This is a genomic window from Limosilactobacillus reuteri, assembly GCF_002254085.1.
Taxonomy (GTDB): domain Bacteria; phylum Bacillota; class Bacilli; order Lactobacillales; family Lactobacillaceae; genus Limosilactobacillus; species Limosilactobacillus reuteri_K.
Window position 1 is genome coordinate 1 of sequence record NZ_NGPY01000088.1, and the last position, 57,671, is coordinate 57,671.

At 38.4% G+C, this 57,671-nt stretch carries 62 protein-coding genes and 1 tRNA gene (1 of these 63 running past the window's edge); 8 read left to right on the plus strand and 55 right to left on the minus strand.

Features of this window, described 5'->3' with window-relative positions; translation table 11 throughout:
• Positions 1–251 precede the first annotated feature (251 nt).
• The 7 genes from frr to CBG10_RS10085 form a co-directional block, all read right to left on the minus strand.
• Entirely contained in the window at positions 252–815 is a 564-nt protein-coding gene (gene frr, locus CBG10_RS10055) for a ribosome recycling factor (protein ID WP_019251790.1), read from the minus strand.
• 4 nt (positions 816–819) lie between these two features.
• A complete protein-coding gene (gene pyrH, locus CBG10_RS10060; RefSeq protein ID WP_019251791.1) occupies positions 820–1,542 on the minus strand; it encodes a UMP kinase in 723 nt (240 codons plus the stop codon).
• Positions 1,543–1,623: 81 nt separating this feature from the next.
• Positions 1,624–2,499 carry a translation elongation factor Ts gene (gene tsf, locus CBG10_RS10065; RefSeq protein ID WP_003666861.1) on the minus strand — a complete coding sequence of 292 codons (876 nt, stop codon included), beginning with the start codon at positions 2,497–2,499 and terminating at the stop codon, positions 1,624–1,626.
• A gap of 98 nt (positions 2,500–2,597) precedes the next feature.
• Positions 2,598–3,386, minus strand: a complete 789-nt coding sequence (gene rpsB, locus CBG10_RS10070; protein ID WP_003666860.1) for a 30S ribosomal protein S2 — start codon at positions 3,384–3,386, stop codon at positions 2,598–2,600.
• A 162-nt stretch (positions 3,387–3,548) separates the two neighbouring features.
• A complete protein-coding gene (locus tag CBG10_RS10075) occupies positions 3,549–4,541 on the minus strand; it encodes a D-2-hydroxyacid dehydrogenase (RefSeq protein ID WP_094512502.1) in 993 nt (330 codons plus the stop codon).
• A 1-nt stretch (position 4,542) separates the two neighbouring features.
• The gene (locus CBG10_RS10080; RefSeq protein ID WP_003668197.1) at positions 4,543–4,833 is read right to left on the minus strand and encodes a GIY-YIG nuclease family protein; all 291 of its coding nucleotides are present in this window, start codon (positions 4,831–4,833) and stop codon (positions 4,543–4,545) included.
• Positions 4,823–5,578, minus strand: a complete 756-nt coding sequence (locus CBG10_RS10085) for a tRNA1(Val) (adenine(37)-N6)-methyltransferase (RefSeq protein ID WP_094508685.1) — start codon at positions 5,576–5,578, stop codon at positions 4,823–4,825. The genes CBG10_RS10080 and CBG10_RS10085 overlap by 11 nt, the downstream gene beginning before the upstream one ends.
• Before the next feature lie 95 nt (positions 5,579–5,673).
• Here CBG10_RS10085 and CBG10_RS10090 point away from each other — a divergent pair, with 95 nt between their 5' ends.
• Positions 5,674–6,312 carry a lysophospholipid acyltransferase family protein gene (locus CBG10_RS10090; protein ID WP_003666856.1) on the plus strand — a complete coding sequence of 213 codons (639 nt, stop codon included), beginning with the start codon at positions 5,674–5,676 and terminating at the stop codon, positions 6,310–6,312.
• A gap of 43 nt (positions 6,313–6,355) precedes the next feature.
• Here the strand turns inward: CBG10_RS10090 and CBG10_RS10095 are convergent, their stop codons facing one another.
• Positions 6,356–6,583: a YneF family protein gene (locus CBG10_RS10095; protein WP_003666855.1), complete on the minus strand. Its 228-nt coding sequence runs from the start codon at positions 6,581–6,583 to the stop codon at positions 6,356–6,358.
• A 73-nt stretch (positions 6,584–6,656) separates the two neighbouring features.
• Positions 6,657–6,908 carry a DUF896 domain-containing protein gene (locus CBG10_RS10100; protein WP_029507850.1) on the minus strand — a complete coding sequence of 84 codons (252 nt, stop codon included), beginning with the start codon at positions 6,906–6,908 and terminating at the stop codon, positions 6,657–6,659.
• A 128-nt stretch (positions 6,909–7,036) separates the two neighbouring features.
• Here CBG10_RS10100 and lexA point away from each other — a divergent pair, with 128 nt between their 5' ends.
• A complete protein-coding gene (gene lexA, locus CBG10_RS10105) occupies positions 7,037–7,663 on the plus strand; it encodes a transcriptional repressor LexA (RefSeq protein WP_003666853.1) in 627 nt (208 codons plus the stop codon).
• A 38-nt stretch (positions 7,664–7,701) separates the two neighbouring features.
• On the opposite strand, the gene CBG10_RS10110 is transcribed toward lexA, so the two are convergent.
• Complete coding sequence (locus CBG10_RS10110) at positions 7,702–8,859, minus strand: hydroxymethylglutaryl-CoA synthase (RefSeq protein ID WP_094502574.1); 1,158 nt, start codon at positions 8,857–8,859, stop codon at positions 7,702–7,704.
• Positions 8,860–8,884: 25 nt separating this feature from the next.
• Positions 8,885–9,553 (minus strand): ribonuclease H family protein, encoded by a 669-nt coding sequence (locus CBG10_RS10115; RefSeq protein ID WP_094512503.1) that lies wholly within the window; start codon positions 9,551–9,553, stop codon positions 8,885–8,887.
• A gap of 152 nt (positions 9,554–9,705) precedes the next feature.
• On the opposite strand from CBG10_RS10115, the gene CBG10_RS10120 reads away from it, so the two are divergent.
• A tRNA-Ser gene (locus tag CBG10_RS10120) sits at positions 9,706–9,793 on the plus strand.
• Positions 9,794–9,919: 126 nt separating this feature from the next.
• Here CBG10_RS10120 and CBG10_RS10125 read toward each other — a convergent pair.
• The 7 genes from CBG10_RS10125 to uvrC form a co-directional block, all read right to left on the minus strand.
• On the minus strand, positions 9,920–10,534 hold the full coding sequence (locus CBG10_RS10125) for a DUF308 domain-containing protein (RefSeq protein ID WP_094502572.1): 615 nt from the start codon (positions 10,532–10,534) through the stop codon (positions 9,920–9,922).
• A 110-nt stretch (positions 10,535–10,644) separates the two neighbouring features.
• A complete protein-coding gene (locus tag CBG10_RS10130; protein WP_094502571.1) occupies positions 10,645–11,163 on the minus strand; it encodes an adenine phosphoribosyltransferase in 519 nt (172 codons plus the stop codon).
• 16 nt (positions 11,164–11,179) lie between these two features.
• Entirely contained in the window at positions 11,180–13,507 is a 2,328-nt protein-coding gene (gene recJ / locus CBG10_RS10135) for a single-stranded-DNA-specific exonuclease RecJ (RefSeq protein WP_094512505.1), read from the minus strand.
• 133 nt (positions 13,508–13,640) lie between these two features.
• A complete protein-coding gene (locus CBG10_RS10140; RefSeq protein WP_029507544.1) occupies positions 13,641–14,474 on the minus strand; it encodes an SDR family NAD(P)-dependent oxidoreductase in 834 nt (277 codons plus the stop codon).
• 16 nt (positions 14,475–14,490) lie between these two features.
• A complete protein-coding gene (gene rnz, locus CBG10_RS10145) occupies positions 14,491–15,420 on the minus strand; it encodes a ribonuclease Z (RefSeq protein WP_003666845.1) in 930 nt (309 codons plus the stop codon).
• Between the two features lie 32 nt (positions 15,421–15,452).
• Positions 15,453–16,769 (minus strand): GTPase ObgE, encoded by a 1,317-nt coding sequence (gene obgE / locus CBG10_RS10150; protein WP_094508677.1) that lies wholly within the window; start codon positions 16,767–16,769, stop codon positions 15,453–15,455.
• A gap of 64 nt (positions 16,770–16,833) precedes the next feature.
• Positions 16,834–18,645: an excinuclease ABC subunit UvrC gene (gene uvrC / locus CBG10_RS10155; RefSeq protein ID WP_094508676.1), complete on the minus strand. Its 1,812-nt coding sequence runs from the start codon at positions 18,643–18,645 to the stop codon at positions 16,834–16,836.
• 143 nt (positions 18,646–18,788) lie between these two features.
• Here uvrC and CBG10_RS11355 point away from each other — a divergent pair, with 143 nt between their 5' ends.
• Positions 18,789–18,926: an SPJ_0845 family protein gene (locus tag CBG10_RS11355; RefSeq protein ID WP_003666842.1), complete on the plus strand. Its 138-nt coding sequence runs from the start codon at positions 18,789–18,791 to the stop codon at positions 18,924–18,926.
• 131 nt (positions 18,927–19,057) lie between these two features.
• On the opposite strand, the gene CBG10_RS10160 is transcribed toward CBG10_RS11355, so the two are convergent.
• The 8 genes from CBG10_RS10160 to rpsO form a co-directional block, all read right to left on the minus strand.
• Complete coding sequence (locus CBG10_RS10160) at positions 19,058–19,357, minus strand: nucleoside triphosphate pyrophosphohydrolase family protein (RefSeq protein WP_003674350.1); 300 nt, start codon at positions 19,355–19,357, stop codon at positions 19,058–19,060.
• Between the two features lies 1 nt (position 19,358).
• Positions 19,359–19,949: a ribosome biogenesis GTP-binding protein YihA/YsxC gene (yihA, locus tag CBG10_RS10165; RefSeq protein WP_003668240.1), complete on the minus strand. Its 591-nt coding sequence runs from the start codon at positions 19,947–19,949 to the stop codon at positions 19,359–19,361.
• A gap of 17 nt (positions 19,950–19,966) precedes the next feature.
• On the minus strand, positions 19,967–21,217 hold the full coding sequence (gene clpX, locus CBG10_RS10170) for an ATP-dependent Clp protease ATP-binding subunit ClpX (RefSeq protein ID WP_019251266.1): 1,251 nt from the start codon (positions 21,215–21,217) through the stop codon (positions 19,967–19,969).
• Positions 21,218–21,394: 177 nt separating this feature from the next.
• Entirely contained in the window at positions 21,395–22,705 is a 1,311-nt protein-coding gene (gene tig / locus CBG10_RS10175) for a trigger factor (protein ID WP_003666837.1), read from the minus strand.
• A 195-nt stretch (positions 22,706–22,900) separates the two neighbouring features.
• The gene (tuf, locus tag CBG10_RS10180) at positions 22,901–24,091 is read right to left on the minus strand and encodes an elongation factor Tu (RefSeq protein ID WP_003666836.1); all 1,191 of its coding nucleotides are present in this window, start codon (positions 24,089–24,091) and stop codon (positions 22,901–22,903) included.
• Between the two features lie 178 nt (positions 24,092–24,269).
• Positions 24,270–25,175: a hypothetical protein gene (locus CBG10_RS10185; protein ID WP_094502567.1), complete on the minus strand. Its 906-nt coding sequence runs from the start codon at positions 25,173–25,175 to the stop codon at positions 24,270–24,272.
• A gap of 114 nt (positions 25,176–25,289) precedes the next feature.
• Entirely contained in the window at positions 25,290–27,071 is a 1,782-nt protein-coding gene (locus CBG10_RS10190) for a ribonuclease J (protein WP_094502566.1), read from the minus strand.
• Positions 27,072–27,251: 180 nt separating this feature from the next.
• Positions 27,252–27,521, minus strand: coding sequence for a 30S ribosomal protein S15 (gene rpsO, locus CBG10_RS10195; protein WP_003666833.1), 270 nt, complete (start codon positions 27,519–27,521; stop codon positions 27,252–27,254).
• Positions 27,522–27,782: 261 nt separating this feature from the next.
• On the opposite strand from rpsO, the gene rpsT reads away from it, so the two are divergent.
• Entirely contained in the window at positions 27,783–28,037 is a 255-nt protein-coding gene (rpsT, locus tag CBG10_RS10200; protein ID WP_003666832.1) for a 30S ribosomal protein S20, read from the plus strand.
• Positions 28,038–28,132: 95 nt separating this feature from the next.
• Here the strand turns inward: rpsT and holA are convergent, their stop codons facing one another.
• The 16 genes from holA to pdhA form a co-directional block, all read right to left on the minus strand.
• Positions 28,133–29,164, minus strand: coding sequence for a DNA polymerase III subunit delta (gene holA / locus CBG10_RS10205; RefSeq protein ID WP_019252609.1), 1,032 nt, complete (start codon positions 29,162–29,164; stop codon positions 28,133–28,135).
• A complete protein-coding gene (locus tag CBG10_RS10210) occupies positions 29,134–31,245 on the minus strand; it encodes a DNA internalization-related competence protein ComEC/Rec2 (protein ID WP_094512506.1) in 2,112 nt (703 codons plus the stop codon). Before CBG10_RS10210 ends, holA begins: the two co-directional genes overlap by 31 nt.
• A 165-nt stretch (positions 31,246–31,410) precedes the next feature.
• Complete coding sequence (locus CBG10_RS10215) at positions 31,411–31,896, minus strand: ComE operon protein 2 (RefSeq protein ID WP_094502564.1); 486 nt, start codon at positions 31,894–31,896, stop codon at positions 31,411–31,413.
• A gap of 63 nt (positions 31,897–31,959) precedes the next feature.
• Positions 31,960–32,592 carry a helix-hairpin-helix domain-containing protein gene (locus CBG10_RS10220; RefSeq protein ID WP_094508668.1) on the minus strand — a complete coding sequence of 211 codons (633 nt, stop codon included), beginning with the start codon at positions 32,590–32,592 and terminating at the stop codon, positions 31,960–31,962.
• 93 nt (positions 32,593–32,685) lie between these two features.
• Positions 32,686–33,738 (minus strand): SepM family pheromone-processing serine protease, encoded by a 1,053-nt coding sequence (locus CBG10_RS10225; protein WP_094512507.1) that lies wholly within the window; start codon positions 33,736–33,738, stop codon positions 32,686–32,688.
• Positions 33,722–34,243: a pantetheine-phosphate adenylyltransferase gene (coaD, locus tag CBG10_RS10230; RefSeq protein WP_003668252.1), complete on the minus strand. Its 522-nt coding sequence runs from the start codon at positions 34,241–34,243 to the stop codon at positions 33,722–33,724. Before coaD ends, CBG10_RS10225 begins: the two co-directional genes overlap by 17 nt.
• Positions 34,243–34,806 (minus strand): 16S rRNA (guanine(966)-N(2))-methyltransferase RsmD, encoded by a 564-nt coding sequence (rsmD, locus tag CBG10_RS10235; RefSeq protein ID WP_019252614.1) that lies wholly within the window; start codon positions 34,804–34,806, stop codon positions 34,243–34,245. The genes coaD and rsmD overlap by 1 nt, the downstream gene beginning before the upstream one ends.
• Positions 34,803–35,087: a YlbG family protein gene (locus tag CBG10_RS10240; protein WP_094502562.1), complete on the minus strand. Its 285-nt coding sequence runs from the start codon at positions 35,085–35,087 to the stop codon at positions 34,803–34,805. The genes rsmD and CBG10_RS10240 overlap by 4 nt, the downstream gene beginning before the upstream one ends.
• Positions 35,080–36,303 (minus strand): FtsW/RodA/SpoVE family cell cycle protein, encoded by a 1,224-nt coding sequence (locus CBG10_RS10245; protein ID WP_094502561.1) that lies wholly within the window; start codon positions 36,301–36,303, stop codon positions 35,080–35,082. Before CBG10_RS10245 ends, CBG10_RS10240 begins: the two co-directional genes overlap by 8 nt.
• 92 nt (positions 36,304–36,395) lie before the next feature.
• Positions 36,396–38,240 (minus strand): translational GTPase TypA, encoded by a 1,845-nt coding sequence (gene typA / locus CBG10_RS10250; protein ID WP_019252617.1) that lies wholly within the window; start codon positions 38,238–38,240, stop codon positions 36,396–36,398.
• A gap of 106 nt (positions 38,241–38,346) precedes the next feature.
• Positions 38,347–39,120, minus strand: a complete 774-nt coding sequence (locus CBG10_RS10255; protein WP_094502560.1) for an inositol monophosphatase family protein — start codon at positions 39,118–39,120, stop codon at positions 38,347–38,349.
• Positions 39,113–39,406, minus strand: coding sequence for a UPF0223 family protein (locus tag CBG10_RS10260; RefSeq protein ID WP_003674372.1), 294 nt, complete (start codon positions 39,404–39,406; stop codon positions 39,113–39,115). Before CBG10_RS10260 ends, CBG10_RS10255 begins: the two co-directional genes overlap by 8 nt.
• A 156-nt stretch (positions 39,407–39,562) precedes the next feature.
• Positions 39,563–40,990 (minus strand): dihydrolipoyl dehydrogenase, encoded by a 1,428-nt coding sequence (gene lpdA / locus CBG10_RS10265; protein WP_094512508.1) that lies wholly within the window; start codon positions 40,988–40,990, stop codon positions 39,563–39,565.
• A 3-nt stretch (positions 40,991–40,993) separates the two neighbouring features.
• On the minus strand, positions 40,994–42,328 hold the full coding sequence (locus CBG10_RS10270; protein WP_094512509.1) for a 2-oxo acid dehydrogenase subunit E2: 1,335 nt from the start codon (positions 42,326–42,328) through the stop codon (positions 40,994–40,996).
• Between the two features lie 31 nt (positions 42,329–42,359).
• Positions 42,360–43,337, minus strand: coding sequence for an alpha-ketoacid dehydrogenase subunit beta (locus tag CBG10_RS10275; protein ID WP_094512511.1), 978 nt, complete (start codon positions 43,335–43,337; stop codon positions 42,360–42,362).
• Between the two features lie 2 nt (positions 43,338–43,339).
• Positions 43,340–44,446 (minus strand): pyruvate dehydrogenase (acetyl-transferring) E1 component subunit alpha, encoded by a 1,107-nt coding sequence (pdhA, locus tag CBG10_RS10280; protein ID WP_094508659.1) that lies wholly within the window; start codon positions 44,444–44,446, stop codon positions 43,340–43,342.
• 256 nt (positions 44,447–44,702) lie between these two features.
• On the opposite strand from pdhA, the gene def reads away from it, so the two are divergent.
• On the plus strand, positions 44,703–45,263 hold the full coding sequence (gene def, locus CBG10_RS10285; protein WP_094502557.1) for a peptide deformylase: 561 nt from the start codon (positions 44,703–44,705) through the stop codon (positions 45,261–45,263).
• 52 nt (positions 45,264–45,315) lie between these two features.
• On the opposite strand, the gene CBG10_RS10290 is transcribed toward def, so the two are convergent.
• Positions 45,316–45,792, minus strand: coding sequence for a hypothetical protein (locus CBG10_RS10290; RefSeq protein ID WP_094508657.1), 477 nt, complete (start codon positions 45,790–45,792; stop codon positions 45,316–45,318).
• Positions 45,793–45,927: 135 nt separating this feature from the next.
• Here CBG10_RS10290 and CBG10_RS10295 point away from each other — a divergent pair, with 135 nt between their 5' ends.
• Positions 45,928–46,140 carry a DNA-directed RNA polymerase subunit epsilon gene (locus CBG10_RS10295; RefSeq protein ID WP_003666803.1) on the plus strand — a complete coding sequence of 71 codons (213 nt, stop codon included), beginning with the start codon at positions 45,928–45,930 and terminating at the stop codon, positions 46,138–46,140.
• A 143-nt stretch (positions 46,141–46,283) separates the two neighbouring features.
• Positions 46,284–47,231 (plus strand): diacylglycerol/lipid kinase family protein, encoded by a 948-nt coding sequence (locus tag CBG10_RS10300; RefSeq protein ID WP_094512512.1) that lies wholly within the window; start codon positions 46,284–46,286, stop codon positions 47,229–47,231.
• A gap of 73 nt (positions 47,232–47,304) precedes the next feature.
• Here the strand turns inward: CBG10_RS10300 and CBG10_RS10305 are convergent, their stop codons facing one another.
• The 12 genes from CBG10_RS10305 to lysA all read right to left on the minus strand — a co-directional run.
• Positions 47,305–47,508 (minus strand): hypothetical protein, encoded by a 204-nt coding sequence (locus CBG10_RS10305; RefSeq protein WP_003668273.1) that lies wholly within the window; start codon positions 47,506–47,508, stop codon positions 47,305–47,307.
• Positions 47,509–47,659: 151 nt separating this feature from the next.
• On the minus strand, positions 47,660–49,123 hold the full coding sequence (locus CBG10_RS10310) for a C40 family peptidase (protein WP_094512514.1): 1,464 nt from the start codon (positions 49,121–49,123) through the stop codon (positions 47,660–47,662).
• Positions 49,124–49,292: 169 nt separating this feature from the next.
• Positions 49,293–49,592, minus strand: a complete 300-nt coding sequence (locus tag CBG10_RS10315) for a hypothetical protein (RefSeq protein WP_019252627.1) — start codon at positions 49,590–49,592, stop codon at positions 49,293–49,295.
• The gene (locus CBG10_RS10320; RefSeq protein WP_029507929.1) at positions 49,582–49,932 is read right to left on the minus strand and encodes a hypothetical protein; all 351 of its coding nucleotides are present in this window, start codon (positions 49,930–49,932) and stop codon (positions 49,582–49,584) included. Before CBG10_RS10320 ends, CBG10_RS10315 begins: the two co-directional genes overlap by 11 nt.
• A gap of 115 nt (positions 49,933–50,047) precedes the next feature.
• Positions 50,048–51,196 carry a glycerate kinase gene (locus CBG10_RS10325; RefSeq protein ID WP_094512515.1) on the minus strand — a complete coding sequence of 383 codons (1,149 nt, stop codon included), beginning with the start codon at positions 51,194–51,196 and terminating at the stop codon, positions 50,048–50,050.
• A 78-nt stretch (positions 51,197–51,274) separates the two neighbouring features.
• Positions 51,275–52,333: an aspartate-semialdehyde dehydrogenase gene (locus CBG10_RS10330; RefSeq protein WP_094502553.1), complete on the minus strand. Its 1,059-nt coding sequence runs from the start codon at positions 52,331–52,333 to the stop codon at positions 51,275–51,277.
• Positions 52,334–52,352: 19 nt separating this feature from the next.
• On the minus strand, positions 52,353–53,537 hold the full coding sequence (locus CBG10_RS10335; RefSeq protein WP_094508645.1) for an aminotransferase class I/II-fold pyridoxal phosphate-dependent enzyme: 1,185 nt from the start codon (positions 53,535–53,537) through the stop codon (positions 52,353–52,355).
• Between the two features lie 12 nt (positions 53,538–53,549).
• Entirely contained in the window at positions 53,550–54,329 is a 780-nt protein-coding gene (dapB, locus tag CBG10_RS10340) for a 4-hydroxy-tetrahydrodipicolinate reductase (protein ID WP_094512517.1), read from the minus strand.
• A 3-nt stretch (positions 54,330–54,332) separates the two neighbouring features.
• Positions 54,333–55,256, minus strand: a complete 924-nt coding sequence (gene dapA / locus CBG10_RS10345) for a 4-hydroxy-tetrahydrodipicolinate synthase (RefSeq protein ID WP_094512519.1) — start codon at positions 55,254–55,256, stop codon at positions 54,333–54,335.
• Between the two features lie 27 nt (positions 55,257–55,283).
• The gene (locus CBG10_RS10350; RefSeq protein WP_094512520.1) at positions 55,284–56,429 is read right to left on the minus strand and encodes an N-acetyldiaminopimelate deacetylase; all 1,146 of its coding nucleotides are present in this window, start codon (positions 56,427–56,429) and stop codon (positions 55,284–55,286) included.
• A 12-nt stretch (positions 56,430–56,441) separates the two neighbouring features.
• Positions 56,442–57,152, minus strand: a complete 711-nt coding sequence (gene dapD / locus CBG10_RS10355; RefSeq protein WP_094512522.1) for a 2,3,4,5-tetrahydropyridine-2,6-dicarboxylate N-acetyltransferase — start codon at positions 57,150–57,152, stop codon at positions 56,442–56,444.
• Positions 57,153–57,188: 36 nt separating this feature from the next.
• On the minus strand, positions 57,189–57,671 hold the 3' portion of the coding sequence (gene lysA, locus CBG10_RS10360; protein WP_094512524.1) for a diaminopimelate decarboxylase. The gene runs 828 nt beyond the window's last position; the window shows 483 of its 1,311 coding nt (coding positions 829–1,311); its start codon lies beyond the right edge, outside the window; the stop codon is at positions 57,189–57,191.

The window sequence follows — 57,671 nt, forward strand, 5'->3', positions numbered from 1 at the left end:
CAGTTACTTTGGGTGGATTGAGTAATGGTCCTTTACCAAATCTTGCATAAATTCCCACCCAAATTTGGAAATCATATTCAGCAATCCCGTATTTATGCCTAACTGATGCTAAAGTAACATTACCGTTGGCATATTCTTCAACAGCTTTAAGTTTAGTTTTAACGCTAATTTTGGTCATATAAAATATCCCCAGAGTTGATTTCCAACTCTGGGGGTACACGTCAAGTTCACAACCTTTTTAATTCTGAAAACTAGCCTTCCATTAATTCCTTTTCTTTTGCACTTGCAATATCTTCAAGGTTCTTAATTCCAGCATCTGTTTCGTTTTGAACTTTCTTTTCAAGATCATGGAATTCATCATCATTAAAGTCGCCGTTCTTGTTACCCTTCTTTAAGTCATCCATCGCTTCACGACGAACGTTTCGAACTGCAACTTTTGCCTTTTCTAATTCAGCTTTAACGTCCTTTACTAATTCTTTCCGCCGATCTTCAGTTAATTGTGGGATGATTAAGCGAATTGAACTTCCGTCGTTTTGAGGAGTTAATCCTAAATTAGATGCATAGATTGCTTTTTCAATTTCTTCAAGCACGCTTTCATCATAAGGGGTGATTAATAATTGCCGTGCTTCTGGAATTGTGATTGATGCAACTTGATTTAATGGAGTTGGTGCTCCGTAATATTCAACTTTAACAGAATTTAATAAACTTGCATTGGCTTGACCCGCACGAATATCAGCAAGTGTCCGTTGAAGTGCATCACCTGATTTTACCATTTTTTGTTTGGCATCATTTAAAATTTCTTTTCCTGTAGCCATATTATCAGTCTCCTTCAATTGTTGTACCAACTTCTTGACCAGTTACTACTTTCATAATATTCCCTGATGTGTTCAAGTTGAAGACTACCAATGGAATATGATTGTCCATCGATAGTGAACTAGCAGTAGTATCCATTACATGTAAATTCTTTTCAATGATATCCATATGGGTTAAATGATCAAACTTAGTAGCATCCTTAACTTTATTTGGATCATCTGAGTAAACACCGTCAACCCCATTTTTACCCATTAAAATGGCATCAGCGTTGATTTCTGCTGCTCGTAATGCGGCAGTAGTATCAGTTGAGAAGTAAGGACTTCCTGTTCCACCAGCAAAAATAACGATTCGATCTTTCTCTAAATGACGAATAGCTTTCCGCCGAATATATGGTTCAGCAATTTGGCGCATTTCAATTGAAGTTTGTACTCGGGTAGGAACACCAATTGATTCAAGCGCATCCTGAAGTGACAAGGCATTCATAATGGTTGCTAACATTCCAATATAGTCAGCTTGTGCACGTTCCATCCCTAATTCAGCACCAGTAACACCACGCCACATGTTACCACCACCAACAACAATGGCAATTTGAACACCCAAATCATGAACTTCTTTTAATTCCTTAGCTACATCTTTTAAAACGGGAGGGTTAATCCCAAAACCTTTGTCGCCAGCTAATGCTTCTCCACTGAGTTTTAAAATTACTCGCTTATATTTAATATCTGCCATATGATATCCTCCTTGAATTTGCAAGTTAATTTTTAAAAAAGGACGCACTACATTGAGTACGTCCTCCTTTTGACCGAACGCTTAGTTCATTTGGTCCTTAACTTCTTGAGCAAAGTCATCTTGCTTTTTTTCGATTCCTTCACCGACTTCGTAACGAATGAAGGACTTCAATTTACCATTCTTACTTGAAACATATTGTTCAACAGTTTGGTCAGAATCCTTAACAAAGTCTTGATCTGCTAAACAAATTTGTGAAAGGAACTTGTTTAAACGACCTTCAACAATCTTGTCAACGATCTTTTCAGGCTTTCCTTCGTTCAAAGTTTCTTCCTTGAAGATAGCACGTTCATGGTCAAGACGTTCTTGAGAAACATCATCACGAGTCATGAATTCAGGATTGATAGCTGCAACGTGCATTGCAACATCCTTAGCAGTAGCATCATCAGCACCTTCTAAGACAACTAATGCAGCAATTTGACCACCTTGGTGTAAGTATGCACCAAAGCTATCACCGTCATCCTTTTCTACAACAGTGAACCGACGAAGACTAACCTTTTCACCAGTCTTTTGTGTAGTACTGATAATATCATCATTTAATGTACCATTTTCAGTCTTGATTTCTAATGCTTCTTCAACATTAGCAGGCTTGTTTTCACTAATTAACTTAGTAACCTTCTTCAATAAGTCCTTAAATGGTTCACTAGCAGCAACGAAATCAGTTTCTGAATTCAATTCAACGATTGCAGCTGTATTACCATTAACAGCAATATCAGCTAATCCTTCAGCTGCAACACGGTCACTCTTCTTGGCTGCCTTAGCAATACCCTTTTCACGAAGGTAGTCCATTGCTTTGTCCATGTCACCATCACTAGCAACTAATGCCTTCTTAGCATCCATGATACCGGCACCGGACTTTTTACGTAATTGCATAACTTGAGCAGCTTTAATTTCAGCCATGACGAAATCTCTCCTTTTATACTCTTTTTTTGAAAAAAGGGCTGTTTAGTACTTAGGCCAGAATGGTCCGTACAAAACAGCCCAAGAATTTAATGTTTTTAGTCTTCTTTACCTTCAACGCTGTTCTTCAAGTTCTTTAATGAATCTTCGCTAACAGTTTCGTTAGCAGCGTTATCATCAGCAGTTTCTTGTTGAGCATCGTCTTGACCTTGCTTACCTTCAACAAAAGCATCAGCCATCTTTGAAGTGATTAAGCGGACGGCACGGATAGCATCATCGTTTGATGGGATAACGTAATCAATGTCGTCTGGGTCAGTGTTAGTATCAACCATAGCTACGATTGGAATGTGTAACTTTTGAGCTTCCTTAACAGCAATTTGTTCCTTGTGAGGATCAACAATGAACATAACATCTGGGATCCGTGGCATATCTTCAATACCACCAAGGAAACGTTCAAGCTTTTCACGTTGCTTAGTTAAGACAGCAACTTCCTTCTTAGGAAGAACATCAAATGTACCGTCTTCGCTCATCTTCTTAAGTTCCTTCAAACGAGCGATCCGTGATTGGATAGTCTTCCAGTTGGTCAAAGTACCACCTAACCAACGGTGGTTAACATAGTATTGACCTGCACGAGTAGCTTCTTCTTCAATAGCATCTTGAGCTTGCTTCTTTGTACCAACAAATAAAGCAACACCATCGTTAGCAGCAACATCCTTCATGTAGTTGTAAGCAGTATCAATTAACTTAACAGTCTTTTGTAAGTCAATGATGTAAATACCGTTACGTTCAGTAAAGATGTATTCTTCCATCTTTGGGTTCCAACGACGAGTTTGGTGACCGAAGTGGACACCGGCTTCAAGCAATTGCTTCATAGATACAACAGACATAAATATACCTCCAAATTGTTTTTCCTCCCCAGTCTTCTTCTGGCAATGGGACTATTTAAGCACCCTCACCACCATCATTCTGGGTGTGAAATTGGCGTGTAACACCGAAATATAGTATACAAAAAACCTTGCAAAGTGACAAGGTTTTTCACTTAACTTATTTTAAAATTTAACTAGTTTATCTGACGTCCCAGTTTTAATCAAATCTAGATTGGCAGATAAGCTCATCTTAACCATATTTTTGATTGCTTGATCAGTATAGAAAGCAATATGTGGCGTGATTAAAACATTTGGCCGATCAACTAAATCTTTAAATTCGTCATAATCAACTTCTTGGAAATCAATTTGCTGGTTAAAAATCTTGGTTTCACCAGTCATTACGTCTAGAGCAGCTCCTCCGACTTTACCGCTATTCAATGCTTCGATCAACGCCTTTTCATCGACTAATGGTCCACGGGCAGTGTTAACCAGTAAGACCCCGTCCTGCATCATTGCAAATGTTTTTTCATTAAGCATTTTATCTGTCGCTGGAACATGGGGCAAATAAAGTGAAATAATTGTTGCTCGTTTATATAATTCATCAAGGCTAACGTATTCAACAATTCCTTCTAGTTCCTTATTTTGATGACGGCTATACGCAATCACTTTTGCACCAAAACCAGCAAAAATTTTAGCTGCTGTGGAGCCAATGTTTCCTGTTCCAACTATCCCGACAACCTGCTTATTCATTTCCTTAGCAAGATGCGGTGCCCAGTTATAATCTCCTTTCGCTAACTTCAAATAAAATTCTTTTGTTCGCCGCAAAAGATTAAGGGCTTGCGTAACTGAAAATTCGGCAATCGCAGCTGGGGAATAAACCGGTACATTAGTAATTTGGAAACCAAGTTTTTGTGCTAATTCATGGTTAAGATTATCAACCCCAACATTTCGCAATGACATCTTTGTAATACCATTAAGTGCTAATTGACGTAAGGCCTCATCTGAATAAGGCTTTTGCTGGAATACTACTACTCCATCGCTTCCTTTAGACAAGTTGGCTGTGCTTTCGTCTAAAAGTTTCGTTGTTGAGTCTACAGTTACTTCAGGATGTTCCTCTTGCCATTCCTTAATGTAAGGAACTTCATCCTGATAAACACCATACATATAAATCTTCATCTTAATTCCTCCGTAGTTTCAATAAATCGACACCATGGTCTAGTAAGAATTTTTCTTTTTGGCGGCGGGTTTGATGTTTAAAATAATATTCCGCACTCAGGGCATCATGCTTTGATTCAAATTCCTCTGAATAAATAAGCTTTAGCGGATGACGCTTTTTCACACGAGTATATTTTGCCCCTTGATAAGTCTGATGAGTATGAAAGCGCCGTTTAACATTGTTGGTAAAGCCACAATAAAAGCTATTATCCGCGCAATACAATACATAAATATAGTATTTCTCACTTGCCATATAATAGCTCCTGAACCGCTGGAGTATACTCGTTATCTTCTCCATGAACAATCAATGGTGGTACTACTTTTACTCCCCCCGGCCGGCCATCCTTAATCACTTCAAGCAGCAAAATATTCGCATCACGATCAGGTTTAGGGTGAATAAACTGAATTCTTTTAGGCGCTAATCTGTTTTCCTGACATACTTGTAAAATTTCACCTAAACGATCTGGACGATGCACAAGATACCCATGACCATTCATTTTTAATAAACCACTCATCTTTTGAATAACTGTCACTAAATCAGTTGCTATTTCATGACGAGCAATCGCTAAAGCTTTATTTGGATTCTTCTGGCTTTGGGCTGTAACTGGGAAATAAGGAGGATTACAAAGGACAATATCAATCGAATCCTTAGAAATATAATCATTAATATTAGCAATATCATCATTAATGACAGTATAACGATCTTGTAAATCATTTAGCAAAATTGTCCGTTCAGCCATATCAGCAATCTGTGGTTGTAATTCAACTTCAGTAAATGTTCCGCCAAGCTTATCGTGGAGAAAAATGCCGATTGCCCCATTTCCAGCGCATAAATCAACAATTTTCAATTTCTGTCGATGATTGGGACGCACGAAATTTGCTAATAAGACAGCATCTAATGAAAACGCAAAATAATGGGGATTTTGGATTATCTGTACATCCTGACTATATAACTGATCAATTCTTTCATCCTTTTTTAGAATATTTTTATTTTCCATTATGTCCTCCATTATTTTTTGTACTTGCAAGATCCACTTTTTTTCGTCATACTGAGGAACGAAAACTTAATTTTGTTATAGATTGGAAGATTGACATGTTGTACACTTTCCTCGTTAAAATCGTTAATCCATTTTTAAATTTGATTAACGGGCGACCTAAAATATACAATCGGGAAAACATCCCTGAAGGCAATTATATTATTATTGCACCTCATCGCACTTGGATGGATCCTGTCTTACTAGCGCTTGCCGTATGGCCCAAAAAATTTAGCTTCATGGCTAAAAAAGAACTTTTTAAGAATCCAATTGCTAGCAAATTCTTAAAAGCGTTGAATGCCTATCCAGTTGATCGGAAAAATCCTGGACCGTCTGCTATCAAAAAGCCGGTTACAATTTTAAAGAAAACTGATTTATCGACCATTATTTTTCCTAGCGGATCACGCTACTCATCTAAATTAAAAGGCGGGGCCACTGTGATCGCTAAAATGGCAAATGTTCCCTTAGTTCCTGCTGTTTACCAAGGCCCCCTAAAATTTAGCCAGCTATTTACCCGTAAACCTCGCCAAATCGCATTTGGAAATCCTATTTATATTGACCGAAAGCAACGACTTACTCCTGAAGTACAGACTGATTTAGAAAAGCAAATGCAAGATGCTTTTGACCAATTAGATCGACAAATTGATCCTAATTATAAATATATCGTTCCTCCAAAGCCGAAGAATGACGAATTTTAATTTCCAATATAAAAGGATGTGATAAATATCACATCCTTTTATATTATTTACGATTTGATTTTTTAGCTTGTGCTTTCATCGCTTGCATCATTTGATGTAATTTACGACTTGATGGTTTTTGTCCCATTTGAAGCATCATTGTCCGCAGCATCTCTTCCGAAATCGGTGGATTATTGCGGAGGTAGTTTTCCATGTATTTACGTGCACCAAAGAAGCCGATAACCAAACCGACTAATAATGCAAGAATCATTAGCATGATCGTCATACCCACAATTACTTCCTCCTTTGCTCGTTACCTATCCATCTTACACGAAAGAGCAATCTTTGAAAAGAGCAAATCACTGTTAATCGTCACGAAGTCCTTTTTTACGTTGGATTTCACGAACTTTTTCAGGAGTAACTTCTTTCCCTTCTTTATCAAAGATCCGCATCATTTCAATATTACTGCGCATTGCTTCCCTAAAGTTTTTAAGATATTCCTTTCTCAAACGATCTCGTTCTTTTGTTTCTTCTTCAGTTAAGCCTTCCTCTTTATTTTTATGAGCAAGTTCATTAATTCGCTTCAATAAAGCTTCTTGTTCTTTAGATTCAGCCATTATAATCATCTCCTTAATAAAGTCGATTTTACTTATTTTATAAAACTAATGCAAATCGCGAACGTACGTTTGAAATATGCATCTATCTATGATAAGCTTAACACAATTAATGATAATGAGGTGTCAATATGGCAAAGGTAGCAAAAAATAAACAAATGGCCGTCCTAAATTATATTCACAAGCAAGTTGAAGATCATGGCTATCCACCGACTGTTCGTGAAATTTGTAGTGCTGTTGGCCTGTCTTCAACTTCAACAGTCCATGGACACATCTCCCGCTTAATTGAACAAGGATTCTTACAAAAAGACCCTTCTAAGCCTCGAGCACTTGAGATTACACCCAAGGGACTTGATATTTTAGGTGTAAAACCGATTCAAAAAGAAATTCCAATGCTTGGCGTTGTTACGGCTGGACAACCAATTTTAGCAGTCGAAAATGCTACTGAGTTTTTCCCGATACCTCCTTCTATCCAAGATAATAATGATTTGTTTATGCTTACCATTCGTGGAACCAGTATGATTAAAGCAGGAATTTTTAATGGCGACCAAGTAATTGTGCGTAAACAATCCACCGCTAAAAATGGTGATATCGTTATTGCAATGAATGATGATAATGAAGCTACTTGTAAACGATTCTATAAAGAAAAAACACGTTTTCGTTTACAGCCAGAAAATGATACGATGGAGCCAATCTTTTTAGACAATGTGAAAATTCTTGGTAAAGTGGTGGGACTATTTCGTGATCATATTTTCTAAGCCTAATAAAAAAGGAGTCCATTTTAGGGCTCCATTTTTTATTTAGCTTCATAAATCCGTTGATGATCCTTTTGCCCTTTAAGAACGAAAGGTAATGGATCATTAGCAACATCAAACTCGATATCCTGGTCATTCATTCCTAATTGACTACTAAATAGCTTTTCGTATTCTGCCACCGAAACCTGGTGACGATGCTTTAGTTCTTCTTGAATATTATTCATATAATGCTCGTAGCCATCTTCTAGGATTCCTGTGTAGAACTCTCCTTCTGCACCAGAACCATAGCTAAATAACCCAATTCGACTTCCAGCTCTTAAGTCACTATTTTGTAACAACGACATTAATGATAAATATAGGGAGCCAGTGTAAAGGTTACCAATTTGGCGCGAAAATAGCTGACTTGCGGTTAATTGTGTTCGTAATCGTTGAGCTACTTCGTCATTACGATCTTTGAGCAACCCTTCTAATCCTTTCTTCCCCATTTTAGTAAATGGCATATGAAATGTAAGAGCAGCAAAATCCGCTAATTCTCGCCCAGTTAATTGCTGGTAACGGGTAAAAGTTTGCAGGAAAAATTCAATATAAACATTAGTAGAGTATTTTCCATCTACTAGCGCTTCTGTTGCATATAGCGGTCGCCAAAAATCCATTATATCCTTACTGTAAGCAACAGTTGTATCTTCAAGGGTTAGAATGTGAGGATTCCGCGAAACCAGCATTGCAACTGCTCCAGCTCCTTGAGTCACCTCTCCTGGAGTATTTAATCCATAACGAGCAATATCAGCAGCGATCACTAATACAGTTTCTTGGGGATTAAGTGCCACTACTCCCTTTGCAAATTGGATAGCAGCTGTTGCAGAATAACAAGCCTCTTTCATTTCTACCGTTCGGGTAAAGTCGCTAAGCCCTAATAAGTGTTTAATGTAGATCGCGCTTGCTTTTGAATTGTCAATCCCTGACTCAGTTGCCACAATTACTGTCGAAATATTTTTTTCTAATTCCGGAGTAAGCAATTTTTTCGCTGCCGTAGCTCCTAAAGTTACAATATCTTGCGTAGGTGGCACAACTGCCTGTAGATCCTGTCCAATTCCAATGGTAAATTTATTGGGATCTACGCCGCGTTCTTTTGCTAATTCAACAAGATCTAAATAATCATTTGTTGTTGCAAAAGCCATTTTATCAATACCAATTCTCATTTCTTATCATCCTCTTGTTAAATAATTATAACTGATCCATCGTTTTATTTAGCAATTCATCGACCTTATTATTTCCAGCATTCGTTGCATGACCCTTAGTCCAATCAAAATGTAAATTAGGGAACTGAGGTAAAAGGGCAACAATTTCTTCCCATAGTTCTTTATTTGCTACTGGCTTGCCACCAGCGGTTAACCATCCCCACCGCTGCCAATTAGTTAACCAGCCTTTCATAATTGGGTCTAGTACGTAATGTGAATCCAAAATCGCTGTAATTGGTTGAGCTTGAAAGCCGAGTTCTAATAGTTTAGTTAGTGCTTTAATTAAAGCTGTAATCTCCATTTTATTATTAGTAGCTCCAAATTCGCCAGCAGTTCCTGTATAAGCTTGATCCTTAGTTTGAATAAAATAAGCCCAGGCCGCTTTATCATCTGCCTTAACGTGCTGTCCTAACTTATTACCATGATTGCGGGAGCCTCCATCAGTATAAACAAGGATATCATCAGAATAATTAACTGCTTTAGTCGATGTTACGGTATTTCCCGTAGTCTGAAGCCACTCATTAGCACCCTCAAGCGTTAAGAAGCTTTTAAACTTAGCATTCGGATAGCCATTAACTTCCTTCTGACATTCAGTCCAAGTTTTATATATTCCCGGATGACGACCTTTTTTGACTGCATAATATTTTTTTACCATAAAAATCCCCTAATCAAATTTCAAATTACATCATATATTAGAATATCATATCAGCAAGAAATCATTTCTGCAAAATTATTAAATAGCTATTTCCTTGATTGATATTCTCTTTACGCTTTACAATTTTTTTGTTACAATAATAAAGTTGAAATGGAGACATACTCAAGTGGCTGAAGAGGACGGTTTCGAAAACCGTTAGGCGTGTAAAAGCGTGCAGGGGTTCAAATCCCCTTGTCTCCTTTATCTAAAGTTTTGCTGATATTCAATAGTTGTTAAAACGTTGGTATATCAGCTTTTTTATTACACAAAAAAGGACACCTATTAAGTGCCCTAATCTGTCTTGAACTAATCTTAGGTTATTTAGTTTTATTGATTAGCAATATCATATGTGGTTTTGCCGTCTTTGGCAGTATACAACGCCTTACTAGAATCACTTGGATTCATAATGCTAATTGAATATCCTTCACCTAATGCTTTTTCTACTTGCCCTGAATTACTTTTAATCGACTTAGTTAAGTTAGGCCAGCCCATTTGTTCAGCCTGACTTGGATCTTGCGCTAAAGCTTTCAACGCTTCAACCGTATTATCATCAGTTGGCGTGATCTGGAATGTCTTACTATCTTCGTTATAGTCAACTGACCCTAGTTTTGAATAACCCTTTTGCATTTGACGCAAAACAGCCATTGTCTTACTTTCTTGTTGCGCTTCATTTGCACTTGAATTACCAATTGTCAATCCATTTGAAAATGATGAAAAGCTACTAGACCGCGCAACCTGTGAAGATGAAGTACTTTGGCTTGAGCTAGCAGAATTATTATGATGAAAATAAGGTAAATTAATCACACCATAAACAATTGCGATAATACTCAATACAACAATGATTGTCCCACTTTTCCATTCACGGTACTGTTGCCATGAATTAGCAAGATAAAAACCACCCAAAATTAAAAATAGGGCTCCCATTATTACTAAGAAAATCATAAATTAACTGGCTCCTTTTTATCAACGTAATGTTATTGTCCCGCATTCATTGTATATATACAACTATAATTTAAAAAGAAAAAAGGCTAGTATCCCCAGCCTCCTCCTAATTAAAATTCCATTAATGCCTTCATATCGTAATCTTTAAGCTTATCACGACCATGAAGATCTTTTAATTCAATTAAGAACGCACAGCCAACAACAATACCACCCATTCGTTCAACCATATCAATCGTTGCGGAGATTGTTCCACCTGTAGCTAAAAGATCATCCACAACAAGAACTCGTTGTCCTGGTTTAATTGCATCGGCTTCCATTTGCAAGGTAGCTGTTCCATATTCTAAGTCATAAGATGCACTAATTGCTTTTCTTGGCAACTTACCTTTTTTCCGTGCCGGAGCAAATCCAACACCCAATTCACGAGCAATAGGACATCCAACAATAAAGCCTCGTGCTTCTGGTCCTACTACCATATCTACCTTTTTATCCTTAGCATAATCAACTAATTCGTCAGTAGCTTGCTTAAATGCAGCTCCGTCAGCCATTAAGGGTAAAATATCCCGAAAAATAACACCCTTTTCTGGATAATCAGGAACACTAGCTACGTATTTATAAAGGTCTAAAGCCATGAGATAAATAGTCTCCTTACTCTAAATTTAGATATTCCAATAGCCATTTAGCAACCGTTGCCGCATCATTAAAAAGCAACTGTTGTTCAACTTTGTATTGTGCTAATTGTTTTTGATAACGTTTAGTTTGCGTTAAATCAGTCTTATTAGTTGGCTCATTAAACTTTAACACATCATCTTTTATTGTAACAAATCCTGCTTCAGAAAACACTTGAATCATTAGATTTAATCGATCCATATTAATTTTTAACTGATTGCTAACTGCTTTAGCTTGGATTGGCCATTTTAATTCTTTTTGCTTATAAATAAATCGATAAAGCTGTGCAAAATCATTCCGTGTTGGCAGTCCAGCTAAATAGGCACTTTTTCGCTGATATAGCAATAAGCGAATAGTTGCCGGCTCCCCTTCATCCTTTGCAAAAATCTGTTTTAGCATTTCTTCACTAGATGGACAGTCAACCAACGTAACTCGTTGACCAGAAAAATCAGTCTTAATTGCTTCTTCGATCGATAAAGTATAGCCAGGGGCCACATGAGGAGCAATATTGTCTCGTAATCTTGGTTCTCTTACAATGTAATAATCTGAAGACCTAAAAAGCTGAGGAGTTAACTTATTCGTTCGTTCATCAATAATTACTGTTCCATTGATTTGCAGGTCTTCTAGCATCAATTGGACGCTTTTTTTACCACGCCACTCATTGAGGCTAACTTTAACAGCTAAATTAACTTGTCCGGTTGGCGCGGATAATAGTGTTGCCAAATTTCCTTGACCAAAAGCAACGACCGTTAGATTTTCTTTACCACTTACAATCGAAAATTTTAAATGCTGGTGTTCTTGTCCCATTGTTTTAACGTCGACAACTTTAACGTTATTTAATTCAAAAACTGGTTCCATATTTCCTGGACCAAATGGAGCAACTCGTTGAATATCGTTATATAACTCTTGGGTAACATCAGCTGGTTCAAGTTGCATTGCGATCGGAAGAGGCTGCTTTACCGTTGGATCAAATTTTTGTTGATTTGCTTCTTCTTCCAAGGCTGTTTGCAGGGATGCAATATTTCCCTGTTCAAAAGAAAGACCACAAGCAGCAGGGTGTCCACCAAATGTTGTAAATAGTTCACGATGAGCCTCCAAGGCATTGAACAAATTAAAACTGTCAACGCTTCTACCAGATCCCTTTATTAAGGTCGGATTATTTTGATCAGTTGATGCCACAATTGTTGGCTTTCCGGTCTCATTCATAATCCGACTAGCAACAATTCCTAATACGCCTTGATGCCAACCTTTTCCAACAATTAATAAGGTCCTTTTCTGCTGGTTAGCTGAGCTATTAGCCTGTTTTTCTGCCTCTTTCATAATCTCAGCAACTAGATTCTGACGTTCTTTATTCGCCTGATCTACTTCTTTAGCTAATTTTTGTGATTCATTCTCATCCAAACTCGTCAGCAGCTTAACTCCATCATTAGCATCAGCAATTCGGCCAAGTGCATTTAGCCGTGGTGCAATTCCAAAGCCAATATCCTGATCAGTTAGATTGTTAGCCTTAATATCAGCTAATTCCATTAAAGCCGCTAATCCTGGACGCATCCCCTGTCGTAATTGCTGAATGCCATAGGAAATTAACGCATGATTTTCGTCCGTAACGTTTACTACATCAGCTATTTCACCAATTGCAACTAAATCCAGTTCTTCAATAGGGAATTCACCGGTTAAAGCCCAGGCCACCTTAAATGCAACCCCAACGCCTGACAAATCAGGAAAAGGATAATTACTACCAGGATAACGAGGGTGAACAATCGCAACTGCATTAGGCAGATCAGCTGGCAACTCATGGTGATCAGTAATTACAACATCTACTCCTGCTGCCATTACCTTATCGATAACATTTTTTCCGCTAACGCCATTATCCACCGTAATAAAAAGCTGGGTACCATTATCAATAAGCCGTTGGTAAGCATCCATGTTAGGCCCATATCCATCTGTAAACCGATTTGGCACATAATAATTAACATTAGCACCGACAGATAATAACGTTTCATACATTAAGGATGTGCTAGTAATTCCATCTGCATCATAATCACCATAAATAGTAATTTGTTCTTGCTTTTCAACTGCCTGCTCAATCCGCTCAACTGCTTTATCCATATCATGCAATAAGGTTGGATCATGGATCTCTTCCATCGATGGTTCAAAGAATTTTTTTGCTTGTTCGGTTGAATCGATTCCTTGCTGAGCTAATAAGGTTGCTAATATTCTAGAAATGCCTAACTCTTTTTCAAGATTATCCACAGTTGCTGAGGAATCATTATCGGCAAGTTTCCACTTAAATTTTGTATCAATCATTTAAAATTAACCACCATTTCAACGCCAAAATTAAACAAGAGGCTGGGATAAACTCAGTCTCTTTTATTTTGCCCCTTTCATTTTTTGAAAGAAACTGCTAAATTCTGCAATTTCTCGAAAATAAGGGAGCATATTATAAGTTCTTCTTATCCTGTTGGAAATCAAAAAATTTCTTAATTGCCCAGTCACCTAAACCGGGAATAACTTGGTAAGCCCAGCCAAGATAAGCCACATATCCTGGAACATTAATTTCTCTCGTCTTATACCCAACATTATTCCAAATTCGTCGAGCTAAGTCTTCAGGAGAGATAAACATCCATTTTGGTAAATGGGCCCGATACGTATAATCATTATCCGCTTTATCAAAGAAAGGTGTATCAATTGGACCAGGATTCACCGTCAAGACTTGGACACCATAATCAGCAACTTCCATTCGTAAAACGTTATCAAACTGGATTACTCCGGCTTTCGTTGCTGAATATACAGCGCTATTTGGTGTAGGCAATTTACCAGCTAATGAACCCATATTAATAATGGCACCATACCCTTGATCCATCATTTGTTTAGCCACACACCGACTAATATACATTAAAGCTAAGAGATTTGTATGTACCATTTTTTCCATTGAGCGGTAAGATTCCTTAACTACGGGAATAAAGTCACCAAGCCCAGCAGAATTAATTAATACATCGATTCCTCCTACTTCATGTTGAACCTTCGAAAGCACATCATCAATTTGATCAGGGTCGGTGACATCTAATTGATAAGCAAATGCTGGCCGACCTGATAAAATCAAACATTTTTTAGCTACCTCTTGCAACTTCTCAAGATTACGAGAAGCAACAACAACAATTGCGCCGCGACGAGCTGCCTCAAAAGCCAACTCTTTGCCGATTCCACTTGAACCACCAGTAATTAATACAACTTCATTTCGTAGAAAACGTAACGTCTTTACTCTTCTCAGCATCTTTTGCCATCTCTTTTCATTTTTTGAACGGAATATCAATTACATCAAAATCATTAACAACTCGAGTATCAGGAATAATATTACGAACTTGATATGCCAATTGATAAGCTGCTTTACCAGTGTATCGTGCTGAAATATGATTTAACAATAATTTTTTAACACCAGCTTTTTTCGCAATTTCAGCTGCTTGTTTGCTGGTTGAATGGTAATAATTGTGTGCCATCTTTGTCTCATCTTTAGCAAAAGTACTTTCATGCACTAATACATCTGCATTTTGCGCCAACAGAATTGCATTCTTCGTTTGTCTAGTATCACCTAGAATTGCAACAATACGTCCAGGTTGGGGGGTACCAATAAAGTCATGACCATCTAATACGCGACCATCTGGAAGGGTAACCTTTTTTCCAGCTTTTAATTGGCCGTAAATTGGTCCTGATGGTACTTTTTGTTCTCGTAATTTCTCAACTTGTAATTCTCCTGGATGATCCGCTTCTTCAATCCGGTATCCAAAACAAGCGATTTTATGATCCAACTTTCGTGCAATCACTCTAAAACCATGATCATTAAATAGTTCCCCGTCATCTGTTATTTCAACAAAGTGCAAAGGATAACTGAGGCGTGACTCACTTACTTGTAAAGAAGTCTGAACATACCGCTTTATTCCTACTGGTCCATAGATCGTCAATGGTTCGGTTCCTCCTTGAAAAGAGCGGGAACTTAGTAAACCAGGTAAACCAAAGATATGATCACCATGCAAGTGAGTAATAAAGATTTTTTCTATCTTTCGTGGCCTAATTGTTGTATTGAGAATTTGGTGTTGAGTAGCTTCTCCCACATCAAATAGCCAAATTGCGTTTCGTTCTTCTAACAACCGCAATGCAACGCTTGCTACATTACGTTGCTTACTTGGGGAACCAGCGCCTGTTCCTAAAAATTCAAGTTGCATTTATATTTTTCCTACCTTTGCTACGTATAATTTTATTGAATAAATTCAAAAACAAATTTTTCAATTCTTACAAGATCGCCATCTTGTACACCTTTAGCTCTTAACGCGTCATCAACCCCCATATGGCGGAGTTGACGCGCAAAGCGTAATTGACTTTCTTCATGAGTTAAATCAGTCATCTTAAATAACCGAATAAGTTTTTCACCGCCCAATACCCAGGTGCCGTCTTCATCCTTGGTAATGGTAAAGTCCGCTTCATCTGTCTTGTCAGGAGCAGCAGCACGATATTCAGCGACCAATTCTTTATCATGACTCTCACTATCAAATGCGGGCGTCTTATCTAAGAGATCAGCAGTTAATTGCATTAATTGTTGAACACCTTGATGAGTAACCGCTGAAATAGGGAAAATCTCTGGCTGCTTTTCTAAAGTCTTATCTGCTGCCAAATCAGCTTTAAAAGTAGCTAAGTTATCGGCAGAATTTGGCAAATCCATCTTTGTCGCAACTACAATTTGTGGTCGCTTTAATAACTCAGGATCGTAATTAGCAAGTTCCTTATTAATTTGCCGGTAACGTTCAATCGCTTGATGAGGATCTTCACTACTCATATCCACTAGGTGAAGAAGAACGCGCGTACGTTCAATGTGCCGTAAGAACTTCAATCCAAGGCCGACACCCTTAGATGCCCCTTCAATTAAACCAGGCATATCAGCCATCGCAAAATCACGACCATCCGGTAACATCACCATTCCGAGATTAGGGGTTAATGTCGTAAATTCATATGCAGCAATTTTAGGTTTAGCACCGGTTACTACTGATAATAAAGTTGACTTTCCAACAGAAGGAAAACCAATTAATCCGACATCAGCAAGCATCTTTAATTCTAATTCTAAGTAATGGTCTTCTCCTGGTTCACCATTTTCCGCAATTTCAGGAGCAGGATTTTTAGCACTGGCAAAGTGAATGTTGCCGCGGCCACCACGACCACCTTTAGCAACTACTAATTCTTGATCTTTTTCAACAAGATCACCAATAATCTCCCCTGTATCAAGATCCCTAACAGTAGTACCTTGAGGAACAGCAATAATTGTATCTTCTGCACTTGGACCAGTCATCTGTTTACTCATCCCATTGCCACCATTTTTAGCTTTAAAAATTCGGTGATAACGGAAATCCATTAAAGTCCGTAATCCTTCATCAACTTTTAAAATGATGCTGCCACCACGGCCACCATCCCCACCGGCTGGGCCACCGTTAGGAACATATTTTTCACGACGAAATGCTACCATTCCATCGCCACCCTTACCTGCATGTACTTCAATTTTTATTTGATCAACAAACATATTCATAATGATTGTCTCCGTTCTTTAGTCTATTATTTAGTATATTTAAAATTTACAAGCCTGTCAAAACTCAATCATGACTACTCCCCTTCGCCACCTCAGCATTTTTCTGCAATGAAACCTTGATTAGCTGGGCGGTAGGTCGATTAATTCCTAGTGAATGAATTTCATCAACCGATGCCTGAGCGATTTTGGTAATTGATCCATATTTTTTAAGCAATTTTGTTCGAGTTCGGGGTCCCACTCCCTTAATTTCATCCAAACGTGAGCTCAACGAATGCTTGGTATGAACGCGCCGGTGGAAAGTAATTGCAAACCGGTGAACCTCATCTTGAATGCGTTGAACTAAGTAAAAGCCTTGGCTACGTGGATTCAAATTAATATGGTGATCATCATCCCCGAACAATAAGTCAGCGGTTTGGTGTTTATCATTCTTTACCATCCCTACTACCGGAATATCGAGACCAAGTTCATTCTCTAAAATATCTTTAGCCGCGTCCATCTGAATTTCCCCACCATCCATAAAAATCATATCAGGCATTGGCTTGTTTTCTTTTAAGAGACGCGAATACCTCCGCCGAATAACTTCCCGGGTACTGGCAGCTTCATCAGCATGATTAATCACCGTTTTCAATTTATACTTCCGGTAAAAGTTTTTAGCTGGCTCTCCATTAATAAATACAACCATTGCACTAACAGGATCAGCTCCTTGAATATGAGAATGATCAAATGCTTCAATCCGGTGACCTTCAGGAAGTCCAAGAGCATCCGTAATCTCTTTCATCGCACCAGTAGTTTTACTTTGGTCCATCTCAAGCAGCCGAAATTTTTCATCTAAAGACAACTGAGCATTTTCATGTGCCATTGCTAAAAGATCCCGTTTTTCACCACGAACAGGGGTCCGAACCGGTACTCCTAGTATTTCACTTATTTCCTTATTAGGGAGGCCCTTGGGAAGGAGAATTTCACGAGGCAAAATATTATTACGACGATTATAAAACTGGAGAATAAAGCTGGTCATTTCTTCGACTGCCGTATCCACGATTGGAAATAGGCGTTTTTCTCGTTTCATTAACCGCGCTTGCCGGATAAAGAAAATTTGAATAGAAAGCCACCCTTTATCCATATAGAAATTAAATAAATCACGAGGGGTCTTATCATTTGAAATAATCTTTTGTTTTTCAACCGTCACTTCAATATAGTGAAGCTGGTCTCGAATTTCAGCAGCTCGTTCAAACTCCATATTTTCTGCTGCTAGTTGCATCTTTTTGGTTAACTGTCGCTTAACTGTCGCTGTGTTTCCACTCAAAAATGACTTAATTTTCTTAATTTGCTCTTCGTAATCACTCTTAGGAACTTCTTTAAAACAAGCTCCTAAACATTGTCCCATATGGTAATACAAACATGGACGGCCTTGATACCCATTACAGCGGCGCAATGGGTAGACCTTTTGAATGAAATGCATTGTCTCTTCGGCAGCATAGACATTAGGATAGGGGCCAAAATAATATCCCCCATCTTTTTTTATTTTACTAACGATCTTAATTTGAGGATCCCGCTCATTTGTTATTTTTATGTAGGGATAACCAGTTCCCTTTTTTAATTTAATGTTGAAATAAGGTTGATGTTTTTGAATCAGCGTTATTTCAAGTAAGAACGACTCCTTATTAGTCGAAGTCACAATGGTTTCAAAGTCTGCAACTTCCGAAACCATTTTAGCTACTTTACCGGTATGACTACTCTTAAAGTAAGAGCGCACTCGATTCTTTAAATTTTTAGCTTTACCAACATAAATTATCTGATCATTAATGTTTTTCATCAGGTAGCAACCTGGCTTGTCAGGTAACAATGCTAGTTTATGTTCTAAATGTTCACTGGCCATCGCAAAATCCCTCCGAAAAATTATCTAACAATATATTATATCTGAAAAATCATCATTAAGGCAAAGAAAGTGTTTAGAAATAATTGTACATTTAGTAAAATTTATGCTAGCATTTTGTCAAATATAAAAAAGGAGCTAAAAAAATGGGATTAGTTACTAGAAGAAGCGAACAGCTTGATAAATTATTTGATCAATTTGCGGTTGACCCTAAAAAACCAAAAGCAACTAAAAAAAACGACGACAAAAAAGAAAAAGATAACAAGGATAAAGAAAAGAAATAATGCAAAGGAGGCTGGGAGAAAATTTTTGTTTTCTCTCAGCCTCCACTACTTTTATGAACAATAGTAAAATAACGTGGAACTAGCTTAGCCAACCGCCTTGTCGAGGAGGTTATTTCCCACTCTCTATTTTTTTAATCTTGTTTTTTAAAACCAGTCGGATAGCGCTGATTTAATTCCTCAATATTTGCTTTGGCGACCTCTTCAAATGGAATATCGGCCCATTCTGCAATTTGAGATAAATACCATAAGACATCACCCATTTCGTGGATTAGTTCCTTACGATCTAATTTTCGACTACGAAAAGTATAGTTTTTTACTAAATCAACGACTTGTCCTGACTCGCCAGCTAATCCTAATGCACAATTTGTTAAAACTTGTTCATTCCCATATAAGGTTCGTTTTGCTGCATTTTGGTATTCATTAAAATCCAACTTAGTTCTTCCCCATTCGCTCTTCAATCCACTGCCAAACATCATCTTTACCCTTTTTTTCTGTAGCTGAAAATAGAATAATCGGTGTTGAACTCTCAACATCAAGGGTCTTTTTGATAAGGCTTAGTTGGCGATTCCACGCACTACGTTTTACCTTATCAATCTTTGTCCCTACGATTAATGTTGGAATATTATAATATTGTAACCAATTATACATATTTACATCATCCGGGGTTGGTTCATGCCGTGCATCAACTAATTGAATAACTCCGCGCAATTGTTCACGTTGGGTTAAGTATTGTTCGATCATTTTTCCAAATCGTTCTCGCTCTTTTTTCGAGACTTTGGCATAACCATATCCTGGAACGTCAACGAAATATACCTTATCCTCAACGTCATAGAAATTTAACGTCTGGGTTTTACCTGGCTGACTAGACGTATGAGCAAAATTGCGCCGGTTGATTAAGACATTTGTCAACGATGACTTCCCAACATTTGAACGACCAACTAAAGCAATTTCTGGAATATTTGTTTTAGGATATTGTTCATCACTTACGGCACTGATTGTTAAATCTACATTGTGAACTTCCATTTGCTTACCTCATTTCATTAAGAAGCTTTTTCATCCTTTAAAACGTAACGAGGTTCTGTATGTTGCGTTACACATCGTTTATCAATAATTACCTTTTCTACATCTTTACGACTTGGCAAGTCAAACATTACATCCCGCATTACATCTTCAATAATCGAACGGAGACCACGAGCACCTGTATTCCGCTTGATTGCTAGTTGTGCCATTGCTCGTAATGCACCATCAGTAAAGGTCAACTTACTTCCATCAAGGCGAATTAACTCTTGATATTGCTTAACTAATGCATTCTTTGGCTCAGTAAGGATTCGAACAAGGTCATCTTCATCAAGTTTTTCAAGAGCAGTCATCACAGGCAATCGTCCGATAAATTCTGGAATCAAGCCAAACTTAAGAAGGTCTTCTGGGATAACATGTTGCAAAATATTTTTATCCGTAACCTTTTCAGCTTCTCGTGAGTCTGTTCCAAATCCAATTGTCTTATCACCGAGTCGTTCCTTAACAATTGTTTCGATCCCATCAAAGGCTCCCCCCACAATAAAGAGGATATTCTTTGTATCGACTTGGATAAATTCTTGCTGTGGATGCTTACGTCCTCCCTGAGGCGGTACATTAGCAATTGTTCCTTCAAGAATCTTTAAAAGAGCTTGTTGAACCCCTTCTCCAGAAACATCACGCGTAATTGATACATTTTCACTCTTCTTTGCGATTTTATCAATTTCGTCAATGTAAATGATTCCTTTTTCAGCACGTTCCACATCAAAGTCAGCAGCCTGAAGTAGTTTAAGGATAATATTCTCAACATCTTCACCAACGTATCCAGCTTCAGTTAAAGTTGTAGCATCTGCAATCGCAAATGGAACATTGAGAATGCGGGCAAGTGATTGGGCAAGATAGGTCTTCCCAGAACCAGTTGGACCAATTACGGCAATGTTGCTCTTTTGAAGTTCTGTATCATTATTATCACCACTCATCATTGCATTAACCCGCTTATAGTGGTTATAAACAGCAACTGCTAATGTTTTTTTAGCATCACCTTGACCAATTACATAGTCATCCAGTTCGTTAACAATCTCTCCTGGAGTTGGCACACGGAAAGCTTTTTTAGCTTCATCTTCTGCTAATTCCTGATCAATAATTTGTTTACAAAGGTCAACACATTCGTTACAAATATAGACGCCAGGACCAGCAACAATTTTTTTCACTTCATCTTGAGACTTTCCACAAAATGAACAGTGAACTGAATCCATACCAGTGGTATCTTCAAACATAAATGAACCTCCTCTAAGACTTATTAAAACATGATAACAAAATTACTGTTTAATTTCGACTAAATTACTCAGTAAATTATTTTCTACTTTATCTTACTAATATTTGATTAAAATAGCGAGGCTGGAAGAAAACTACTGTTTTCTTCCAGCCTCAATGATTAGTAATTATTTAACAAATTACTTGTCAGACTTTTCGTCATCCTTAACTTGCTTTGCTGAATCAGCAACTAAGTCAACAGCCTTACGGATCTTAATATCATGCATTAACATGTCTTTAGATAATGCCTTCTTAACAGCATCTTCTTCCATACCGTATTGCTTTGCAAGGTCAGAAATTTCTTTAGCAATTTCTTCATCAGTAGCATCTAAGTTAGCATCGTCAACAATTGCTTCTAAGACAAGGTTAGTCTTTACACGTTGAGCAGCATCATTAGCAAATTGCTTCTTCAAATCTTCTTCCTTTGTACCAGTAATTTGGAAGTACATTTGAGGACTGATACCTTGTTGTTGCATTCCTGCTAAGTATTGTTGCATTTGACGGTTAGTGTCATCATCCAACATTGCTTGTGGAATATCTTGGATTTCTGCATTAGCAACAGCCTTATTGATAGCAGCATCTTCAATAGCAGCCTTAGCTTGGTTATCCTTTTCTTCTTGAAGTTGCTTCTTAGTCTTTTCCTTTAATTCAGCTAAAGTATCAACATCTTCGTCAACATCCTTAGCGAAATCATCGTCAAGTTCTGGTAATTGCTTTTCCTTGATTTCGTGAATCTTAACCTTGAAAAGTGCATCCTTGCCAGCAAGATTCTTAGCGTGGTAATCTTCTGGGAAGGTAACATTTACATCAACATCTTCATCAGCGTTGTGACCGATTAATTGATCTTCAAAACCTGGAATAAATGAGCCTGAACCTAATTCTAGTGAGTAGTTTTCAGCTGAACCACCATCAAATTCTTCACCGTCAACGCTACCCTTGTAATCAATAACGACAGTGTCGCCCTTTTCGGCTGGCTTATCTTCTTTTAATACAAGTTCAGCTTGTTGTTGACGCTTAGTTTCAAGTGCATCATCAACATCAGCATCAGTAACAGTGGTGTCTTGAGCAGGAACTTCCATACCCTTGTATTCACCTAATTTAACTTCTGGCATAACGTCAACTTCAGCAGTTAATACCCATGGTTGACCCTTTTCCATGCTCTTAATATCAATCTTAGGTTGATCTACAGGTTGAATGTTAGTTTCCTTTACTGCTTCGTTATATGCATCAGGTAATACCTTGTTTAAGGCATCTTGATACAATGATTCTTCACCGTACATTTGGTTAAAGATTTGACGAGGGACACGACCCTTCCGGAAGCCCGGAACAGTAATCTTTTTACGAGTCTCAACGAATGCTTCGTCAATTCCCTTATTAATAGTGTCGACATCAATTTCAAATGTCAATGTACCTTTGCTGGCATCGCTATCGCGTTCCCATTTTGCTGACATTTTATTTCCTCCAATAACAAATCAATTTGACTAATTAATATTTATAATTAGTCTTTACATACTATATTAGTTTACCGTAGGAGACCAGTAATTGCAACTTATTGACGGCTGATCCCCAAGTTATTTTCAAATATTTTTGTTAAAGAAAAAAGACTTGGGTTTCCCCAAGCCTTTTAGCACATCTGTACTCAAAAATTAGTCTAAGATGTCGGATACAACACCGGCACCAACAGTGTGTCCACCTTCACGAATAGTGAACTTAAGACCCTTTTCAAGAGCAACTGGCTTTTGTAAGTTAACAGTGAATGTAACGTTATCACCAGGCATAACCATTTCTACACCATCTGGTAATTCGATAGTACCAGTAACATCAGTTGTGTGGAAGTAGAATTGTGGACGGTAGTTTGAGAAGAATGGAGTGTGACGTCCCCCTTCTTCCTTAGTCATAACGTAAACTTCACCCTTGAAGTTCTTGTGAGTTTGGATTGAACCTGGTTCAGCCAAAACTTGACCACGTTGGATTTGGTCGTGTGAAATACCACGAAGAAGTACACCAACGTTATCCCCAGCTTCACCAAGATCAAGAGTCTTGTGGAACATTTCCAAACCAGTAACAGTTGACTTAAGAACGTCTTCAGTTAAACCAACGATTTCAACTTCGTCACCGACTTTAACAGTACCACGGTCAATACGACCAGAAGCAACAGTACCACGACCAGTGATAGTAAATACGTCTTCGACAGGCATCATGAATGGCTTGTCAGTAGGACGCTTTGGAGTTGGGATGTAGTCATCAATAACATCCATTAAGTGAAGGATAACTTTTTCTTGTTCTGGGTCACCTTCAAGTGCCTTAAGAGCAGATCCACGAACAACTGGAACATCGTCACCAGGGAAATCGTATTCGCTAAGTAAGTCACGAACTTCCATTTCAACTAAGTCAACTAATTCATCATCGTCAACTAAGTCAGTCTTGTTCAAGAATACAACGATGTATTGAACACCAACCTGACGAGCAAGAAGAATGTGTTCACGAGTTTGTGGCATAGGACCATCAGTAGCAGCAACAACAAGGATAGCACCATCCATTTGTGCAGCACCAGTGATCATGTTCTTAACGTAGTCAGCGTGTCCAGGGGCATCGATGTGTGCGTAGTGACGCTTTTCAGTTTCGTATTCAACGTGGGCAGTGTTGATAGTGATACCACGTTCCTTTTCTTCTGGAGCAGCATCGATATCAGCGTAATCTTCTGCCTTTGCTAAACCTTTGGCTGCCAATACCTTTGTAATAGCAGCAGTTAAAGTAGTCTTCCCGTGGTCAACGTGGCCAATAGTACCAATGTTAACGTGGGGTTTTGTACGTTCATAATGTTCTTTTTCAGCCATTAATGAAAACCTCCTGATAATTTACAAGTATAATGCCAGATCATCTAATCCGATGACTGACATACCCTTATACATATTGTACAACTTCTTTTCGCCAATTGAAAGCTTTAATCTTAGGCTCTGAAGAAGAATTCTTAAATATAATATCAACTATCTGTTCATTTGTAAATGTATTTGACTAATGTTTTTCTATTAATTCGTCAATCTGCTTACCTAGTCGTTCCTGCCACGTACTAGAAACTGTATTTGTTGCGACTTTCTTTCCTTCTATTCTAGCAATTAAAACATCTGTCCATTCATCAATGTCTTTAATAATCTGATTAATTCGCGGATACAAAAACATTACCTGTAATTGAAATTCTTGAATTGCCATCTTTTCTGTCTGCGGGTTTTGATTTCCACACTTTTCTGTAATTAATCTCTTACCTTCACTAACGACTGGCAATAAATTTAAAGGCTGAATATCAGCTGGCACAACTGTATATTCTTTCTTATCTAGCCAATAAACAGTAACCGGATCTGCAACTTGCAACTTACTAAGCAGTTCAACCAAACTAGACTTTACCAGTGGATGCGTATAGGGGTCACGAAGCAGGAATTTAGCACCTGTAATAAATTCATTTAAAGGAAGCTTAAAAGCAGCCTGCAACCTACTTTGCTGCTCTTCAAGAGAATAATCTCCTAAATGGTAAAAGTCTCGCAAACGTGTTTGTAATGTCTCCTGGTACTCTTGACGAGATTTTTTCTCACCCATTTTAACAATTGTCAGCAAATTCTCCTGCCATTGGGAAAGACTGCTAATCACCTGTCTTGCTAGAACGAATAATTCGTTTTGACACAAAATTTTAATGGCAATTTGAGCATCTGACAAGCTATCAAACATTACTTCTAAATATTCAAACAAGTAAGTACAAGCCCTGGTATATTGTTGAGAATGATACAGAGTGATGATCGTTAAGCGACCAATTTCTGAATCATCAACCTCGCTTATAAGATCTTCCAGAATATCACTAGCTTCTTGCCACTTTTCTTCAGCAATTAATTTTTGGGCCTGGAGATATTGATCTTGTTGGGTCTCATTCATTTTTATCACCCTTTTTATTCATTACTTTATACAATTATTCATGAAAGCAGTTGAGGCTGGGAGAAAAACGAAAGTTTTCTCCCAGCCTCCCTTCACATCACTTATATTAAACAGCTACTTTTTTTCTTTTGCCATTCGTTTTTTACCACGACCACGATGATGTTCTTTCGTTGAACGTGGTTTTGCAGATTTTTCTTCTTTTTTCTCAACATTATTTTTAATCTTCTTTTGATGTTGATTAATCTCCATAATAACTGGCAAAATAACTGGATGCCGTTTAGTTTGTTCAAACAAGAACCGGTTTAATTTATCACGAACATCTTGTTTCAAGTGACTCCAATCAAATTCTTTTTGATCTAGGTTTTCTTGAACAATCTTTTCAACTAAGTCAGCACTCTGTTGCATTAGTTGACGGTTAGTCTTTACAAATACGAATCCTCGTGACGTAATTTGTGGTCGAGCAACAATCTTTTTCTTTTTCCGATCAATAGTTGCCACCACAACAAAAATCCCATCTTCTGACAGGACACGTCGATCTCGTAAAACAATATTACCGATATCACCGACGCCTGTACCATCAATCATAGTATTGCTTACATCGATATGTTCCCCAACATGAAATTTACCATTTTTGTAAGTTAGAACATCACCCTTATTAACGAGGAAGATATTTTCTTTTGGAACTCCTACTTCTTCTGCTAATTCTGCATGACGATCTAACAGCCGATATTCACCTTGAATTGGAATGAAGAACTTGGGCTTCATGAAATTCAACATTAACTGTTCATCATTTTGGTTAGCATGCCCAGAAGGATTTAAATCATCAGAAATAAACTTAACCTCTGCTCCTGTACGATAAATCATGTCCTTTGTCTTTTGTACTTCAGTTTCCTGAGCATAAGAAGGAGTAGTAGTAACAAAGACAAGATCGGTATCTGTTAATTGTAAATTAGGATTATCACCGTTTGCAATTTGCTGTAATGACTTAATCGGTTCACCCATTTTACCAGTTTCCAAAATAACAACTTGATTTGGTTCGAGTTTTTCTGCTTCCTTGCGACTAATGAATAAGTCATCTGGTAAGTGCAACTTTCCCAAAGACATTGCTGTATCGATGATTTGTTCAATATCTTTACCAGATAAAACAATCTTCCGCCCAACGGCAACAGCAGCATTGATAATCTGCTGTGCGCGCATAATGTTTGAAGCTACACTAGCAACAATAATCCGACCGTTTTGGTATTTAAAGGTTTCTTTAATGTAGTCTCCAATATCTTGCTCACGAGCAGACGCACCTGTAATTCCAGCACCAGCAGAATCACTTAAAAGCGCTAATACACCTTGTGATCCAATCTCTGCTAAACGAGCAAGGTCTGTTTGATAGCCTTTTTTAGCTGTTTGATCGAATTTAAAATCACCGGTATAAACAATATTTCCTGCTTTGGTTTCTAAAACAACCCCTAAAGTTTCAGGAATAGTATGGGTCGTCTGGAAGAACGAAACTGTAACATCATTAAAATCAATTGCTGTTGAAGCATCAACAACATGAAAATCATTAAATTTCTTAACTTCCTTATGGTTTTTAACTGCCAGTTTTGCTAAGGCAATCGTCATCTCGCTTCCAAATACCGGAACATTAAAGTCCATCAAGAAATACGGAAGTGCCCCAATTGAATCTGCATGTCCATGTGTTAAGAATACCCCGACTATCTTGTCCTTATGTTCACGAAGATATTCCCAGTCAGGAATGACAACATCGATTCCCATTAATTCATTTTCCGGATACTTTAATCCTGTATCCAAAATGAAAATTTGGTCTTCAATCTCAACGGCGTACATATTTTTACCATTTTCGCGTACACCACCAAAAGGAATAATTTTAATATTATTATCCATTGATTTGGCTCCTTTAATATTTAGTTTTGAACCCCTTATCGATTACAATGTGTAGCGATAAGAATTTTATATCGTTCATTATAGTTATAAATATCTTACCACAATCAGTGAAAATAATGGAGTAAAAACAAAAAACACCTTGCCTCCAAGTAAAAGGCAAAGTGCTTTGATAATAAAAGATTACCGACGTAAACCTAACTTTTGGATAAGTTCACGGTAAGCAGGTAAGTCAGTCCGACGTAAGTAAGCTAATAAGTTACGACGGTGACCAATCTTCTTCATTAAACCACGTTGTGAATGGTAATCGTGCTTGTGTGTACGAAGGTGATCGTTCAATTCGTTGATGTCAGCAGTTAAAACAGCAACTTGAACTTGAGTAGAACCAGTGTCTCCTTCGTGAGTTGCGAATTCCTTAATAATTTGATCTTTACGTTCTTTTGAAATAGCCATGCTATTTTCCCACCTTTCAATATTAATGCGCCTAAGATCTAAGTATAACGTCGGTGAGGATCGTTAAACTGAGAAGAGGCAATTAATTACTTGCTTGAAGTAACCTATACAAATATACATAAAATTTACCAATGTTGCAACTATTTCTGTGAAATTTTGACTTGATCGTCGTTAGCTATTGCATTGCTCGCTAGTCTTTTGTATAATGACAAATGTTGAAAATTCTGGTCAACTGAAAATCGGGTAACGGAGGTGAAACTCATGCCAATTATCAAATCAGCAATTGAACGTGTTCGTACTAGTGAAAAAGCTGAAGCACGTAACGCTTCACAATTAAGCCAAATGCGGACTGCTATTAAGAAGTTCGATAAGGCAAAGCTTGCTGGCGCAGATAACCTTGACGACTTATACAAGGCTGCTATCTCAGCAATTGACCGTGCCCACTCTAAGGGCCTTATCAAGGCTAACAAGGCTGCACGTGACAAGTCACGTCTCTCAGCACGTTACGCTAAGTAATAAAAAAGCAACTATTAAGTTAGTTGCTTTTTTTATTTTTAACTTTTCACAAAAAGAGGATAAGAAAGCAAATTTTCTTATCCTCTTTTTGTATCTCACGCCCCTTTGCTCTGCTGAGAATACTGTAACATAAATAACTGAAATAAAAGCGATGGATCGCGCTGTGTCGTTTTTAACGATTGTTCAATCCGAATTAATCCCAAATAAGCATTTTCTAACGCCTGCATTGAGAAATCACGTGCAGTCTTTAATCCCAATTTAATTCGATAAGGATGGACATTAAGTTGACTTGCTAGACTCCCTTGCGTAAGACCGCGTTTGCTTAATACTTTTATTTGAATCAATAATCGAAACTGTCCCACTAGCACCGCATTAATCCTTAACGGTGGCTGCTGACCTGCTAATAGCTGTTGATAGAGATCTAAGGCCTTTATTTGATTATGCTTAAGGACTGCAGTGACTAAATCAAAAACATTTTCATCTAATGATTGTGGAACTAAAGCAGCTACCATGCTTTGATCAATCTTTTTCTCACGATAAGCTAAAATCTTTAATTTAGTTAAACTTGCATCCATCATCCCATAATCCGCATTAGTTCGTTGAACCAACTCATCCAAAGCGGCTTCTGATATTTCAAAGCCAACAGTTGATAATTGAGTTTTCACTCTTTGACGAGCTGCTCGCTCATCAAGTGGACTAGCATCAACTAAAACCGCTGTCTTCTTTAATTGCTTTACAATTCCTTTTCGTCCATCAAGCTTTTCATAAGGGGCCGCAAAAACTAAAATTGTGGACGGTTCAGGGTGTTCAAGATAATTTTTTAAGCTGTCCAAATCATGTTCAACTTTTGAATGTCTTTTTTCACCAGTTAAGAAGAATGGTTTATTGATGATAACCAATCGCCGCTCACCAAAAAATGGAGTTGCCATTGCATCATCCAAAGCAACTGCCAAGGGCGTGGCTTCCATATCATATCGACCAATATTCATGACCTGTTCATTCTCTGGGATAAGGCTTGTAAAGGCATCAATTGCCTGCTGTTGAAGAACCTGTTGTTTCCCTAAAATCAAATATACCATTGCTGGGGTTTTAGTTTTTAATTGTGTAGATAATTGGGCAATGTCCAACTTGTCTCATCTCCCCTCAATGTTGTTTTTATTTTTCCATTTTGACCATGGTATACATATTGTATCATTCCAAATTGCTGCGTTGATAAGTAATTAATATTTAATTTTTGAAAATTTTTTATTGTTATTTCATCAGGATGATGATACCTATTAAATCGTCCAGCTGAAATTATCGCATACTTAGGAGCAACTGTCTGCAAAAATGAATAACTACTAGCAGTTTTACTGCCATGATGACCAGCTTTTAAGATATCTGACTTTAGTTGCGGATACTTTTGAATAACTTTTTCTTCATTTTCTTGATCCAAATCCCCCGTAAAAAGAAATCTTTTCCCGCCAAATGTCCCAGCTAGCACTAAAGAATCTTCATTTTTCCCTTCTCCTGGAACAAAAGGATGTAAAATTTGTAATGGAAATGACGGCAACCTAACATCATCAGTCACCGGAACTATCGCTGGCGATGACTTTTCAGCAATCCTTACTTTATTAAGAAGTGCTGGTTGTCTTTCCATCCCCGCTGGGACAATTAGTCTTTTCACTGCTATATTATCCAAAATCGTTGTTAAATAGCCGATATGATCTGCATCATGGTGAGTTAAACAAATATTATCAATTTGCTTGATGCCTTTACTTTTCAAATAATTAATGGTTATTCGTTGGGCATCATCTTGAGAATGCTTTGAAGTCGCCCAATCCGGCTTTTTAAAATTTAATTTGCCTCCTGTATCAATCATTGTTACCCGTCGATTAAAAGGTTCTCTAATAATTATCGAGTCCCCCTGTCCAATATCAACAAAGGTAACTTCGCCATTAAACGGAAAATGAATTATCCCTCCAGTAATTACATACAATAAGGCTAATATTTTCCATGATTTTAAAGATGTATCTTGAGAAACAACAAATAAAGATGCCGCAAATAATAGAAGGGCCAAAATTAACGGTGGCTTCCCAAAATGAATCATTCCGGGAAAATCAGATAACCAATTTAAAATATATTGAAAGCATTTTAAACCAGCATTAATTAGATACGTGAGTGGTTCAAAAAGCTTAAAACTAATTGCCCCAACCAAGACCGCTGGAAAAACAACTGTAGAAAATAGTGGAATTATTAAATAACTAATCCCAAAGCTTAGAAGATGAACCTCATATACATAACTCAATAACGAAGGCAAACTAATTAAATTTAATAATAAAGACTGCTTAAAACCACGTACTGATTCTGGAAGAACTTGAAGAATAAAAGAAAGTAAATAGCTTAATTGACCGCCTAATGTAAGCAATAGCAACGGATCAATAACCAATCCAATTAATAAGCTCAGCACCCACCCATCAAGACGGTCCAAATTTAAATATCGATGAAGAAGCCCAAGTTCAGCCATAATGGTTGCTCTCATCAAGCTTGTTGCTCCACCACCAACGAGAAGATAAAACGGTAGAATAATAATTAAAAATAAATCAATCGATTCTTTACGCCACCATAAATGAACCAATAGTCGCCGTAATAAATCCGTGAAAAGTACGATATGCATTCCGGAAATGCAAAAAAGATGGAGCAGGCCAAGCCTTTTGATACTTACCATTAATTCAGCCGAATCCTCATTACTACTACCAATTATTAATTGTTGACAATACGCACTAAGAGGAGGCGGTAAAGTTTCAAAGTAGAGGCTGAGTCGCTTTCTTAATGTATGACACCAGCCAACTATTCCTCTTTTTTGCCTAACCATTTGCTCTACCCGGTTAATTTGAACTTGATTACAGATCCGGCGATGGTGGTTATAAGTTAAGTTATCAAATTGATTTTCATTTGTACGGGGAATAATCGGTTTTAACTGCCCATTAATAAGCCATATCGAGGGTGTTGTAAGCTTATCAATATTTTTTAGCATCTGGGGTGACTTAAACGACATCGTTATTGCTTCACGTTGTCCAGTTTGAATGTCGATCGCAGTTCCTGTCATAAAATTTCCATTGAATTTTAATTCATCAGGGTAAACTAATATTTTTTTGGTAACTTCCATTTGCTTATCTGCCGTAATAGTTGCCCAATTTTTTTGTAAACTGTAACACAAAATCGCCATCAATAAACATGTCAGCACTCCAACTCCAAGTACTACTGGCCTTTTTAATATAGCAATTCGATAAAATAAAGCAATTAAAAGAAAAATCAACCAATATGAACTAAAAAAACTAACTGCTACTAAACTTGCAATTATCGCAGGGAAAAACCAAAAGTGTTGAATAATCTATTTTTGATCTGGGTTGATATACTGGTCCAGATCAACCTCTTCTAAAATATCACTATCTAATTTAATCTGATGAAGTGCAACGTTTTTGAGTTTAAGTAGTTTCATTGCGTAATCATCATTGTGATAATTACGAATATAATTTATCTCCTTAATCCCAGTCTGCAATAAGCTTTTGGTACATTGTAAGCAAGGGAAATCCGTTACATAAATGCTTGCCCCATCAGCAGAAATACCAAACTTAGCACACTGCAATAGAGCATTCATTTCTGCATGAATAGTTCGCACACAATGTCCATCACGTAAATAGCAGCCTTCATCAAAGCAATGTGCATCGCCAGCGACTGAGCCATTGTACCCACCAGCAATTATCCGCTTATCACGAACTAAAACTGCACCTACTGAAAGGCGGTTGCAGGTACTGCGCGATGCCAATAAAGCTGCTTGAATCATAAAATACTGGTCCCAATCAATTCTCGGTTTCATATTATTTCACTCCTCTATATTTGAAATATAGTATAGCAAATATCTTCATCAAAAAAATAAAAACTAGATAGATAGGTGATCTTTTAGTTTAGCAACAGTTTTTTCGCCAAAGCCATTTATTTCTTTAAGTTCGTCAACACTCTTAAACTGACCGTGTTCTTGTCGGTATTGTAATATCAAGTCTGCTTTTTTATCGCCAATTCCCGTTATTTGACATAGTTGTTCTTTGGTTGCCGTATTTAAATTTATCTTTGCAGAACTATCGCTGCCATTTTCATTATTAGCTGCTGATGGTTCTGTACTGCTGGAAACTACCGGCGTTTCGCCTTGAAGCGGAATATAGATCATTTGCTGGTCTGTTAATTGTTTAGCAAGATTCACTTGGCGCAAGTCTGCATTGGGTAGTGGTCCACCTGCCGCTTTCAAGGCTTCGTTCACACGATCATCTGCTTTCAATTCATAAACTCCGGGCATTTTTACGGCACCCTTTATGTCAATGGCAACGGTCCCTTTCATCATAGTGGTAGAAGTCAAACTGCTTCCTGTTTCGCTACTTGTTAAAACAGCATTAGTATTTGAAATTAAAGCATCGTTATTGTTTTTATTAAGTATCCAATATCCCCCAACCACTGCAGCAATCACTATCATCAGCACTTGTATTCGATATTTTATCCATAATTCTGATAATTGCTGCATGTTTCTCACCTCCCTATAAATATAAATACGTAAAAAAAGCAATTTTGCATTAAAAAAAGCAAGAGACCTTCATTTTGCCTCTCGCCTTTTAATTTACTTATGCGTTTGTAAATATTTCACCACTTCGTCAAAGGAATTGACTGGGACAACCTTCATTCCTGGTGCATATTTTTTAGCTGCTTTTTTAGCCATTTGATAATTAGTCAGATGGCCTTCTTCATACTTAAGAATCTCTTTCGTTGGTTTTATATAAGGGGCAAAGAAAATAGTGGCTCCTGCACGGTGCGCGGCGATTACTTTCTTGTCAATTCCACCAATTTCTCCAACGGTCCCGTCTGAATTTATCGTTCCAGTTCCGGCAATTTTACGTCCCCGTTGCAAATCTTTTCCACTAATTTGTTGATATATTTGCAAACTGAACATTAAGCCACCGGATGGCCCACCGTATTGACCAGCATCAACCTTTACTGGGATCTTAGTCTTAACTTGCATATTGTTAGTAAGGATGATCCCAATTCCCGGCTTATTAGTATTAGCAATTTTAACAAGCGGATGAGTTACAGTTTTAGTTTTCCCATCTCGAGTATAAGTAACCGCTAACGGAGTGCCAACTTTTTTAGCACCAATATATTTTTGAAAGCCTTGAGCGGTATTAAAGTGATGACCATCTACTTTTGTAATTGTATCCCCGACATGAATATCATGTTTAAATTTAGAATTAGGCTGAACTTGCAATACATAAATTCCTAGATAGCGTCGCGTCACTTTTTGGTGAGCAGCATTATAAGCAACTGCAATTGCCTCGTTAATTGAGCTATCCATATAAAATTTTTGGACACGGTCATAAGTCGCACTATTTTGACCACCAGTTACATCCTCTGCACTCTCGATTGACATATAGGGCATCATTTTGGCATATAAATATGTTGCAGGATGGGCGCGTTGAATCGCCACCGACGTCAACATAAAACTCCCCTTATATCGATCAGGGTGTCCCTTTATTTTAACAAAAGACTGTAAATCAGCAGCCGTTCCCGGACTTTCGATATAGGAATTTAGGGGCCAGAACAAAAAGCAGCCTAGTAAAAGGACAAGCCCTAAAATAATTCCTATTCGTCGTAATATTATATTATCTTGCTTTTTCATTGTCTTTCTTAACCCGTAACATTTCTCGTTCCATTAAACGCTTTTTTAGTGCTTCATTAATATTAGCGGGAAGATAAGCTGAGATATCTCCCCCAGCCGATGTTACTTCTTTCAGCAAACTACTAGATAAGTGCTGATATTCAGGCTTAGCAAGGAAAAAGACGGTCTCACACTGATCATCTAAAAAGTTATTCATCGCCGCAATATCACGTTCATATTGAAAATCAGTAGTATTACGCAAACCACGCATTAAGTAATCTGCCCCAATGCGGTTCATTAGATCAACAGTTAAGCCTTCCGTTGTAATAACCGAAACATTATCTAGCCCGCTAACTGCCTCTTTAATTTGCGCTACTCGTTCTTCAACAGTAAACAGCGGGTTTTTACTTTCATTAGTCATTACTGCTACTGCCAATTGATCAAATAATGCACTTCCTCGTTTAATTAAATCTAAATGTCCAAGTGTTAATGGGTCAAATGATCCAGGAAAAACTGCAACTTTCATTATTTTGATTCTCCTTCATATTGATAAATTGTTAAAACCGTAATTCCATATTCTTGACGGCGAATAAAGTTAAAATCAGCTAAATCTGTTGGTAATTTTGCATTCTGATCTGTTTCTGCCACAATCATTGCATCTTTAGCTAGCAAATTATTTTTAACCATTTGCTCAACATCATTAACAATTTGCTGTTTGGCATAGGGTGGATCTAAAAAGACCAAGTTAAATTTCAGCTTGTCTTTTGCAAACAAATTTAATGCTTTATGAGCGTCCATTTTATAAACCTTAAATTGTTCGCTATGTTTTGTAACATCAATATTCTTCTTAATTGTTTTGATTGCTTGATATTGACGATCAACTAAAACCGCCTGACTGATGCCGCGTGATACAGCTTCAATACTTAATCCACCGCTTCCCGCAAATAGATCTAGACTAGTACCGCCATTAAAGTAAGGACCGATTATATTAAATAACGCTTCTTTAACTTTATCAGTTGTTGGACGAGTTGCCATTCCCGGAACAGCACTTAGTTTTCGTCCCCCAAAGTCTCCTGCAACAATTCTCATTTTTTATCATCCTCATCATGTAATTGATAGACCCCCGTTAATTCAAGATCAGCTAACGTCGGGTCTAAATCTGGCCGAGCTGATAATTCAACCTTTTTCACTGCGCGTAATCGACTTATCTTCTCTTTTATTTTTTCGACATCACTTTGGTCTACATACATTACCACATAATGCATTCGTCGGGAAATATAATCAATCCGACCATAACGACGAAGAGCTCGAATCACACGATTATTGTTAATGTAAATTATCAGGGAACGCCGTGGAATTAATTTAAACATTCTTTACGCCTCCTGTTTCAGGAATAAACGGTTTTCCCATAACTAAGCGATCCCGGTTTTGCTGCATGCTAATATTCATTATAATGCCTACCGTTGCAGAAAGAATCAACATACTTGATCCTCCATAACTAATAAATGGGAAGGTAACCCCCGTAATCGGCAAGAGTCCTAGAACTCCACCAATATTAAAGAGTGTTTCAATCGTAAAGAATGTTGCTGAGCCATAACAGATGAGCGTTTGATACAAACTATCTGCCCGCACCCCAACTTGAATAATACGACAAATCAAAAAGAGTAACGTAACTAAAATTGCCGTTACCCCAACTAGACCCAATTCTTCACTAGTAATTGACATGATGAAGTCGGTATTGGGTTCTGGCAAATATCCCATTTTTTGGATACTGTTTCCAAGTCCTACCCCAAATACACCACCATTGCTGATTGCGTAATAGGAATTAACTAATTGGCTTCCTGAACCACTAGCATTTCCAAAAGGATTTAGAAAAGCAACAAAACGCGCAACTTGGTAACCACCGCCTTGGAGCAAACCACTTTCAACAAGTCGTTCCAACCCAAGATAGCCAAGCGCTGGTAAAACAAGAATTATCCCCAAACCAACGCCCCATTTATAGTCAGCCGCTAACAGCATAATTGCAATAATTGCTCCGTTAATCGCCATTCCTCCAATATCTGGTTGAATCATAATCAATCCGAGAAAAACTACAATTATGAGCCAAGGACCTTTAGCATCAGTAGTAAAATGTTGTCCCCGTTGTCTAATTTTAGCCATTCGATCAGCTAAATATAAGATAAAATATAGCTTACAAATTTCCACCGGTTGAATATTAAAGAAACCTAAAGATATCCAACCTTTAGCTCCGTTAACAGCTCGGCTAAAGACTAAAACAATGACAAGTAAAGCACCAACCACCAATGTTGAATCTCGCAAAAACCTTGGCGTTCGATAATGCCGCAAAGGATAATTTGCCATAAATGCCATTACTGCAACTCCCATTACAACATAGATTGTTTGTTTTATTAAATAACCTAATGGGGTTCCACCATTTTGCATTTCAATTGAAGCACTCGCTGAATAGACCATTACAATTCCTACTAAGCATAAAGCAAGATAAGGAACTAAAATATAATAATCAAGGTAGCGGACGTTATTCCATACAAAACGAATCTTACGGAATCTTAATTTCTTTTTCTTCACAAAGTGCACCTACCTAAAAACAAAATACAATCATTATTATACAACAAAAAAAAGCTCGGAAAGCCAGTTAGCCTCCCAAGCTTTTTAAATATTTACTTCCGTGAAGCAGCACGACGACGCTTAGCTTCCTTTTCACGAGCATTTGTGTTAAGAGTCTTCTTCCGTAAACGGATGTTTTCTGGAGTTACTTCACAGTATTCATCTTCATTTAAGAATTCGAGTGATTCTTCAAGGGAGAAGTGGGTAGGTGTCTTAATGTGAGCCATTTCATCAGAACCAGCAGCACGAACGTTGGTTAAGTTCTTACCCTTGGTGATGTTAACAGTAATATCATTTTCACGACTGTTCTCACCCACGATCATACCTTCGTAAACTTCCGTACCTGGATCAATCAATAATTGACCACGACTTTCGATACCCATCATTGCGTAAGTAGTAGCCTTACCAGCATTCATTGACACAAGAGTACCCTTTTGACGACCAGGATTCCAGTTCTTGATAACTGGAGCGTACTTTTCAAAGGTATGACTCATAATTCCATAACCACGAGTCATAGTCATAAATTCAGTTGAGTATCCAATCAGACCACGTGATGGTGCCAAGAAGATAAGGCGAGTTTGACCATTTTCGCCTGGTTCCATGTTCTTCATTTCACCCTTACGTTTAGAAAGGCTATCAATAACTGCCCCAGTATATTCATCTGGAGTATCAATTTGAACTTCTTCAAATGGTTCACTCATTACTCCATCAATTTCACGGTAAATAACTTGTGGACGTGATACAGATAATTCATATCCTTCACGACGTAAAGTTTCGATCAAGATAGAAAGGTGTAATTCCCCACGGCCTGAAACGGTCCATGCACCTGGATCATCAGTATCTTCAACCTTTAAGGACACATCAGTTTGCATTTCACGCTTCAAACGATCTTCAAGCTGACGGGCAGTAACAAATTTACCTTCACGACCAGCAAATGGAGAATCATTGGTCCGGAAAGTCATCTGCAATGTAGGTGGATCAATCCGTAATGGAGTGATTGCTTCGGGGTGTTCTGGATCTGTTACAGTTTCCCCAACATTAATATCTTCCATTCCAGAAACCGCAATCAAGTCACCAGCTTTAGCTTCATTAATTTCCAATCGCTTCAAACCGAAGAAACCAAAAAGCTTAGTAACCCGGAAATTCTTCTTTGAGCCATCAAGCTTCATTAAGGTAACATTATCGCCGACCTTAATCTTACCACGGAAGACACGACCAATACCAATACGACCAACGAAGTCATTATAATCCAAGATAGCAACTTGGAATTGGAGTGGTTCATCAGCGTTATCTACTGGAGCAGGAATTGTCTTGATAATAGTATCAAACAATGGCTTCATTGTGTGTTCTTGAGTAGAAACATCTGAATCGTAACTTGAAGTACCGTTCATTGCTGAAGTGTAAACAACTGGGAAGTCAAGTTGATCTTCATCAGCACCCAATTCAATAAAGAGGTCAAGAACTTCATCAACAACTTCTTCAGGACGAGCACCTTTACGGTCAACCTTGTTAATCACAACAATTGGTGTTAAGTGTTGTTCAAGAGCCTTCTTAAGAACAAACCGTGTCTGAGGCATCGTCCCTTCGAAAGCATCCACAACAAGCAATACACCATCAACCATCTTCATAACACGTTCAACTTCACCACCGAAGTCCGCGTGTCCTGGTGTATCCAAGATGTTAATTTGGTGATTGTCATATTTAACAGCAGTATTTTTTGAAAGAATAGTAATACCACGTTCACGCTCAATAGCGTTAGTATCCATCGCACGATCTTCAATTGAGAAGTGTTCTGGTAAAGTATCTGATTGCTTCAACATTTCGTTAACTAAGGTAGTCTTACCGTGGTCAACGTGGGCAATAATCGCAATGTTACGAATGTCGTCACGAGTTTTCAAAGCTTGATTCTCCCTTTCGTCATATCATTTTTAAGTCGAACAGCAGCGGCCTATCAATCGCCAATTTCATAAAAAAACTGTGACATCGCGGTCACAGCCTCGACAACTAATTGATGATCTGTCGAATATCTCGACTAACCTGCCTCGTTGCTACTAATACAAGATTAGATGATAACACATTAATAGAACTACCGTCAATCGATTTCACAACTAAGCCTAATTCTTCTGCTAACATTCGCCCAGCAGCAAGGTCCCATGGCTTCAAATTCGAGATATATCCACCTAATTGACCAGTGATCACACCAATCATCTCAATGCCAGCACTTCCATACATCCGTAAGCCAATTGCGTCTTGAGCGATTTTCTTTAATGCTGAATCACCACTTAAAGTTAATGTCCGATTCATCGCTAATAAACTTTCGCGTAAGCCTAAGTCAGCTGGCTGGCTAATTTTTTGGTTGTTAACATAAACACCAGCACCCTTGCGACCGTGGTATAGACGATTATTAATTACGTCTAAAATATAGCCAAGCGTTGGTTGTCCATCAACATATAATGCCAACATAACAGCAAAATTATTATGCTGTTTAACAAAATTCATTGTTCCATCAATTGGATCAACAATCCAAACATGTCCCTGCATATTGCTTATTTGCTGGTCGCCAAATCCTTCTTCACTTAAAATTTGACTATCAGGATCAATTTTTCGCAGTTGATCATTTATTAATTGTTCATTTTCTCGGTCAATTGTCGTTACAAGGTCCGTATAATTCGTCTTCGTATCAACCTGGTAATCTTTTTCCATTTTCTGGTATGCATTTTGACCTGCTTGACGGATTATTTGTTGTGCTTTTTGATCTAACTCTTCAATGCTAATCATTTTTTTGCCCAACCATCTTAATTCGCTTATCTGTTGACTCTTGTGCTGCTTTAACAACACGGTAGAGAACATAACCCGAATTCTTTTCAAATTCGCGACCCAATTGTTTCTCTTCAGCCTTTGAGGGAACGACTTGCTTAAAAGCACGATAACAATCTAAAATTTTATCTCTGTCAATCCCAACTTCATAAGCATCTTCAACCGCCCTAAACATGGCAATTACCGTTTCCATCTCTTTAGTTGTCCATGATGGATCAAGCGGATAACTATAGTTTTGTGAATTCATTCTTTGTCCCTCCATTCATTTCCTACTTGTATTATACAATCCAAACGGAAATTTAGGAATAAAAGGCCTAAAAGAATCCAAACAGAAAAAGTTCTTAGTGCTCTCAAAATCGAGTTATTCATCACTAAGAACTTTTCTAATTTAATTTATTAAAATTTAGATGTGTGTTGGGAAGCCAAGCGCAATATCTGCAGCTTCTTGAACAGGTTCATTCAATGTTGGGTGTGGGTGAATTGTTAAAGCAACATCTTCAACATTCATACCACAGTTGACAATCAATGAAAGTTCACCAGCAAGGTCACTAACACCAGGACCGACACCTTGAGCACCAATAACATTCTTCTTACCTTTAGTATAGATTAAGCGGATAAATCCTTCGGCAGCATCAAGAGAAACGGCACGGGCATTACCGGCAAATGGGAACTGTGCAGTAGATACATCAATTCCTTTATCTTTAGCTTCTTCAACCGTCATACCAACTTGAGCTAATTCTGGATCAGCAAAACAAACCATTGGTACTCCAACCCAATCGTTAGCAGTATTCTTACCAGCAATTGCACCAGCAGCAGTCTTAGCTTCAAAGAATGCCTTGTGAGCAAGTGCAGGACCAGGAACAATATCTCCAATAGCCCAAATACCAGGTACATTCGTCCGGCCTTGTTCATCAACAATTACCTGATGGCGGTCGTTTAACTTAACATTTGTCATATCAAGGCCAAAATCATCAGTATTTGGTTTACGACCAACAGATACCATGCAGTAGTCAGCTTTAATGCTCTTTTCGCTACCATCAACTTCATAAGTGACAGTAACACTATTTTCATCTTGCTGAGAATCTTTAGCCATTGCCTTAGTTACAATGTCTACACCCTTCTTTTCAAGATTCTTGACAACAATATCAACCATATCGTGGTCAAATCCACCAAGAATTGAATCGGTACCTTCAATAATCGTTACATGAGCACCAAGATCAGCATAGGCACCAGCTAATTCTGTACCAATGTAGCCACCACCAATTACAACTAATTCTTCTGGTACTTCCTTGAGGTTTAAGCCCCCGGTTGAATCAATAACGCGGCCTTCAAACTTAAAATGAGGAATTTCTACTGGACGGCTTCCTGTTGCAAGAATCAAATTCTTCCATGTGATAGTCCGACCATTATCATTATCCATGAATTGCTTTGGACCAGGCTTAATTACACGAAGTTGGTGGTCATTATCAAGAATTGCCTCTCCATCAATGATTTCAACCTTATGCTTCTTCAAAAGCATCTTAACTCCACGAATCATACGGTCGACAACTTTATGGTCTTTCCATTCTTGAGTCTTAGTAAAGTCTAGCTTTGCATCGGTCTTAGAAATACCGTAAATAGATGAATCTAAAGTTTCTTGGTAACGGTGGCCAGCAGCAATTAATGCTTTAGATGGTACACATCCAACGTTTAAACAAACACCACCTAAACCCGGTTCTCCCTTATCAATTAAGGTAACCTTTTGACCTAATTCTGAAGCTCGAATAGCGGCTACGTAACCACCAGGACCTCCACCAACGATTACTGTATCCTTTTGTTCAACATCAGCCATTATCTAGCCCTCCATCATCAATAATTCTGGATCATGTAATAACTTGTTCATGTAGTTCAATGCATGTTGTGCAAGTCCACCATCAATTAAACGGTGATCGTAAGTCAATGATAACTTCATCATTCGACCAACAACAATTTCACCATCTTCGTTAACGTATGGTTCCTTGTCAATTCGACCAACACCAAGAATAGCAACATCTGGTTGGTTGATAACAGGGGTGAACCAGCCACCGCCAATTGAACCAATATTACTGATACTGATAGTCCGACCAGCCATTGATTCTGGACTTAGCTTGTTGTCAAAGGCTGCCTGAGTATTTTCAGTAATTTCTTTTGCAATCTCAAACATGCTCTTAGAATCTGCATTCTTAATATTTGGATTATAGAGACCATGGTCAGTGTTAGTAAGGATTCCAACGTTGTAGTAGTGCTTGTAAACAATTTCTTGAGTAGAATCATCAATTGAAGCATTTAGTTCTGGGAACTTCTTACATGTGGCAACTAAGGCCTTAACAATGTATGGCAAGAAAGTCAAGTGAATATCTTGTTCTGCAGCAACTGCCTTGTACTTCTTGCGACTAGCCATTAGAGCAGATACTTCAACTTCATCAAATGATGTAACGTGTGGTGAGATATCCTTTGATTCACGAGTAGTCTTAGCGATAATCTTCCGCATATTAGACATTGGTTCACGTTCTTCAAGGTCGGCATTCCATGGCTTGATTGTATTACCAGCGGTCTTAGCTGCAACTGGAGCAGTCTTAGCTGACGCAGCCGTACTCTTTTCTTCCTTAGCTGGAGCAGCTGCCCCATTAAAGTTGTCAATATCCTCTTTAAGGACTTGACCGTGGTTACCGCTTGGTTGAACAAGTGAGATGTCAACACCCTTATCACGGGCATATTGACGAACAGAAGGCATTGCCATTACAAGCTTATTTGGTTCTGCAAGTGGGGCTACTCCACCCTTTGAAGAATTATCTTCTGAAGGAGAATCTGCAGCTGGAGCCGTGGATTCTTCACTTTCAGTAGCTTCTTCACTGCCTGTATCAGTTTCATCATCATCGTCTTCACTTTCGACGTTTGTACTAATGCCAGGCTTACCATCATCAATTTCAGCGAGCTTGTCGCCTTTTTCAACATGGTCGTCTTCTTTTACAAATAATTTTTTGACAGTTCCATCAACTGGAGATACCAATTGAGTAGTTGATTTATCAGTTTGAATTTCAATTAAAGGATCATCAGCTTTAATTGCTTCTCCTTCTTTAACGAGCCAAGAAGCAACATCACCTTCAGTTAATCCTTCTCCCATTTCTGGTAGTCTAAAAATGTATGCCATATCGTATTAACACCCTTTCTATTCCGTACTTTTAGTAATTAATTACTTCCCGTACGGCATCCTCAATATCACGTGCACCTGGAAGCCAAACATTTTCAGTTTGTGGGAATGGATATACTGAGTTAGGAGCAGCAACCCGAGTAACAGGAGCATCAAGGTACATAATTGCACCTTCTGAAATAGCTGATGCAACTTGGGCACCAACACCAGCCATCTTTTGTGCTTCTTGAACAATAACTACTCGGTGCGTCTTCTTAATTGATTCAAAGATCGTGTCAGTATCAAGTGGGTAAAGAGAACGCAAGTCGATAATCTCAGCAGAAATATTGTCCTTAGCTAATTTCTTAGCAGCTTTTTGTGCTTCTGATACTTCACCGCCATAAGCGATAATTGTAACATCAGTACCTTCTTGAACAACATTTGCTTTGTCCAACGGAACAGTATACTTGTCATCAGGAACTTCACCTTTGACTGAACGATAGAGACGAAGGTTTTCAAGGAAAAGAACTGGATCGTTATTTTCAATTGCAGAAATAATCAAGCCCTTAGCATCATAGGCAGAACTTGGTGCAACAACCCGTAATCCTGGAATACCAACGAAGAAGTTTTCAAGATCATCCCCGTGCAATTCAGCAGTATGAGTACCACCACCATAAGGAGTCCGAATAGTAATTGGTGCATGCTTAGTTCCATTGTATTGGAAACGGATCCGTGACATTTGAGCAGCGATAGAATCCATTGCTTCAAAAGTAAAGCCCATGAATTGAATTTCTGGTACTGGACGCCAGCCAGTTGCTGCTAAACCAATTGACATTCCTAAAATACCTGATTCGGCAAGAGGGGTACTAAATACTCGATCAACACCGTATTTTTCTTGAAGACCATTAGTAGCACGGAAAACACCACCGTTTTTACCAACATCTTCACCGAATACTAAAGTCTTAGGATCTTCGGCTAAAGCGATGTCAATACCTTCAGTAATAGCTTTGATATAAGTCTTTTTAGCCATGATTACTTCGACTCCTTTTCTTCGTACTTCTTAATTTGTTCTTTAATGTCTGGAGTTGGTACTTCAAACGTCCGCTTCAACATATCGCTAACTTTTTCAGGTTCTACTGAATCAGCTTCTTTCATTGCTTCTTTAAAGCTTTGTTTGCATTCATCAGCATACTTTTGTTCTTCTTCTTCAGACCAAAGTCCCTTTTTCGTTAGGTACTTGCGAAGACGAATCAATGGATCTTTATCAAACCATGGCTTTGTTTCATCCTCAGTCCGGTAACGAGTAGGATCATCACCTGCTGAACTGTGAGCACCGAACCGGTATGTTAATGTCTCAATTAGCACTGGTCCATTACCAGCAGCAGCAAATTCACGAGCTTCCTTTGCAACTTCATAACATGCAAGGACGTCCATTCCATCAACTTGAACCCCTGGAATTCCAGCAGCAACAGCCTTTTGAGCAATTGTTTGTGCTTCAGTTTGCAACTTTCGTGGGAACGAAATAGCCCATCCATTATTTTGAATAATAAATACACCAGGTACTTGGAATACACCAGCAAAGTTCATTCCTTCATAAGTATCCCCTTGTGAACTTCCACCTTCACCAGTGTAAGCATAGGCAACAGTGTCCTTCTCACCATTCTTCTTAATTCCAAGAGCACCACCAGCCATTTCGACCATCTGTGCTCCGATAATGATTTGTGGCCGGAGAGCACGTGCATCAAAAAGGTTACCTTTGATGTGTCCTTTTGACCATAAGTACATTTGAGCAACAGTTGCTCCATGTTGAATTAATTGTGGCAAATCACGGTATGCCGGAAATAGGAAGTCTTGCTTCTTAAATGCGGCAGCGGTTCCCATTTCAGAAGCTTCTTCACCCCAAGTTGGAGCATAAAAACCTAACCGACCTTGCTTTGAGAAACTCATTGTTTGTTCATGCAAGGCACGTTCCCAAACCATTTTTTTCATTAAGTCAACTAATAATTCATCACTGAAATTAGCCATTAATTCTTTGTTAACAACATTTCCGTCGTTATCAAGAATTTGTACGGGTTTTGCATAAGGTACCCCTTCATTGGCTTTAATCTCAGCAAAATTGACAGCTTTGGTATTGGCCATATTCAACATTCCTTTCCAAATCCAATTAACATCATGTAAGCGATTGCTTACCTACATTTATAGTATAACCGATTGCCTAAATAATACAAGCGCTTTCATAAACTTAATGGACAGAATTATTAAAATGGTCCAAGTGAAGTATACGTTTTTTCAAAATTTATAGTTAAATATTGTTATCCTCATATTCATTAGCAATTTTAAATAGTTATGATAGACTATAATATGATTGAATTTTTATATGGAGGCATAGTGAGTAATGTATTTAATGAAAGATATTACCCGTGATGGCAATCCCGTTTTACGTAAACGAGCTGCTAAGGTCTCATTTCCCCTATCTGATGAAGACCAAAAATTAGCAAAGGATATGATGCAATACTTAGAAGTAAGCCAAGATCCTGAATTATGTGAAAAGTACAAGTTACGAGCTGGAGTTGGCCTTGCCGCTCCTCAAGTTGGTGTTTCAAAGCAAATGGCTGCTGTCCTTGTTCCCGCACCTGCTGAAGATGAAAAGCCCTTATTTAAGGACGTTATCATTAATCCAGTAATCGTCAGTGAATCGGTTCAATATGGTGCTCTTACTGAAGGTGAAGGTTGTCTTTCAGTTGATAAAGACGTGCCTGGCTACGTACCACGACATGACCGCATTACATTACGTTATCAAGATGTTAACGGTGAAACTCATAAGGTACGATTAAAGCATTATCCAGCAATTGTTTGTCAGCATGAAATTGACCATTTGCATGGGGTGCTATTTTACGATCATATTAATAAAGATCAACCATTTGAGGCGCCTGCAGATACAGTAATGATTAGTTAATTTTTACAAAAAATGGTCGAGAGAAAAATATACTTTCTCCCGGCCATTTTCACTAATTACTATTTTGATTTAATTTTTTTAAATCTTCAATGTACTCAACAGTTGCTTCATTTATCAAATAGGCAATATCGATATGCAAAATCCCTTCATATTTCCACCAATCGGTTATAATAAACGGTTGAGAGGCTTTGGGAGCTATCTTTAAATGGTGTCGTTTTGCGTATTCATCAAGTTTTGCTGCTAGTTTTTGACGTGTGAAATCATCAAGATTAATATTTTCTTTTTTATAATCAAAATGGTATTCAAAAGCAAGCACACCTTTTCCCCAAACATCGGCAACAATTTGAGAATTCAGATTTTTATTCCAATGTAACATTTCTTTCAAACTAGTATTTAACGCTGCATCAGTAACGTCTTGAGCGTTTTTCTGTACCATCATCGTTGCTCGCTTAAGAAATACGCGATGGATCGTTAAATAAAGGGCAATAACAATTATTGCTGCTAAAATACAGATTAAGAAGATAACCATGACTATCACCTCTTTGGCCTTTACCTTTATTTAATAATACCATGTTAGGAAAATTTAAGACACTTTTGGCCATCTGTGATAGAATAATAAAGTAAATTACTGCATAATATCTTTAATTAAGGAGTTTTTAACAGTATGACTTTTAAAGTATACTACCAAGCTGATAAGACAAAACGCCCAGTTCGTGAAAACACTCAATCATTGTATATTGAAGCTGATTCAGAAGCTGAAGCACTTTTAATGGTTGAACACAACACTGACTACAATATTGAATTTGTAGAACAACTTGATGAAAAGGCCCTTGCTTACGAAAAGCAAAACCCTAACTTTAAGTTGACGACGTTCTAAGCTTTTAATCATTAACAGAGGCTGAGAAAAACGCTTGTTTTTCTCAGCCTCCAACTTTCTTATGAATATTAGAAAATACTGAATTAATTATTCGAATATAAATATTATTTTGCTTTTTGGCACCATTCAAAGGAGGAATATTGATGAATTATTCAATCATCCTCAACCGTCATGCTGGTAATGGCAATGCAGAAAAGGCATGGTCGTCAATTAAACCGGTCTTAGATCAACAACAAATTGATTATCACATGGAAACAACTAAGTATCCTAATCATGGAGAATACCTTGCCAGCCAAATCGCCCAATCTCATAATGCGAGATCAACAATTGTCATTGCGATTGGTGGTGATGGTACGCTACATCAAGTTGTTAATGGACTTATGAAGACGGCCAAGCGATTGAATAAAAAGCCACTTGCGGTTGGATATATTCCTGCTGGGACAGGAAATGATTTTGCCCGCGGTTACGGGATTTCTATGCATCCACAAAGGGCATTAAATCAAATTTTAACTGCAGACGCACCACAAAAAATTAACATTGGTCATTATCATGAGGCGATTCGGGGTGAAGAAGGTTATTTTCTTAATAATTTAGGAATTGGTTTTGACGCGGCAATTGTTAGTCGTGCTAATACGTTTAAGGCTCATCACAAGAAAAATCATATTGGGCGTTTCACCTACCTCCAAAAGGCAATTGGAGTAATCTATGATCAAGAGCCCTTTACCCTGATGATTCAAGCAGGGCGTGAACGCTTTATTTTTCCTAAAGCTTACATCGCAATTACCAGCAACCATCCATTTATCGGTGGTGGATTTAAAGTTGCACCAAGCGCTTCGTTAAAGAAACCATCATTGGAATTAGTCGTTGCTGAACGAAAAGGTTGGCCTATGACAATTTGGCAATTGCTACAGTTAGCCCGGGGTAAGTTAGATCAATCAAAATTTGCCCACCACTTCCAAAGCGATAATCTCCACATCACAACTACTTCACTAGAATTTAGTCAAACTGATGGAGAAGAAATAGGTAATCGTTTTATCGACCTCACCCTAGACATTAGTCAATATCCAATTTGGCAAACAACAGAAAAATAAGTTAAAAGCAGTAAGCCCAGAAGATAATTTTTCTTCTAGCGCTTACTGCTTTTTTGTTGATCTTTTTATTTTATTAATCTTCAGAAGCTTCCATCGCTTCCAAAATAATCCGTAACTGACTGCATTCTTCCCGTAAAGATTGCATCTCTTCACCGTATTTTGGTTGAATAGTAACAGTCTGAGTGCCCGTATTTTCTTGTCCCTCTTGTTTACATAAATCATCCAAACGGGACTGTGCACGGTATAAATCTTCTTCAATTTCATGTTTGTTACTCATATTTAACACTCCCCAATAAATGTGAAATATTTTTAGAGCAATACTGGAATTGCAATATAAGTAAGATAACACGAGCATAGAAGAATGTTAACCCTTTTTAAGTTACATCTTTGTTACTATCTAATGAAAAAGCTCTAATAATTTATCAGAACTATTTAACTGTTCCGGCAAAACTTGGATTAAAATATGGACTAATCGTGTAAGTTGCAACATTAGTACCTGGTTTAGCAGCAGCAACATACTGGTTATTACCAGTATAAATTGCAGTATGGTAAGTTGAACCATGGTTACCCCAGAATAAAAGATCACCTGGCTTAGCTTCACTAACTGGATGTTGATCAACACAATTTTCAAGTGCTCCTGTATAGTGTGGTAATTGCTTACCTTCCGCATTAGCATAAACATACTTAACTAATCCAGAACAATCCATTCCACTAAGGCTTTCACCACCCCATACGTACGGAACGCTATTAGAGTTAGCAATCTTAGTGGCAAGACTAACTACAGAACCATGTTGTAAATCTTGATTAGTAGTTGTTGCTTGCTGTGCAGGTTGACTAGCAGCCGCTTGTGATTGTTGCGGTTGAGTTTGTGATGTTACAGCAGTTGTTTGTTGTGAAGCAGCAGTATTACTATTCTGAACGTTAACCGTTGCTTGTGATGCTGGGGCAGTCTGTGATTGTGGAGCTTGACTTGCTACTGGAGCTGCTTGAACAAATGATTGTCCATATAAAGCGGCAGTATTGGCAGCTGTTGATGCAGCCTGACTAACAGTAAAGTTTTGTGTTTGTGGTGCAACACTATTTTCAGCTGAGGTAGAAGCAACCTGAACATTAGGCTGAGTAGTATCTGTTGCAGTTGATGAAACTGTTACATCAGCAGAAGTTGAAGTTGTACTACTATTATTGGCTGCACTTTGGTTAGGAACAGCTACTGTTGAGGCAGTTGAAACTTGTTGCATTGTACTTGAAGCAGGCGTTGCTGAAGTTCCTGCTGGTTGGCTACTAGCCACAGCTTGTTGAGGCACAGAAGCAGAAGCAACTACTGAAGTTTGAACCTGAACCGATGAAGTTGCATCTGTCGATTGAGCAACTGGTTGCTGAGGTGATACACTTGCATCAGCAACAGGAGCGCTTACAACAGGTGCGTTTACAGCAGTTGAGATTGCGGGACCCGTTACACTGAGTTGTTGTCCAATGTATAATGAGTCATTAGTGCTTAGGTTATTCCATGCCATTAATTGACTAACCGTTACATTATAACGATCAGCAATAGAGCTAAGCGTGTCGCCAGGCTTAACAGTATAACTACCATCAGCATTCAAATCTGCGCTAGCATCATGTTGAGTAGTAGGCAACGTTAATTGTTGGCCAACTGTAATTAAGTCAACGCTGTCATTTACCTTCTTAACTGAAGGATTTGCTTGTTCCAATGCACTAACAGAAAGTCCATGTTGTTTTGCAAGCCCCCAAATAGTATCACCAGACTTAACAGTAAGCTGTTCAGCATTAACTGCTTGTGTTGTTACTGCTAATAAACTTAAGGCACTAACTGCTCCTGCAAAAACGCCACGAGATCGATGGTTATTTGAATGATGTGTTCTTTTTTTACTCATATAAATAAAACACCCTCCCAATAAGTTCCTAAAAACTAAACAAACAATAATAAATTAGTGAAATACACAATTCTAACTTTACCATTAATTTTTAAATGCGTATAGCAATTATTAGATAGTTCTTAAAAAACGTTACTATTTCTTAAAATATTAACTATTATAATAATATTTAATCTATCATTTCGTTCTTTACACGATCCATACGGGTTACTAACAACAATTCAATAATTGTAATAATACTCATTAATAGAACTGAGTAACGACTGGTTGTCATGAAAACAATAATTGCTAGAATACATAAGATCCAATTTAACCGTTTTTCTTGACGAATTACCCGAATAAAATCCTTCGTAACTTTATCTGGTCGTTGACTTGCCAAAAAGCCGAGTTGACTATGCAAACGATTTTCCCAAATTACTAATCCTAAAAAGGCAATTGAAATAATAAACGTTATTAGGTTATTCATCATTCTCCTCACTATCATCGACATGAATCGTCTTATTATTTGCTTGTGATTCATTGTATCGCGCAGACAAAATCTGCTGATACTTTTCCATGATTACTTTATTGATCGGTGTATCATTTAGGGTTGGATATTTTTCTTTTATTTTTTCCAAAACATCATCTGAAAAGTCATAGATGGTCTTAACTTCCTTTTCACCATTAAGAAATGCCATCGTCTCATCATAGTCCAGGATTACTAGATCCCGCTGTGTACGATCAGCATCTGGTTGGTGCAGAACATCTGGATCATCTTTTAAATCTTCCCGAAAGCCATTTTCATCATATTGATATTTATTATCTTCCATTTTAAATTCTCCTTGGTTATCTTCCAATTCATTATACGGTCTTTATCAGACTAAGCCAAGCTAGTAATTGCTATAAAAAAGCCAGCTGGACCTTGCCTAACTGACCTTTTAATTCTTAATTATTAACATGACTCACTTTAATTAAACGCGCAACATTTTCCGCTGTTTGAGCAATATCAATAGGTGCATCCGCTAATGCTGCTTCTAATGGTTTAGCCCCTTCAGGAGTTGCAAAAATTGCATCAATGGCCGTGGATGAATATAAGTCATTTACACCCTTTCCAATATTTCCAGCCAACACAATTACTGGAGCATTAGGCGCCACCTCTTTAGTTGCCTTAGCGACTCCATATGGCGTTTTACCAAATTTAGTCTGGAAGTCAATTCCTCCTTCACCGGTAAAAACATAATCAGCACCAACTGCTTTTTTTCGTAGTTGCGTTGCTTCAATCACTAACTCTACTCCTCGCTTCATTGTCGCACCGGTAAAAGCTATTAATCCGGCTAAACCAACGGCTGCCCCTGCCCCTGCTGTTTGTTCAACGTCTGGCCCACCAGCTGCAACTATTTTTCGTGCATAATGATGAAGATTTTTGTCCAAGAGATTAACCATTTCTTCATCAGCGCCCTTTTGAGGACCAAATACTGGTGCTGCCCCATCTTTTCCTGTTAATGGGTTGGTAACGTCTGATGCAATTTGGATATTCACTTTTTTTAATCGGGGATCTAAGCCTCTAAAATCGATTTGATTTAAACTTGCTAACACACCACCGCCTAAATCAATTTCATGATTATCAGCATCCAATAAACGTGCTCCAAGTGCTTGGGCCATTCCAGCTCCACCATCAACAGTTGCACTTCCACCAATGCCAATAATTATTTTTTTAACATTATGGTCAAGAGCATCCTTAATTAACTCGCCGGTACCATATGTAGTTGTAATAAGCGGGTTCGCAGTCTCCTTATTAACAAATTGAAGCCCACTTGCCGCCGCCATCTCAATCACTGCTGTTTCCCCATCACCTAATATCCCATACTCAGCATTAACTAATTTATTTAATGGGTTGTGGACTTTAGCAATCATTTTTTGACCGTTAGTCGCATCAACTAAGGATTGAACAGTCCCCTCTCCTCCATCAGCCATTGGGACTAAAACATACTCGGCATTCGGAAACACTCTTTTGATTCCTTCTGCCATCACATTTGCTGCTTCTTTTGCCGTTAATCCGCCTTTAAATGAATCTGGGGCAATTACAAATTTCATCACTGATCATCCTTTCATTTATATCATACAAAAAATACTCCCTATATTCAGAGAGTATTTTTTGTATGATATAAAATTTTAAACTAACCCATTTGCAACTAACCGTTCTGCATTTTCAACGGTATTCCAAGCAGCCCCTTTAAGGAGATTGTCAGCAACAACCCACATATTAAAAGAACCAGGATTTTCTTCATCTGAACGGAGGCGACCAACAAAAGTGTCACGCTTCCCAACAGCATTAATTGGTTGAGGATAAACCTGGTGCGCAGGATCATCCTGCAGAACTACCCCGGGAGCGTCCTTTAATACTGCCCGCAATTGGTCAACAGTTACTGTTGGATCGTCAACAGTAAAGTAAATTGATTCTCCATGAGCAATTGGGACAGGTACCCGAACACAAGTGGCAGTAACCTTAATATCCTTAGCGTCCATATCGTTTAACATGATCTTCTTTGTTTCATGGATCATCTTCCATTCTTCATGAGAGTAACCATCATCTTCAAAGACATCGATCTGCGGCAATAAATTAAAAGCTAATGGATAATGCTTCTTGTCACCCTTTGTTGGCAAAATCTTGGCATCTGCTTGCATGTCTTTACCATCAAGGTAGTCTTGAGTTTCTTGTCGCAATTCATTTAAAGCTGATTGGCCTGCTCCTGAAGCCGCCTGGTAAGTTGAAACAATAATTTGATTCAATCCAAATGCTTGGCGGATTGGTTCCAATGCTACCACCATTTGAATTGTCGAACAGTTAGGATTAGCAATAATTCCGTGATGATTTTTTAATGCCTCTTCATTTACTTCTGGAACTACTAGGGGTACATCGGGTTCCATCCGAAAAGCACTAGTATTATCAACACAAACTGCTCCCCGTTTTACTGCTTCTGGAAGGAACTTTTTTGATACTGATCCACCAGCAGATGAAAGCACAATATCAACCCCATCAAAAGAATCAGGTGTTGTTTCTTCAACAGTGATCGGTTGGCCCTTAAATGATAATTGTTTACCAGCTGACTTAGCGGATGCCAGTAATTTCACACTCTTTACTGGAATTGTTGACTGTTCCAATTGCTGAATCATCCGTGTACCAACTGCACCAGTAGCACCTAAAATTGCGACATTATATTCTTTACTCATCTTAGTTCCTTCTTTCAACCTATCCTAAATTATTCATAAAATTTTGTAACCGTTCAATCGCCGTATCAATAACAGAATCTGCCGCTGCATATGATAAGCGAATGTATCCTTCTCCACCAGGACCAAATGCACTCCCGGGAATTACGCCAACTTTAGCTTCATGGGCTAATTTACGAGCAAAGGCGAGATCATCCTTCCCAAATTGAGCAGGGATTTTGGCAAAAATATAAAATGCGCCATCTGGCAATGCAATTTCAAAGCCCATCTTTCGCATTGCACTCGCAAGTTTATCTCTCCGTTGACGATAAGCCTGCTTAAATTTTTGTGGATCATCAGCCCCGTTTTCTAATGCTTCAATCGCGGCCGCTTGCGCAGTATCATTTGGGCACGTTACCATAAATGAATGCATCTTTGACATCGTTGAAATAAATTCTTCCGGGCCAGCCACATATCCTAAACGATAACCTGTCATTGCATGTGATTTTGATAAACCACTAATCAAGATTGTCTGCTCAGGCAAAAGCGTTGCAAGTGAATGAAACGGTTGATCGTACATCAACGAACTATAAATCTCATCAACAATCGCATAGATATGGTGTTCTTCAATTACTTTAGCTAATGCTTCTAGCTCTTCTTCAGTGTATGAGCGGCCAGTTGGATTATTAGGATAATTTAAGAGAACGGCCTTTACTGCAGGCCCCTCTTTTGCTAATACCTCTTCTAGTCTTTCAGCAGACAGTAAAAAACCATCATCAGCAGTGTTAACTTTGATTGGTTCAGCACCAGTTAGGGAAACACTCGGGAAGTATAGCGAAAATGCTGGAGTGGGAATAATTACTTTATCTCCCGAGTTTAGCATCGCAAATGTTGTCGCGGTTACCGCTTCTGTTGCCCCAATCGTGACTACAATTTCGGTTTCAGGGTCATAGTAAACATGACGACTTTGTTCAAGATATTTACTAATCGCTTTGCGTAATTCGATTTTACCCTTACTTGGTGAATAGTGAGAATCATCGTTTTGAATACTTTCGATTGCTGCCTTTTTAACGTGATCTGGCACGGCAAAGTCCGGTTCCCCAAGTGTTAATTTTACTAATCCAGGAACGGCAGAAATTTCTTCATCAAATGCGCGAATCTGTGCTGGCGGAACAGCTGCCAAATGACTATTTACGGTGGTTGCTAATTCAGCATGAAGTCTTGGCATTTTTTCACCCTCTTATAAAATATTTTCTAGGCCAATTACTAATTTTGATAATCCGTCAACTTTTTCCAGAGCAACCTTAACCCCATTCATGAAGGATTGACGGTCAAATGAATCTTGGCGGATAGTCAGGGCCTCGCCATCACCACCAAAGAGAACTTGTTCATGAGCAATGTACCCCGGAAGCCGAACAGCATGAATCTTAATTCCATGGTAGTCGCCACCCCGCGCACCAGTTAAGCTCTCTGTTTCATCAGGATTTGTCTCATGGGCAGGACGAACTTGATCAATCAACTTTGCGGTACTCAAAGCCGTTCCCGATGGGGCATCCTTCTTATCGCCATGATGTATTTCAATAATTTCAACGTCCGGGAAATATTTAGCCGCTTCCTGAGCAAATTTCATAAGAAGAACTGCTGACATCCCAAAATTAGCAGCGATCAATCCACCCACTTGTTTTTCTTCACTGAGACGAACCAAGTCTGCTTGTTGTTCATCGGTTAAGCCGGTCGTTCCAACAATCGGCCTCATTCCGTGTTCAAGTGCAAACCTAACATTCTGATAAACGGCACTCGGCAAGGTGAAATCAATCCAAATATCAGCAACTCCATCATCAATTTCATCCAAAGTTTGATAAGGATGAACAGATGATGCAAGGTGAAAATCAGTCATATTCTCTTTTGTTAAGGTTGGTGCAAGCGCAGCGGTAATTTCAAATCCATCAAGCGAGTTTACTAGATCAACCGCCTTTTGTCCCATTGCTCCAGTCGCACCAGCAATTAAAACTTTTTTCATGCTTTATTCCCCCAAATTTAAAGGTAAGTTCTTAGTAGTCAGTGAATTAGTAGGTAATGATAAGGCAGCCTCTAATTCGCGTTTTTCTTCTTCATTTAATGGAAGGATTGGTAAGCGACAACTACCAACGTTAAAACCTTGCGCATTCAAAACCGCTTTAACTGGTGATGGTGATGGGAACATAAACAAAGCAGCCATCCGGGGAGTTAACCACCGTTGCAACTTACCAGCAGTTTGATAATCGCCTCGGTATAGTGAGTCATACATTTGGCGCATTTGATCGACATAAGTATGGGAAGCAACCGAGATAACTCCATTTGCTCCTAAAACCCGGGCAGTTAGTGCCTGTGCATCTTCACCTGTGAAAACTGCAAAATCAGGGTCGCGGTGTTCAACAATGTATTCAAGTTCTTCCAAAGATGTACATTGTTTTACAGCGGCGATATTTTGATGGTGCGACAATTCTACTACGGTTTCCTGAGCCATCTTTACCCCTGTACGACCAGGAATGTTGTAAATGATGATTGGGAGGGCAACATTATCCGCAACTGCTGTAAAATGAGCAACCATTCCCCGTTGGTTAGGTTTGTTATAAGGAGGAACAACAACAAGGGCATAATCGATACCGTTAATTTGCGCAACCTCATTAGTAAAGGCAATCGTTTCCTTAGTATTATTGCTCCCAGTTCCAGCAATAACCGGAACCCGTCCGTTTACAATTTCACCGAAATGTTGGTATAGCTCAATTTTTTCATCATGAGTGAGTTCCGGAGTTTCCCCAGTAGTCCCCCCGATAACAAAACCGTTGCTCCCATGTTCAATTAAGTAATTTGTCAAATACTCTAAACGACCATAATCAATATTTCCCTCATCATCAAAGGGGGTTACAATTGCCGTCATTAAGTCTGCATTTTGTAATACTGTCATATTCTTTCCTCCATTATTTATTCCCTGCTAATTTTGCATTCGATATTCAAGAAAACCAGTAATCGCATCTACTCCACGTTTAATTGCTTTTTCATTGGGGGTAAGGGTGGCCGAATGTAATTGTGAATCATCTTCAACCCCAAGCCAAAACATGGTTCCTGGAAATTTAGCCAGTAAGTAGCCAAAGTCTTCCCCAGTCATTGCTGGCTCTGTTTCGATAAAGTTTACAGTTGGTGTTTCTTCCATGTAATGGATAAACCGTTTTGTTAATTCTGGATTATTCTCTACTGGCCAATAGCCACCCTGATTTAATTCAAGGGAAACATCCATGTTAAAACTACGCCCGATTCCTTCACATACGTCCTTCAAGCGATCATCAATAGTTTCAATCATCGTCTGCGTTAGTCCTCGAATCGTTCCTTCAATCCGCGTATGTCCAGCAATAACATTTCGAATTGTCCCGCCGTCAATCTTTCCTAAGGTAATTACACCACTTTGAATAGGATCGATACTCCGCGAAATCACAGTCTGCACTTGAAGAATCAATGATGCTGCCGCAACGACTGTATCATTAGCATTTTGAGGATACGCCGCGTGACCGCCCTTACCATTGAGGTCAATATTAACTTCCGTGGTTCCCGCAAACAAGGTCCCCATCCGACAGCCAATTACTCCTGCTGGTAAATCAGGATTATCATGCAAACCGTAAAACTCATCTGGTTTCCACTTTCCACTAAATAAGCCTAGTTCATATGCCCGCTTTCCACCATTTTCGCTTTCTTCGGCCGGTTGGAAGAAAAACAGGATATTATCTTGCGGCTGGTGTTCACTAAAATAATTCAATACGCCTAATGCAACCGTCATATGAATGTCATGACCACAGGCGTGCATTATTCCCGGATGAGTTGATGAATATGGCAAGCCTGTTTGTTCCTCAACTGGTAAGGCATCGATGTCTGTTCGATACCCAATTGTTCGTTGTGGATTCTGACCATGAACTAACACCATAAGGGCAGTTGGTAATTCCTTAAAGGTACGAACTTCTAAAAAAGCTTGGTTAAAACCAGCAATCGTCTCCACTAAGTATTGGTGGGTGTCAAATTCCTGGAGAGCCAGTTCTGGAATTTGATGGAGGTGACGACGAATTTGAATTAATTCTTCTTCTGTTAACATCTCGACCTCCTCCTAGAGCTTCCGTAAATCGTCCTCTAATTCAGTTTTGCCAGCGGTTTGGTCATCGACATTTTTAATAAACTTAGCAGGAACTCCCGCAACCATCGTATGAGGAGCAACGTCATGAGTAACAATTGCCCCAGCAGCAATTACGGCTCCTTCTCCTACATGAACCCCTTCAATTACCACCGCATTGGCGCCAATCATTACATTATCATCGATGCGGACTGGTTCAGCTGAAGCTGGTTCAACCACTCCAGCTAATACAGTACCAGCACCAATATGACAGTGGCGACCAACAATTGCACGGCCACCAAGAACTGCCCCCATATCAATCATCGAATCGGCACCAATTTCAGAACCAATATTAATTGTTGCGCCCATCATAATGACAGCATTGTCACCAATAAGCACTTTATCGCGAATAATTGCTCCCGGCTCAATGCGGGCATTAATATTCTTCAAATCAAGCAAAGGAACTGCTGAATTACGCGCATCGTTTTCCACATGGTAAGATTCAATTGCTGAACTGTATTCCTTTAATAACGGTTCGATAACTGTCCAATCACCGAAAATAACACCCGTATGCTGTTCAAGAAATGTTTCTACTTCTGCGGGAAATTCTAAATCACCCAGATTTCCTTTAAGGTAGACCTTTACCGGTGTCTTCTTGGGTGCGTTACTAATGTAGTTAATGATTGTTTGTGCATCTAATTCAGCCATAATTATTTACCTCTTTCTTCCTTTATATATGTCAAATTATTGTTGGTATGGTTCATCCAAATGAATTAAATCATCGTAAGTTTCTCGTTTAATTACAACCTGAGCTGTGCCTTTTTCCGCAAAGACAACTGCTGGACGAGGATTCCGATTATAATTTGAAGCCATTGAATAGCCATAAGCACCAGTATCAAGCATTGCCAAGACATCCCCTGGTTTCGTAGCCGGTAATGCCTGATTCTGACTAAGGATATCACCAGACTCGCAATACTTTCCTGCCATCCGAACATGTTCAACCACTTCTGCTCGAGGATTATTTGCTAAGACCGTTTCATATTGTGCTTCATAAAGTGCTGGACGAATGTTATCGCCCATCCCGCCATCAACTGTTACATATGGCTTCAATCCTGGTACATCTTTACGTGATCCAACAGTATAAAGATTATAGCCGGCAGGCCCCGCGATTGAACGTCCTGGTTCTATCCAAATTGCTGGCATGGTAAGGTTTGTTTCTTTAATTTC

What these genes read in the sequence shown, in the direction of transcription:
- CBG10_RS10210 (WP_094512506.1), bottom strand. Translation starts at nt 31,245, where the DNA reads ATGGCGATTTTGTGTTACAGTTTACAAAAAAATTGGGCAACTATTACG.
- CBG10_RS10300 (WP_094512512.1), top strand. Translation starts at nt 46,284, where the DNA reads ATGAATTATTCAATCATCCTCAACCGTCATGCTGGTAATGGCAATGCA.
- dapB (WP_094512517.1), bottom strand. Translation starts at nt 54,329, where the DNA reads ATGAAAAAAGTTTTAATTGCTGGTGCGACTGGAGCAATGGGACAAAAG.
- CBG10_RS10305 (WP_003668273.1), bottom strand. Translation starts at nt 47,508, where the DNA reads ATGAGTAACAAACATGAAATTGAAGAAGATTTATACCGTGCACAGTCC.
- lexA (WP_003666853.1), top strand. Translation starts at nt 7,037, where the DNA reads ATGGCAAAGGTAGCAAAAAATAAACAAATGGCCGTCCTAAATTATATT.
- CBG10_RS10240 (WP_094502562.1), bottom strand. Translation starts at nt 35,087, where the DNA reads ATGTTTAAATTAATTCCACGGCGTTCCCTGATAATTTACATTAACAAT.
- CBG10_RS10125 (WP_094502572.1), bottom strand. Translation starts at nt 10,534, where the DNA reads ATGATTTTCTTAGTAATAATGGGAGCCCTATTTTTAATTTTGGGTGGT.
- rsmD (WP_019252614.1), bottom strand. Translation starts at nt 34,806, where the DNA reads ATGAGAATTGTTGCAGGAGACTTTGGGGGACGAAAACTAAGTGCTGTT.
- CBG10_RS10080 (WP_003668197.1), bottom strand. Translation starts at nt 4,833, where the DNA reads ATGGCAAGTGAGAAATACTATATTTATGTATTGTATTGCGCGGATAAT.
- rpsO (WP_003666833.1), bottom strand. Translation starts at nt 27,521, where the DNA reads ATGGCTATTTCAAAAGAACGTAAAGATCAAATTATTAAGGAATTCGCA.
- CBG10_RS11355 (WP_003666842.1), top strand. Translation starts at nt 18,789, where the DNA reads ATGGGATTAGTTACTAGAAGAAGCGAACAGCTTGATAAATTATTTGAT.
- CBG10_RS10075 (WP_094512502.1), bottom strand. Translation starts at nt 4,541, where the DNA reads ATGAAGATTTATATGTATGGTGTTTATCAGGATGAAGTTCCTTACATT.
- coaD (WP_003668252.1), bottom strand. Translation starts at nt 34,243, where the DNA reads ATGAAAGTTGCAGTTTTTCCTGGATCATTTGACCCATTAACACTTGGA.
- dapD (WP_094512522.1), bottom strand. Translation starts at nt 57,152, where the DNA reads ATGGCTGAATTAGATGCACAAACAATCATTAACTACATTAGTAACGCA.
- CBG10_RS10330 (WP_094502553.1), bottom strand. Translation starts at nt 52,333, where the DNA reads ATGAGTAAAGAATATAATGTCGCAATTTTAGGTGCTACTGGTGCAGTT.
- CBG10_RS10335 (WP_094508645.1), bottom strand. Translation starts at nt 53,537, where the DNA reads ATGCCAAGACTTCATGCTGAATTAGCAACCACCGTAAATAGTCATTTG.
- tig (WP_003666837.1), bottom strand. Translation starts at nt 22,705, where the DNA reads ATGTCAGCAAAATGGGAACGCGATAGCGATGCCAGCAAAGGTACATTG.
- CBG10_RS10290 (WP_094508657.1), bottom strand. Translation starts at nt 45,792, where the DNA reads ATGGTTATCTTCTTAATCTGTATTTTAGCAGCAATAATTGTTATTGCC.
- CBG10_RS10100 (WP_029507850.1), bottom strand. Translation starts at nt 6,908, where the DNA reads ATGGCTGAATCTAAAGAACAAGAAGCTTTATTGAAGCGAATTAATGAA.
- CBG10_RS10255 (WP_094502560.1), bottom strand. Translation starts at nt 39,120, where the DNA reads ATGATTAGCATTGAAGAGTTAGATCAAAAAGCACAACAAATAATCCGT.
- frr (WP_019251790.1), bottom strand. Translation starts at nt 815, where the DNA reads ATGGCTACAGGAAAAGAAATTTTAAATGATGCCAAACAAAAAATGGTA.
- uvrC (WP_094508676.1), bottom strand. Translation starts at nt 18,645, where the DNA reads ATGGCCAGTGAACATTTAGAACATAAACTAGCATTGTTACCTGACAAG.
- lpdA (WP_094512508.1), bottom strand. Translation starts at nt 40,990, where the DNA reads ATGGCTGATGTTGAACAAAAGGATACAGTAATCGTTGGTGGAGGTCCT.
- rpsT (WP_003666832.1), top strand. Translation starts at nt 27,783, where the DNA reads ATGCCAATTATCAAATCAGCAATTGAACGTGTTCGTACTAGTGAAAAA.
- CBG10_RS10320 (WP_029507929.1), bottom strand. Translation starts at nt 49,932, where the DNA reads ATGGAAGATAATAAATATCAATATGATGAAAATGGCTTTCGGGAAGAT.
- CBG10_RS10130 (WP_094502571.1), bottom strand. Translation starts at nt 11,163, where the DNA reads ATGGCTTTAGACCTTTATAAATACGTAGCTAGTGTTCCTGATTATCCA.
- CBG10_RS10310 (WP_094512514.1), bottom strand. Translation starts at nt 49,123, where the DNA reads ATGAGTAAAAAAAGAACACATCATTCAAATAACCATCGATCTCGTGGC.
- CBG10_RS10315 (WP_019252627.1), bottom strand. Translation starts at nt 49,592, where the DNA reads ATGATGAATAACCTAATAACGTTTATTATTTCAATTGCCTTTTTAGGA.
- rnz (WP_003666845.1), bottom strand. Translation starts at nt 15,420, where the DNA reads ATGCAACTTGAATTTTTAGGAACAGGCGCTGGTTCCCCAAGTAAGCAA.
- CBG10_RS10090 (WP_003666856.1), top strand. Translation starts at nt 5,674, where the DNA reads ATGTTGTACACTTTCCTCGTTAAAATCGTTAATCCATTTTTAAATTTG.
- CBG10_RS10115 (WP_094512503.1), bottom strand. Translation starts at nt 9,553, where the DNA reads ATGGTAAAAAAATATTATGCAGTCAAAAAAGGTCGTCATCCGGGAATA.
- dapA (WP_094512519.1), bottom strand. Translation starts at nt 55,256, where the DNA reads ATGACAGTATTACAAAATGCAGACTTAATGACGGCAATTGTAACCCCC.
- CBG10_RS10325 (WP_094512515.1), bottom strand. Translation starts at nt 51,196, where the DNA reads ATGAAATTTGTAATTGCCCCAGATTCATTTAAAGGCGGATTAACGGCA.
- tsf (WP_003666861.1), bottom strand. Translation starts at nt 2,499, where the DNA reads ATGGCTGAAATTAAAGCTGCTCAAGTTATGCAATTACGTAAAAAGTCC.
- obgE (WP_094508677.1), bottom strand. Translation starts at nt 16,769, where the DNA reads ATGAATATGTTTGTTGATCAAATAAAAATTGAAGTACATGCAGGTAAG.
- CBG10_RS10215 (WP_094502564.1), bottom strand. Translation starts at nt 31,896, where the DNA reads ATGAAACCGAGAATTGATTGGGACCAGTATTTTATGATTCAAGCAGCT.
- CBG10_RS10185 (WP_094502567.1), bottom strand. Translation starts at nt 25,175, where the DNA reads ATGAATGAGACCCAACAAGATCAATATCTCCAGGCCCAAAAATTAATT.
- CBG10_RS10190 (WP_094502566.1), bottom strand. Translation starts at nt 27,071, where the DNA reads ATGGATAATAATATTAAAATTATTCCTTTTGGTGGTGTACGCGAAAAT.
- def (WP_094502557.1), top strand. Translation starts at nt 44,703, where the DNA reads ATGTATTTAATGAAAGATATTACCCGTGATGGCAATCCCGTTTTACGT.
- CBG10_RS10270 (WP_094512509.1), bottom strand. Translation starts at nt 42,328, where the DNA reads ATGGCATACATTTTTAGACTACCAGAAATGGGAGAAGGATTAACTGAA.
- CBG10_RS10275 (WP_094512511.1), bottom strand. Translation starts at nt 43,337, where the DNA reads ATGGCTAAAAAGACTTATATCAAAGCTATTACTGAAGGTATTGACATC.
- pdhA (WP_094508659.1), bottom strand. Translation starts at nt 44,446, where the DNA reads ATGGCCAATACCAAAGCTGTCAATTTTGCTGAGATTAAAGCCAATGAA.
- CBG10_RS10085 (WP_094508685.1), bottom strand. Translation starts at nt 5,578, where the DNA reads ATGGAAAATAAAAATATTCTAAAAAAGGATGAAAGAATTGATCAGTTA.
- CBG10_RS10260 (WP_003674372.1), bottom strand. Translation starts at nt 39,406, where the DNA reads ATGAATTCACAAAACTATAGTTATCCGCTTGATCCATCATGGACAACT.
- recJ (WP_094512505.1), bottom strand. Translation starts at nt 13,507, where the DNA reads ATGATTGATACAAAATTTAAGTGGAAACTTGCCGATAATGATTCCTCA.
- CBG10_RS10220 (WP_094508668.1), bottom strand. Translation starts at nt 32,592, where the DNA reads ATGCAGCAATTATCAGAATTATGGATAAAATATCGAATACAAGTGCTG.
- clpX (WP_019251266.1), bottom strand. Translation starts at nt 21,217, where the DNA reads ATGTTTGAAGATACCACTGGTATGGATTCAGTTCACTGTTCATTTTGT.
- rpsB (WP_003666860.1), bottom strand. Translation starts at nt 3,386, where the DNA reads ATGTCTGTTGTATCTATGAAGCAATTGCTTGAAGCCGGTGTCCACTTC.
- CBG10_RS10140 (WP_029507544.1), bottom strand. Translation starts at nt 14,474, where the DNA reads ATGCTGAGAAGAGTAAAGACGTTACGTTTTCTACGAAATGAAGTTGTA.
- tuf (WP_003666836.1), bottom strand. Translation starts at nt 24,091, where the DNA reads ATGGCTGAAAAAGAACATTATGAACGTACAAAACCCCACGTTAACATT.
- pyrH (WP_019251791.1), bottom strand. Translation starts at nt 1,542, where the DNA reads ATGGCAGATATTAAATATAAGCGAGTAATTTTAAAACTCAGTGGAGAA.
- CBG10_RS10225 (WP_094512507.1), bottom strand. Translation starts at nt 33,738, where the DNA reads ATGAAAAAGCAAGATAATATAATATTACGACGAATAGGAATTATTTTA.
- yihA (WP_003668240.1), bottom strand. Translation starts at nt 19,949, where the DNA reads ATGGAAGTTCACAATGTAGATTTAACAATCAGTGCCGTAAGTGATGAA.
- CBG10_RS10295 (WP_003666803.1), top strand. Translation starts at nt 45,928, where the DNA reads ATGACTTTTAAAGTATACTACCAAGCTGATAAGACAAAACGCCCAGTT.
- CBG10_RS10110 (WP_094502574.1), bottom strand. Translation starts at nt 8,859, where the DNA reads ATGAGAATTGGTATTGATAAAATGGCTTTTGCAACAACAAATGATTAT.
- CBG10_RS10350 (WP_094512520.1), bottom strand. Translation starts at nt 56,429, where the DNA reads ATGTTAACAGAAGAAGAATTAATTCAAATTCGTCGTCACCTCCATCAA.